The sequence below is a fragment of the Paenochrobactrum gallinarii genome (assembly GCF_014205685.1).
In the GTDB taxonomy this organism is placed as follows: Bacteria; Pseudomonadota; Alphaproteobacteria; order Rhizobiales; family Rhizobiaceae; genus Paenochrobactrum; species Paenochrobactrum gallinarii.
Genome location: NZ_JACIIU010000002.1, coordinates 1 through 57,671, shown reverse-complemented (window position 1 = coordinate 57,671; position 57,671 = coordinate 1). Strand labels below are relative to the sequence as shown.

Here is a 57,671-nt window from a genome sequence, read left to right as displayed (position 1 = left end):
TGCTGCCATGAAGATGAACGCAAAATATCTTTACGGCGCCGCCATACTTACCGCCTTACTGCAAACCGGTGTCTTATTCGCCGGTATTGAAAAACGGGCACAGATTTTACGCAACGGGCAAGATATTGTCGTTCAGACAAGTCGTGTTGATCCGCGTGATCTGATGCGCGGGGACTATGTAATTCTTGGTTATGATTTTTCACAGATAGCGCTGAGCGATGTGCAGGGCGCGGTTGAGAATTACGAAGGTGATATTTATGTGGCTGTTAAAAAAGGTACAGACGGGTTTTGGCATATGAGCCGCGCCTCGGTGAGTGCTTTTACGGATCTCGCCAGTGATGAAGTGCAGATCAGAGGTGAAACCATGTATCCGATCTGGCTGCAATCTGGTGGGAATGTGCGCTTACGATTCGGTATTGAGCGTTATTATGTGCCGGAAGGTGAAGGTTTAGCGCTTGAAGGGGAGATAACCGAAGATAATATCACCGCTACGATTGCTGTTTCCAAAGCCGGTGTTGCGCAAATTAAGGCCCTGCAAAATAAGGGTGTAAAAGTCTATCAGGAACCTCTTTATTAAGAGGTTCCTATAAGTAAATGATATTATTTATATATTTTGAGTTTTCGTTCGTTTTTATAAGTTGAAATTTGTCCAATTTACAAAATATGAGATTGGGTTTTGTTAAACATAATTTCTTGAATGATTGATGTGGCGATTCCGCAACAGTTTTTTTCTATAAACTATATTAAGTTCAGATAAGGGCTATTTGCCCCTATGCCGCCACAAAGCGGGATAAAGGTTTAATTAATGCGCATGATAACCGACTTATTCACGTTCAGCGCAGAGTTTAAGTCTAGGGTTTAAATCTGGACGGTAAAGTTAAGTGACATCAAGATGCCTTATTTTGCCATCCGAAAGTCGTAGTGTCGCCGATAAGTCATATTATAGTTTTGACTGATACGAACCTTACGTCTTTGACCAACGGGATTAAGAGAAATTGACTGCAATGTCTTTGAAAAATTTTGCATTCCCAAGAAAGGGCCATTTCTGCGGCTCTGTATTGGGCTTGGCTTTATTGAGTATTGCAGCGAGCACTCAGGCTGGCTTTGCCTTTGATGTGCAGGACAAGCCTAAATCCAATAATCCTTTTGAAGTTTTCTTTTCTGCTTATAAAAGTGGTCATAAAGACGAAGCTGTTAAAGCGCTCCGTTATGCGGCTGAGCAAGGGCATCCGGGTGCAAACTGGAAGCTGGCGCGTATGTATGCTGACGGAGACGGTGTGCCTGAAGATGATTTTGCGGCCTACCAGATTTTTGAAAAAATTGTGCGTGATGGCGTTGACCCCGGCTCACAGAATGAATCCTATGTGGCAGATGCTCTGACTGCACTGGCCGGTTATGTACGTCGCGGCATTCCTGATACACCTGTGCGTTCCAACTTACCTATGGCGCGTGATCTTTATGTGCAGGCTGCGTCCAGCTTTGGTGATCCTGCTGCTCAATATGAGTTGGGCAAAATGCTGCTGAATGGTGAGGGCGGTGAACGCAATCCGGTTCAGGCAGCGCGCTGGTTCCAGTTGTCGGCGCAAAAAGGCCATGCCAATGCGCAGGCTATGTTTGGCAATATGCTGTTTCAGGCCGGAAAGACCGTGCAGGGCTTAGCGATGCTGACTGTGGCATTTGAGCATTGCGCTGTGCAGGATAAAGCATGGATCCGCGAAATGCAGGAACAGGCTTTCTCTATTGCAGGTGAGGCTGATCGCCGTAATGCGATTGCACTGGCTGGACGCTGGGGACAGGGCACTAATATTCGGCTGATGGCTGAAAGCAACTGAGCGCACTTCTAAGCGCATGTTTTTTTAAAGCGCTCACTATGGAGCGCTTATAATCAACTTACCTTGTTTCTTAAAGCGTTTGTCTAGAACGCGCTTTTCAGCGTGATGACGACCGGCACGTGATCGGATGGTTTTTCCCAGCCACGCGTATGTTTTTCAATGTCCACTGTTTCCAGAAGATCGGCGGCCTCAGGCGAAAGCATCAGATGGTCAATGCGGATGCCATTATTTTTCTGCCATGCACCAGCCTGATAATCCCAGAACGAATAGGACTTATCGGCATCAGTAGTGGCGCGGAAAGCATCGCTAAAGCCTAAATTTTCTAATTCGCGGAACAGGACGCGTGATGTGCGCAGAAAAAGCGCATCATTGACCCATGCAGCAGGTGTTTCTGCGTCTTTTGGTTCCGGTATAATATTATAGTCACCGGCAAGAACAAGCGGTTCTTCAAGGGCGAGTTGTTCTTCAGCCCAGGAGTTCAGGCGCTTCATCCATGAGAGCTTGTATGGGTATTTTTCCGTATCAACCGGATTGCCGTTAGGCAGATATAGCGAAACAACACGTAATACACCTTGATCGGTTGAAAATTGCGCCTGAATAAAGCGTGATTGCTCATCGCTATCATCGCCCGGCAAGCCGCGGGTCACTTCATCAGGTGTTTTCCTGGAGAGAATGGCGACGCCGTTAAAGCCTTTTTGGCCGTGGGTTTCCACGTGGTAGCCGAGCGCTTCAATCTCCATCCGTGGAAACAACTCATCCACCGATTTGATTTCCTGCAAACAGGCAATATCAGGGGATGATTCTTCCAGCCAATGCAGAAGATTGTCGATACGCGCTTTAACGCCGTTAATATTCCATGTCGCTATTTTCATGGCATAAGGAATAGAGAATTGTGAGGAGAACGGCAAGCGCTATAGGGGGAATGGTTGCGCTTGCCACAGATAAATCAGCCTGCAATCAGGCTTTTAAAATCAGCTTAGATCGAGAAGCTGGTGCCGCAACCACAAGAGCTGGTGGCATTTGGATTTTGGATCTGGAATGATTGCCCCATCAGGTCATCAACAAAATCAATGACCGAGCCATCCAGATAAGGCAGCGAGATAGCATCAATCAGCACTTTTGATCCGGCTTTTTCAATCACCAGATCATCGTCTTCTTGATCGCTCACCAGTTCATATTTATATGAAAAACCGGTGCAGCCGCCGCCTTCAACAGAAACGCGCAAAGCTGATTTGTCAGGCTCGCTGCTGAGAATTTTAGCGATCCGCTTGGCGGCTGAATCTGATACGGATATACCCGTCATGGTTTGCTCCGGATAAAAAACTGCGTCTATTATCATAATATCGCAGCACATCTTATGTCATATCTATGATAGCTAAGAACTGACCGGTAAAGTGTCAATGGTGATTAAATGTCGTTTATCAAAGTTTAAGCGACAGAAATATGTTTGTGCTATAGAAAGCAGCATGACAATTTGCGGCAAGCAATCAGCATCAAAGTGAAGTGCGGGCGATAAAATGGAGAATTTGGACGGAATTGGTTTTGGCTATCGGGAGCGGGCGAGCTATGCCTCTGATCCGGCTAAAAGCCGTGGGCGCTTGGTGCCTGAAGCCGATAGTCCGACGCGCACGCCCTATCAGCGTGACCGTGATCGCATTATCCATTCCAATGCGTTTCGCCGTTTGAAACATAAGACACAAGTTTTTATCGCGCATGAGGGCGATCACTATCGCACTCGTTTGACCCATACGATCGAAGTGGCGCAAATTGCGCGGGCATTGGCGCGTGCCTTGCGGCTGGATGAAGATTTGGCCGAAGCCGTGGCCTTGGTGCATGATTTTGGCCACACACCATTTGGCCATACCGGCGAAGATACGCTGAATGAGCGGATGAAGGACTATGGCGGTTTCGACCATAATGCGCAGTCATTGCGCATTGTCACTAAGCTTGAGCATCGCTATGCGGAATTTGATGGGCTGAACCTTAGCTGGGAGACTCTGGAAGGTTTGGTCAAGCATAATGGGCCGCTGACCGGCGCTTATGCAGTGGAAGAGATCGTGGCGCAACCGATCCTTGACTTTAACGACAAATATGATCTGCGGCTTGATAGTTTTGCAAGTCTGGAAGCGCAGTGCGCAGCCATCGCTGACGATATCGCCTATAATGCGCATGATATTGATGATGGCTTGCGGGCAGGGCTTTTGACACTGAAAGGCTTGGAGGATGTCCGGCTTACCCGTGATCTGATTGCGATTGTGCGGGGCAAATATCCAAACCTTGATGATGCGCGTGTCGGCTATGAATTGGTGCGCCGCCAGATCACTGTCATGGTTGAGGATGTGATCAGGGAAGCACGCCGCCGTATTGAGGCATTGCAGCCGCAATCCATTGAAGATGTGCGCAACCATTCTTCAGCTTTGGTTGGTTTCTCGCCAGCCATGTTTGAACAAGAGCGCGAGTTGAAGCGTTATTTGTTTAAAAATCTGTATTTCCATGAAAGCGTTGTCCGACGACGAAGGGTCGCTGACAAGGTTGTGCAGGACTTGTTTGATCTCTATCAGGCAAGCTCTGAAAAGATGCCCGATGAGTGGCAGGCCAAGATGGAAGGCTTGGAAAAACTTCAGAAAGCCAGACATATTGCTGACTTCATCTCCGGTATGACCGACAACTATGCTTTGCGTGAGCATCGACGATTGTTTGACCAAACAGATGAATTGGCTTAATCGGGCGGAAAAGATTTTAAGCGCGATCGATAAGAGTTGGCAAAAGCTTGCTGGTTGCTTTGAGAATTTTATGCATGAGAGGTAGCTTAAAAAGATGAGTGCCTCTGCGAAACAGGACAGATCATGAATATCTTTACAGATTTCGATGAACGTATCAAAAAAACGCTGCAAGACATTGATCTTAAAGCAAAAGACGGTGGTGATTTAGACCTTTCACGCGTTGGTGTTGAGCCGCCGCGCGATGCGAGCCATGGTGATATTGCTACCAATGCGGCGATGGTTTTATCCAAGGCTGTTGGTGAAAATCCGCGTGCCCTGGCCGAGAAAATTGCCGGAGCCTTACGTCAGGACAGCGATGTTGAGTCGGTGGATGTTGCAGGTCCGGGCTTTATCAACTTGCGTTTGAAGCCAGCCTATTGGCAGCGCGGCCTTGCCACAATGTTGGCTTCCGGCACTGATTATGGTCGCTCCGGTTTGGGTGAAGGCCGCAAGGTCAATGTGGAATATGTATCGGCAAACCCAACAGGTCCTATGCATGTCGGTCATTGCCGTGGTGCGGTTGTCGGTGATGTGCTGGCTAATCTTTTGTCCTTCAGCGGCTATGATGTCACTAAAGAATATTACATCAATGATGCGGGCGCGCAGATTGATGTTGTGGCAAAATCTGCTTTCTTGCGTTACCGCGAAGCGCTGGGCGAGGAGATTGGTGAAATTCCGGCCGGTCTTTATCCGGGCGATTATCTCGTTCCTGTCGGTCAGGCACTGGCTGAAGAGTTTGGCAATAAGTTGCTTGAAATGCAGGAAGATGAGCGCCTTGAGATTTTGAAAGAGCGCACCATCAAAGCGATGATGGATATGATCCGCGCTGATCTTGAAGCGCTGAATGTGCGTCATGATCTTTTCTATTCGGAAAAGACATTGCATGCCAATCATGCGCAGGCGATCCGCTCAACCATCAATGACCTGACCATGAAAGGTCATGTTTATAAGGGCAAGCTGCCGCCGCCAAAAGGCCAGCTGCCGGATGATTGGGAAGATCGCGAGCAGACTTTGTTCCGCTCCACCGAAGTGGGCGATGATATCGACCGCGCTTTGATGAAGTCTGACGGCTCATTCACCTATTTTGCTGCTGATGTTGCATATTTCAAAGATAAGTATGATCGCGGCTTTGATGAAATGATCTATGTGCTGGGCGCGGATCATGGCGGTTATGTCAAGCGTCTGGAAGCTGTGGCACGCGCTGTGTCGGATGGTAAGGCCAAGCTCACTGTGCTGCTTTGCCAGATGGTAAAGCTGCTGCGTGACGGCGAACCGGTGCGCATGTCGAAGCGTGCAGGCGAGTTCATTACATTGCGTGATGTGGTGGATGAAGTTGGCCGTGATCCGGTGCGTTTCATGATGCTTTATCGCAAGAGCGATGTGGCACTTGATTTTGACTTTGCCAAGGTCACCGAACAGTCAAAAGACAATCCGGTTTTCTATGTTCAATATGCATCGGCGCGTTGCCATTCAGTATTCCGTCAGGCACGGGAACAATTGGGCATTGAGACGATAGAAAAAGAATCACTTGCGGCGCATTTAAGTCTTTTAACAGATGAAAGTGAATTGGCGCTTATCCGTAAGCTGGCAGAATATCCGCGTCTTATTGAAGCGGCTTCTAGTCATCAAGAGCCGCATAGACTGGCTTTTTACCTGTATGACCTGGCTTCTGCGTTCCATTCTCAATGGAATAAAGGTTCAGAAAACCAAGATTTACGTTTTATCAAGGTTAACGATACAAACTTGTCACTTGCCAGGCTTGGGCTGGTGCAGGTTGTTTCCGACGTTCTGAAATCCGGACTGACTATTATTGGTGCGGATGCTCCGACGGAAATGCGCTGATCAGGTAAAATAACCGGACATGAAAAAGTTCGGGATATGCTTGTGAGGCCATAGTTGAATACTTGCAGAACGGAGCTTTGTCATGAAGCTTTGTTCTGCTGGTTTCGATGGGAAACTACCGTCAACTTTTGCCCACATTGCACTGGTATTTGCAATGGTTACAGATATCGGGTGATATCTTTAGGGTATGAGTTAGGAAGAAGTCATGACGGACAGCAGTTATAAAGCCCGCGGCAACGGCGAGCGTCCGGTGCAGGAAGAAGATGATCCGCTGATGCAGCTTTCGCAGATCGGTGGATTTGATGATTTGTTTTCGGCTCAGTCGAAGCACCAGGATACAACACCCCCGTCGGACGACATGTTCGCTATCGATCTGGAACGTGAATTAGCTGGCGGACTGGATGATGATTTTTTTGCGCAGGATGTGCCGGATGTTTTTGCGGAGACGGTTTCACCGGAACCAGCCGCACCTGCACCTGTGACGCCCGCATCCACCATGGCCGCGGATAATTACCGAGACAGTTATAGAAGCGCGTCAGCGCGCAGCTATGCCAGTTACAATCAGGGTTCGCATGGTTATGGCAGCCTGACCCAGCATTTGCAGTCGCAGCCAGCTACGACAGAGCAGGCGGATGAGCCGGTGGCTGAAAGCTATGAAAGTCCTGCACAGCCTGAAGCTGATGTGCCTTATTCTTATGCCGATCACGGCTTTAATGCTGATTTGGAAAGTGAACTGGCATCAGCTTTGTCAGGTCATGAAGATGTGCTGTCCAGCCGTTCGCTTGGCGGGCAGAGCAATGATATTTATTCTTATGGGGCAGAGCCACAATTCGCATCCGTAGAAGAGCCGGAATATGTGGCTCCGGCGCCTGCTGTTCCTGCTGCATCACTGGAAGATGAATTAGCGAATTTGCTTTTTGGTGATGATGCACCTGCTGCGGCAGCGCCTGCACCGGTTTACGCAGCTGAACCATATCAGGCAGCCGGTGAGCCTGTTTATGAAGAGGCTTATGAGGCACCGGAACCGGTTTATGCCGAGCATGATGAAGCGCCGTTGACATCTTTTGACAATGTCGGGCAGAGCTATGAAGCAGAGCAGAGCATTGATGATTTTGCTGCGCAATCTTCCATTGAAGGTGGCAATTTTCAGCCTGCATTCACTCAAAACGCATATGATGAGCCATCTTTTGCCGAAGCGCCAAGCTTTGCTGCCGAGCCATATTATGCTGAAGAGCCTGGCTATAATGAAGAACCAGTTGCTTCAGCACCTGCGCTTCATTCCAATGATGCGCCGCCGCAGGATATGTTCTTTGATGATACCTCCTTTGCTGTTGAGCCAAGTGACATTGAGCTGAACGCGCTTAATCAGGCTTCGGCCGAGTTTGAAGCAACCCTTGCTGATCTGCCTGAAGAAGATGCATTTGAACTGGATGACGAGAACTTCTCGGAAGCCATTGAGCGCGAATTGTCGGCACAGAGCTATTTTGCTTGGGAAAAAGACAAAGTTCAGCCGGAAGAGGCTGCTGAAGAAGTGCAGGCAGATAATTTCTTCTCCGATCAGGATTTTGATTTCTCGGTTGATGAAACTGCGTCAAGTGCATCAACAAGAGAAGCAGAAGCACCACTGACCTTCGCCCATGCGATTTCAGAAGATGAGCGCAAGCCAGCGCCTTTCCCGCATTATGCGGCGCAGCGTTCAAGCTTTACTGCTCCTGCGCCTGATGTGGCAACGATGAGCGTTTCGGAAGCAAAAGTTGAGCAGACACAGCCGCTCGATCTGCCTGAAGTGCCATATTATGACGAACCGGAAAATGCCGGTCTCAACCAGCTTGAAGCAGAATTTGCCGATGTTTTCAGCGCGATCAGCGTTGAGGAGACACAGCCGGCAGCTAATGATGCAGCAGCATCAGCTGATCGTGTTTTTGAAGATATTTTCCGCGAGAGCTATGCTGATTTTGCCCCGTCTGCCTCAACAGCAGGCGCGGCAGCCGGACTTGCAGCAGGTGCTGCCGTTGCCGGATTAGCAGGTCGTCGTCAAGCCGATGCACAGACATCCTCCTCAGGCAGTCAGGATGATTTTTACAATCATTGGGCAGATGGCAATAATGGTGCAGGACCATCTGCTCCCGAAACTGCCCCTTACGGTATTGGTGAAGATCTGGGGGCTGCCGCAGATGCTTATCGTGAACGTCCGGTGCGTGGTCGCCGCGGTATGTTGCTTGCAACTGCTGCCGGTGTTCTGGTGCTGATCGGCGGCATTGCGTATCACTTTATTGGTGGCGGAATTACTTCGGGTGATCCGGTTATTATTCGCTCTGATAATCAGCCTGTGAAAATGCAGCCGGAAAATCCGGGTGGCGCAACTGTGCCTAATCAGGACAAGGCTGTTTATGAGCGCGTTGCGGGTACAATTCCGCAGAATCCGGAGCAAAAATCTCTGGTCAGCGCGCAGGAGGATCCGGTTGATCTGGCCACTAACGAAGATGAGTTTGGCAGCATTGATGAAGAGCGCAATGACACAGTCACTGCAACCAGCAACAATGCTCCGGCTGAAGAAGCTCCGCTGATTGCGTCGCGCCCTGTGCAGACCATGGTTGTGCGTCCGGATGGTACAATCGTACAAAACCCTGTCGACACGCCGCGTCCTGTAACACCTGTAGCGCCTGAACTGGAAGAGCTGACACCGGAAAACATCATTGAATCCGCACCGCTGACACCAGCTGATGTGATTAATGCACCGGAAAATAATACGCAAACAAGCACACCAGTTGCACCGGTACGCCCTGTGGAAACACAGACCTTCACACCACCGGCACAAGTACCGGTTGCTCCGTCCCGCCCGGCTCAGCAGCCAACAACGGTTGTGGGTACGACAACACCAGTGGCACCGGCAGTGACAGAAACGCCGGCAGCTCCTGCAGCGGGCAGCTATTATATCCAGATCGCATCGCAGCCTTCTGCAGAACTTGCGCAAAAATCTTTTGCAACAATGGGTCAGAAATATGCGAGCGTCATTGGTGGTCGTGCTGTCGATATTCGTAAGGCCGACATTCCGGGCAAGGGTACTTATTACCGTGTTCGTATTGCCGCTGGCTCGAAGGCTGATGCCAACGCATTGTGTGAACGTTATAAAAATGCCGGTGGCAGTTGCTTCGTAACGCAGTAAACAGACAATAATGATTGGCGGTCAGCTGCCGTCAAAAAATATTGTAGAGATATTATGACATTTCTAAAGGGCTCACTCTTGCAAGAGTGAGCCCTTTGTTTATCTTTTGCATCATCCCTTGCGGATATGCTAACCGGAATAGTGATTGAACATTTTAACATAAGGGGCAGATCGCATGGGCAAGTGCAGGGCGATGATTGCAGGTGTTGCTGGTACTGAGCTTAGCGCAGAAGAATTTACGTTCTTTCGCGATGTGAACCCTTGGGGCGCAATTCTCTTCGCCCGCAATGTGGAAAGTCTTGAGCAGTTAAACGAACTGACCACATCCATGCGTGATGCTACAGGACGTTCTGATCTGCCGATTTTCATCGATCAGGAGGGTGGCCGAGTGCAGCGTCTGCGTCCGCCACTGGCGCCTGATTATCCGTCTGCGCAAATGATCGGTGATGTTTACAAGCGTAATCCGGAGCATGGTCTGCGAGCCGCTTGGCTGCTTGGACGATTGCATGCTTTTGATTTGTTGTCGGTTGGAGTGAATGTGAACTGCATGCCGGTGCTGGATGTGCCGGTGGAGGGTGCACATGAAGTGATTGGCAGCCGTGCTTATGCTTACGATCCAGAAGTGGTGGCGCTGCTTGGCCGCCAGAGTGCGGAAGGTTTGCTGGCCGGCGGCGTGTTGCCGGTGGTAAAACATATGCCTGGGCATGGCCGTGCTTTTTGCGATACACACAAAGAACTTGCGCGCGTTACTGTGCCGCTTGCCGAACTGGTTGCACATGATTTTGTGCCGTTTAAAGCGCTCAATGATTTGCCGATGGCGATGACAGCACATGTGGTGTTTGAGGCAATTGATCCTGATTATCCGGCCACTTTGTCGGATACGGTTATCAGAACTATTATCCGTGATGTGCTGGAATTTGACGGTCTGGTCATCAGCGATGATATTTCCATGAAAGCTCTGTCGGGCGATCTTGGTGATCTGGCTGAGGCGATTATTACAGCTGGTTGTGATATCGTGCTGCATTGCAGCGGCGATATGGAAGAAATGCAAAAAGTTGCTGCACGGACCATCAAGCTGGAAGGCAAGGCAAAACGACGTGCCGATCTGGCATTGTCTTATGTCGGTGAGCCTGACCTTTCCAATGAGGAAGAGCTGCGTGCAGAATTTGCAGGTATTTTTAGTGTTGAAGCCTGATTGAAATGTGGATGAGTGCCAGTGGCAGACCCCAAAGCCCCGATATCAGACACCATAGCGCCGCTTGAGGTGTTGTGGCAGGATAGCGACGCATCTGACGATCCGCCGCTACAAATTGATATTGAGGGTTTTGAAGGGCCGCTGGATTTGCTGCTGCATCTGGCGCGTAGCCAGAAGGTGGATCTCACCCGCATTTCTGTGCAGTCGCTTGCCGAACAATATCTTGAATTCATTGATCAGGCGCGGGTTTTGAGACTGGAGCTTGCAGCGGATTATCTGGTGATGGCGGCATGGCTGGCTTTTTTAAAGTCCAAATTGCTGATCCCGAAACAAGCCGATGATAAAGGTGAAACGGGTGAGGAGCTTGCGGCCATGCTGCAATTCCGCCTCAAGCGATTGGAGGCGATGCGTGAGGCGGCTGTACGTCTTGTCAACCGCAACCAGTTGGGGCGGGAAGAGTTTAAACGCGGTGCACCGGAAATGGTGATTGTCGATAAAACCAGCCTGTTTGAAGCGTCACTCTATGAATTGCTTTCAGCCTATACGACGCAGCGCCAGCGCATGTCTGTCACGCAGGTGGAAATCACTTCGCGAGCCGTGTGGTCACTCAAAGAAGCGCGTGATATTCTGACCGGAATGATCGGCGAGATCGGGGATTGGGTGGTGCTTGATCAGTTTTTGATCCGTTATTTGATTGCACCTGATCAGCGTGTTTCAGCGCTTGCCAGTTCTTTTGCTGCAAGCCTTGAGCTGGTGCGTGAAGGCAAACTTGAAATCAAACAAACATCGGCCTTTGAGCCGATTTTCATGCGCAAGGCGTCAAAGCCAGCCAAAGCGACCAAGGAAACGGGAGAAGATAATTGAGCGAATTCTCTGATGTGCCGGGCGTCAATCAACCGGAACAGTTAAGCGCGGCTGAGGCGGCGGAACGGCTGAAGTTTGATGAAGCTGTGCGCAAAGTGGAGGCGATTATTTTTGCATCCGCTCAACCGGTTTCATTGGCTGCTTTAAGTGAACGTGTACCCAATATCGCCTTGGATAAGGTGCTGGAGCGCTTGCAGCATGATTATCGTGTGCGCGGGGTCAATCTGGTTAAACGCGGTGAGGCATGGGGTTTTCGCACAGCGCCTGATCTGGCGCATTTGATGAGCAAGGAAATCGTTCAGCAGCGTAAGCTTTCAAGGGCTGCTTTGGAGGTTTTGGCGATCATTGCCTATCACCAGCCGGTGACGCGCGCGGAATTAGAAGACATTCGCGGCGTTGAAACTTCTAAAGGCACACTGGATGTGCTGATGGAGACGGGCTGGATTAAACTGCGTGGCCGCCGTCGCACACCTGGTCGCCCTGTCACTTATGGCACGACCGAAGCATTTATTGATCACTTTGGTTTGAGTGATATTCGCGATTTGCCGGGTTTGGAAGAATTGCGCGGGGCAGGGTTGTTGTCTGGCCGTATTCCGGCAGGCTTCAAAATTGCACCACCGGATATTGATCTTGATGAATTAACCGCTGATGAAGCGCCGCTTGATGAGGTAAATGTCGGGGAAATGGGGCTGCTGACACCGCTCGACAGCGATGATTAAGCCTTCAAGTTACGAATCAAACAGAGACTTCGCGCATGGTGTCGCTAGTGTTTTAAAGGCTTTAGTTATACGCAAATCACACGGTGTTTGATTAAGTCATTCTGGCTATGGCTGGTATGCTGCTTTTCACAAAAAAAGATTATCAGCATAATTTATGCTAAAATAACAAAACAAATGCTTTTGTTGCCGCTAAACTTATGAAATAGGGTGTTTTGGCTGAAAAAAATCCGGTGAGGAGGCGCGCTCAGGACTGGACACTGTGATAGTTCTGTTTGAAAGATAGCGCCAAAATGATTAAATCGGATTAATCACGTTTTAGTGCCGTAGCAAGTGCGGCAAAGAGAGGAATATCATGGGTAGTTTTTCAATCTGGCATTGGCTGATCGTGCTTGCTGTTGTGTTGTTGTTGTTTGGCCGTGGCAAAATCCCTGAATTGATGGGTGATGTTGCTAAAGGTATTAAAAACTTTAAGCAGGGCATGAACGACGACGAAACCAAAGATGACGGCAAAACCATCGAAAACGATGCGGAAGAAGTGGCTCGTCCTGCAAAAAAGACCACAAAGTCATAATTGCTTTTGAGTGATTGCAGTCAAACAGATTGGCTGTAATCACTCTTCTGTCTGCTGTTTTGTTTATTGCGCCTTGGTTTGCAGCACTTTACTGTTTTATTAAGCGTGGTTTTATTATTTACTTAAATAAAAGATCAGGCTTTTTGTCTGCCGGCTATCGGGATAAAAGCGCAGATAAGCGCGAGGGTATAAAATGCTTGATGTTGGTTGGACCGAAATTCTTGTGATCGCAGTCGTGATGATTGTGATTGTCGGGCCGAAAGATTTGCCCAAAATGCTGCGTGCATTCGGCAAGGCTACGTCGCGCATGCGCACCACCGCCAATGAGTTTAAACGTCAGTTTGATGATGCTTTGAAAGAGGCAGAGCTGGATGATGTGAAAACCATCATTGATGAGACCCGCAAGCTCGACCCGCGCGGAAAAATGACACAGGTTTTTGATCCGATCCGCTCTGCGGGTAATGATCTGAAGGCAAGTCTTAATCAATCGCCAAAACCTGAGCAATCTGTAAAGCCGGTTGATTCCTCCATTTATAAAGATGCTGAAAAAGCAAGTGAGTCAGCGGATATAGCTCCGGCGGCTGAACCAGTGGTGTCGGCACCTGTAAGTGAGGTGAAATCACCGGCAGATGCGATTGCCGAGGCTGTAAGAAAGAATTTACCTGAAGAGGTGAAAGCAGAAGCTGCGAAACCAGCCAAAGCGGCTGAAAAAGCAACAGCTAAAGCTAAGGCCGCACCGAAAGCTAAAGCAGCGCCTAAGGCATCCGTTGCTAAAGCGCCAGCAACGAAAGCTGCTGTTAAGACCGCTGATGCAGCACCGGCAGCGCCTAAAAAGGCACCTGCGAAAAAAGCACCGGCTCCAAAGGCGAGCGCTAAAAAACCTGCTGCAAAAACGACAGGAACGAATGAGTGACCAAAAACGAAGATGAGATTGAGCAGAGCGCAGCTCCGCTCCTTGAGCACCTGATTGAACTGCGTCGCCGTCTGATCTGGGCGATCTTGGCGTTTTTTGTCGCCTTTGTTCTGTGTTTTGCCTTTGCCAAGCAATTGTTCAATCTGCTTGTTGTACCATATCAATGGGCGATTGATTGGGCAGGTTTGGATCGCTCCAAGGCCGAGCTGATCTATACTGCGCCACAAGAATTTTTCTTCACGCAGGTGAAGGTTGCAATGTTTGGCGGCCTTGTTTTGGCTTTCCCGATCATTGCATCGCAGATCTATAAATTTGTGGCGCCTGGTCTCTATAAACACGAAAGAATGGCATTTCTGCCATTTTTGATAGCCTCACCTTTATTGTTTATTTTTGGTGCGGCGCTGGTCTATTTCTTCTTTATTCCGATGGTGATGTGGTTCTTCCTTGCCATGCAGCAGGCAGGCGGCGGCGGTGAGGTGCAGATTTCGCTGTTGCCTAAAGTGTCTGAATATTTGAGCCTCATCATGACGCTTATCGTGGCATTCGGTCTGGTGTTCCAGTTGCCGGTTGTCACCAGTCTGATGGCGCGGGCTGGTTTACTGACCTCGCAAGGCCTTAAAGACAAGCGCAAATATGCGATTGTGATTGCCTTTGTGGTGGCCGCTGTCTTGACACCGCCAGACCCGGCCAGCCAGATCGGCTTGGCAATTCCGACCATTCTGCTCTATGAAGTTTCGATTATTATGGCTCGAATGATTGAGCGTAAAAGAGCAGAAAATAACAATACAGATGAAAGTTCATCTGAAGAGTAAAATCGGCTAAAAAGAATTAAGGATCACCCGTTATAGGCGGGCGATCCTTATAGTGTATAATTTTTGTGAAACGGCTTTTCTCATGCATGATATCAAATGGATCCGCGAAAACCCTGAAGGTTTCGATGCAGCTTTGCAAAAACGTGGTGTTGCTCCTCAATCCGCGCATTTGATTGCGCTGGACGAACAGCGCCGTCTGCACATTGCTAAGGTGCAGGAAGCGCAGGAACGCCGCAATGCTGCATCCAAAGAAATCGGCAAGGCGATGGCTTCCAAAGATATGGAAACAGCCGAAAAGCTGAAAGCAGAAGTAGGCGAGCTGAAAAATTTCTTAAGTGAAGCTGAGGAAGAAGAGCGTCGCCTTAATCAGGAACTGACCACTGCGCTTTCAACATTGCCGAATATTCCGTTGGAATCCGTGCCTCTTGGTCAGGATGAAAACGACAATGTGGAAATTCGCCGCGTTGGCAGTCAGAAGAACTTTGCCTTTGATCCGAAAGAGCATTTCGAAATTGGTGAAAATCTTGGCCTGATGAATTTTGAACGTGCGGCTAAAATTGCCGGTTCACGCTTCACCGTTTTGACTGGCGCTTTGGCACGTCTTGAACGCGCTCTTGGTCAGTTTATGCTGGATCTGCACACGACTGAGCATGGCTACACGGAAGTGATGCCACCGCTGATGGTGCGTGATGAAGCTATGTATGGCACCGGCCAGTTGCCAAAATTTACTGAAGACCTGTTCCGCACCACTGACGGCCGCTGGCTGATCCCGACCTCGGAAGTGCCGCTGACCAATCTGGTGGCGCAGGAAATTCTTGATGGCCGTACATTGCCGCTGCGCTTTACGGCATTGACCCCTTGCTTCCGTTCGGAAGCTGGTTCGGCTGGCCGTGATACCCGCGGTATGCTGCGTCAGCACCAGTTCCTCAAGGTGGAAATGGTATCGATCACTAATGCTGAAAACGCCATTGACGAACATGAGCGCATGACTGCTTGTGCCGAAGAAGTGCTGAAGCGTCTTGATATTCCGTTCCGCACCGTTGTGCTTTGCACGGGCGATATGGGCTTTGGCGCTCAGAAAACCTACGATATTGAAGCATGGATTCCGGGTCAGAAGACCTATCGCGAAATTTCCAGTTGCTCGGTTTGCGGTGATTTCCAAGGCCGCCGCATGAATGCGCGCTACCGCGTTGAAGGCGAGAAAAACACCCGTCACGTTTATACACTCAATGGCTCAGGTGTAGCGGTTGGCCGTGCGTTGATTGCGGTGATTGAAAACTATCAGCAGGAAGATGGCAGCATTATCGTTCCTGACGTGCTGGTGCCTTATATGGGCGGCATGACAAAAATCGAAAAAGTAATTTAAGTTTTTTCGGATAAAGAAGATCTGCCGGACTTATCAATGTCCGGCAGATTTTTAAAAAAATCCGGAGCGGTGCAATCGCTCTGGTTACGGAGCGAAACGATGAATCGGGCTTCTGCACATAAGCGGCCAAAAATGTCGGAACGGGAGGGCTTTGCAGCATTCGTTTTGCGTATGCGTGCAATCGGGCTCCATGATCCGCGTTTGTTTGCTGCTATCGAGTCTGTGCAGCGCCAGAGTTTCATTGATGTGAACTGGATGGATCTGGCTTATTCATCCCGCACGATTCCGCTGCCTTGCGGTGAGTATATTGAAAGCCTTGACGAGCAGACCCGTATTTTATCGGCGCTGAATATTGAGCAAAATCACCGTATTTTAGAAATTGGTACAGGCTCCGGCTTTACTGCGGCTGTGATGGGGCGGTTGGCGACACGGGTCACAAGCCTTGATCGTTATCGCAGCCTTTGCGAGCATGCGCGAAGCCGTATTCAGGCCTTGCAGATTGAGAATATCAACGTCAAACATGCCGATGGTCGCCATGGTGCGGCAGGCGGGCCGTTTGACCGTATTGTCTCATGGGTTGCTTTTGAAGAATTGCCAAAACACTATATTGATCTGCTTGCAACGCATGGCGTGCTGATTGCGCCGGTGGGGCCGGGTGATGGTGTTCAGATGATGACCAAATTGTCAAAAGTCGGCAGCCGTTTTGAGCAGGAAGATTTGCTCTATGTGCGCTATCAGCCGTTTATCGACGGGCTTTCTTCCGTCCTTTAAAATGATTCTTAACTGAATGGTTGATTTGTTTCACTTTTTTAAAGTGATATCCGTCGTTACGAAGCGAGAGTGATGGATATGCCGCTATTTGCGTTTTTATGAAAATTTCAGCTAAAACAGGTGTTTATCGGTTTTTTTCGGCCGATTTCAGCCTTATGGTATCTAATTTATAAATATTTTTCCCCGAATTTACGAATTTTAACCAGAGAGTAACATTAACGGGTTTTAATCAGTCTATAGAGTTTGAGTATGGACGGGTTCAAAATGCGTATCAGAATTTTACAGCAAACGTCCGAGCGCCTGATGCGGAACGTCGCTATCGTTCTGATCGCCGGATTTGCAGCGGGTTGCAGTGCCGATACGATGCGTTTTTCTGACGGGCTTTATGCATCCGCGACGCCATCGGCACCTGTTAATCGTTCGGGTCAGCAAGTTGATGGCGGTTATACAGCATCGGTGCAGCCGGTTTCGTCAGGCAGTGTGCAGCGTAATGAGCTGCCGCCTGTATCGAGTGGTTCTGTCGTTGCCTCCGTTCAGCAATCGGCAAATGACCAATATAATCAGGCAAGAACAAATGTGGTCAATCAGGCGAATAGCCAGATTGGTCAGGCGACTGCCGCAGCAGGTGCTGCTGCAAGCAGCATGGTCGTCCAGTCCGGTGATTCCCTTTATGGTATTGCGCGTCGTGCAGGTGTAAGCCCTGCCGTGTTGATGCAGGCCAATGGTATTACCGACGCCAACAATATCAAAATCGGCCAGACACTGAAAATTCCGGCAGGAGGTGCTGTGCTTGCTGCCGCTGGAACGGTTGCGCAAGGCCAGTTGGCTGGCGCTAAGGAGCAGGTTCTGGGGCAGATTCCGGCTTCTGCGACAACGGTTCAGCAAAATGTTGCTGCTGCTAAAACGGCTATTCAGTCTGGCGGTTATTCCGTTAAAGCCGGTGATTCTTTAAATGCAATTGCACAAAGCCACGGCATTTCGGTTGATGAGCTGAAAAAGGCGAATGGTTTAAGCAATGGGGCTATCCGTGTTGGCCAGTCTTTGATCATTCCGCCTAAAGGTGCAGTGACTGCACCTCAGCAGGTAGCGTCTGTTGCCCCGCAGCAAAATGCGGTTGATGCAACCAAGAAAGCGCCGGCTGCGAGTAATCAAACCAATGATGTGAAGCCTTACACACCGCCAAAAGCCAGCAATCAGGTGATTGAAGATGCGCAGAAAGATGCGTCTATCGCGCCGTCTTCAACCGGTATTTCGCAGATGCGCTGGCCTGTGCGGGGCCGCATCCTGTCCAGCTATGGTCAGCGTGAGGGCACAGCCGTTAATGACGGTATCGACATTATGGTACCGGAAGGCACACCTGTTAAGGCCGCTGAAAACGGCGTTGTGATTTATTCAGGCGATGGGCTGAAGGAATTTGGCAATACGGTGCTGATCCGCCATGATAATGGACTGGTGACTGTTTATGGCCATAATAGTGCTATTACCGTACAACGCGGCCAGAAAGTGCGTCGTGGTGATGAAATTGCTAAATCCGGTATGACTGGTAATGCAAAATCACCAAAACTGCATTTTGAAGTGCGTAAGAATTCAACGCCGGTTAATCCGAATAAATATCTCGAAAGCTGATATTTTAGCGTCAATTCAAGAAAAAGCCCTGAAAGATAAACTCTTTCGGGGCTTTTTTCTTGTTTCTATATTTTATCAGATGTGAACGCGCAAGCGCCCGGCCAGATCCTGAATAAACTGCCATGCAACACGGCCTGAACGATGGCCGCGGGTAGCAGACCAGGTGAGGGCTTCGCGATGCAATTGTTCCTGCTCAACCGGTAGCTTGTAATGGGCGGCGTAGCCGTCGATCATTGCCAGATAATCATCCTGGCTGCATTTATGAAAGCCGAGCCACAGACCAAAGCGATCCGAGAGTGAAACCTTCTCTTCAATCGCTTCTGATGGATTAATGGCGCTTAAGCGCTCATTTTCAATCATATCTCGCGGCATTAAATGGCGGCGATTGGATGTTGCATAGAAGATCACATTGGAAGAGCGGCCTTCAACGCCGCCATCAAGCGCTGCTTTTAGTGATTTGTATGATGTGTCATCATGGTCAAACGACAAATCATCGCAAAACAATATGAAGCGGTAAGGCGCTTTTTTGATGAGGTTCATCAATGCCGGCAATGAATCAATATCTTCACGGTGAATTTCAATCAGCTTTAATGCTGGTTCGTCGCCGCGTGCTGCATTGATTCTGGCATGGGATGCTTTGACAAGCGAAGATTTACCCATACCACGTGCGCCCCATAACAGCACGTTATTAGCCGGATAACCTTTGGCAAAGCGGGTTGTGTTTTCCACCAATTGATCACGCACCAGATCGACCCCCTGAATCAGGTCAATATCAACGCGATTGACGGATTCGACAGGTGCCAAATAGGTTTGCTCCGGTTCCCAGACGAAGCAATCGGCCTGCTCGAAATCAGGTGCGGCAGGCAGAGGGGCGGATAAACGCTCAACAGCTGCAATAAGACGATCAAGCTTTTGTTCAAGCGTGTTAGTTGTAGGACTATAATTACTCATCCATTTTCCAGTCTAGGCCACGGTTTCATGACATTATTGAGCCTGAGCGATTTTAAACACCCATTTTGTTATTCAGTGGCTGAAAAGAGGTGTAACATGGCAATCGATAAGGGAAAAGGTAACTCTATTGCTTTGCAACGGTTGCAATTGCCGCAATAACCATTGTAATGCCGATATTAATTGCCTTTTGATTGAGGTTTTAAAGGAGATATCCCGCATGTTCATCACTCCGGCCTACGCACAAGCAGCAGGTTCACCGGTTGGCCCTGATATGCTCATGAGCATTTTGCCGTTCGTTCTCATCTTTGTTGTTATGTACTTCCTCATTATCCGCCCTCAGCGCGCACAGATGAAGAAGCGACAGGAACAGTTGTCCGCAATTCGTCGTGGCGACAGCGTCGTAACCGGTGGCGGTATTCTTGGTAAAGTGACCAAGGTTTCTGATGATGGTGAACTGGAAGTTGAAATTGCTGAAGGTGTACGTATTAAAGTATTGCGTACAACCATTGCTGATGTTCGTAATAAAGCCGAACCAGTTGCAGACAATAAGAGTAAGTAATTCTTTGTTGTCAGCTTAAGTAATTAAGCGTTTTTTAAAATACCGCATAATACTGATTTCAGGATCAGATATGCGGTATTTTTATTTCAAAATATTGTATTGAAAATTTGCATTTATTCATTGGTTGAGTTTACAGGGTGGACTTAGCCGCAAAAAAAACATAAAGTCGAATCGTAGTGTGCGGCTCACAACATTGAGACGCAGTGGGATCACTACTGAGACAGGCGCATCTTATGCTGCATTATATTGTCTCTATCTGGCTGCATTCAGGCGGTCGGGCTTCATTTGCCGAAGCATATCCCGAACCTGACATAATGGCTCCTTTGAAGGATATGTCAGGAACATAAGCTCGTCTTTGTGGCAGCCTTTTACACGGATGTTCTTTCCGTAGCGTTTTTTCTTTGAGCGTTTAAGGTTTAGCCACCATTGATGGTTGCGAGTTATGTGTTTTTTGCCCGTTTTAATGCTGTTGATCGCGGCATTGCTTCTGCTCGGGCTGAATTTGTTTTCGGCGTCTTTTGAAGCCTGTTTCAGCGTGTTTTTGCTTTGATGAGCAGAAACGCGACCGGATTGGCATGAGTCTTTTTCAGATTGTCTGTTGGCATGGCGGAAAAGGCTAAAAGAAGGAAAATATTTGCATGCAGGAGACTGAGTTCTTCCAGTTATCAGCAACCACAGCAGTTTTATTATTGCTGGGGTTTTATGGAGCGACATTTTTAATGTCGCTGACAATCGGCAGAAAAAACGAAACTGCTGACGGTTATATGGTTTCCAACAGTGCTGTGGGCTTCGGGCTTTCCGCTGCCAGTATGATTGCAACTTGGATATGGGCGGCATCTTTTTATGCAAGCGCCACTTCTGGATATAAATATGGCCTTTCAGGACCTATTCATTATGGTTTCTGGGGCGCATTGATGATTTTGTTCATCTATCCTTTCGGGAGACGTTTTCGTAAACTTGCCCCGCAGGCACACACGCTGGCAGAGGTGATCCACGCCCGCCACGGACGTTCCAGCCAGTTGATTATGGCAATCTCAAACCTGATCGGCAGCACCATCAGCCTGATGGTCAACTTTACCGCTGCCGGGGCGTTAGTTTCAGTTCTAAGCCCGTTGTCATTTATTCAAGGCGTTTTGATCGCTGGTTTAGGTGTTTTATCTTACACCTTGTGGTCAGGCTTTCGCGCCTCCGTGATGACCGATTTTTCACAATTGGTTGCGATGATCCTCTCGGCTGTGATTATTATTCCGCTGATTTATTTTAATGCGGGCGGTTCGGATATGATTGCCGATAATTGGCATCGCTTAACGCCGGAACAGGCCAATTTCTTCTCAACCACAGCCATTTTGGAGCAGGGCGCACCTTATTTTGTCGCGGTTCTTGCTTATGCGATTGGTAATCAGACCATTGCGCAGCGTTTATTTGCAGTGCGTGAAGATTTGATCCAGTCAACCTTTCTGACCGCTACCATCGGTTATGGCGCCGTTGTAATCGGCCTTGGCATGCTAGGGCTTCTGGCTTTGTTTGCCGGTATCGTACCAGTTGACAGTGATATGAATAATATCATTCCGCAAATGGCCTCCGCCTATCTGCCGCCTGTTGGCATCGCCTTGTTTTTCATTCTTGTGATTGGCTCGCTGTCCTCGACAGCAGATGCTGATCTATGTGCTTTATCAGCCATTGTGATGACCGATATTTATGGAAAAAACCTTGCCAAAGGTAAGCCGGATCCAAATAAAATGCTGCGCTGGGGCAGGGTGACGATGATCGTTGCAACCATGCTCGGTGTTGTTTTGGCAACGTTGCGCTTTGATATTTTGGTGATGCTGGTTTTTGTCGGCGCGCTGTGGGGAGCAATCGTGTTTCCGGTGATTGTTAGTTTCTACTGGAACCGTGTCAGCAATTTTGCTTTCACCACTTCAGTCTTTTGCGCGGTTGTTCTCTTTACCATCGTGCGCTTTGAACTGGTGCCGATCACTGGTTTTGTTGCCTCATTTTATGAGTTCTGTGCAGCCATTGGCGGTGCTGTGGTGCTGGGGCTTATGACTTTTGCCTTCTTCCGTAAAGAAGCAGCTTTTTTAGTTGCTGGTGTTGCTTTCTTGTTTTTTGCACCGGCATTCCATGGGTTCTTACGCGATTACATCGTGCTGACCGGCTCGCTGACAGCCTATGGTGTGAGTGCGGTTATCTGCGTGGCATTGAGCCTGCGTAGTCAGGAACGTTTTGACTTTAGCCTTCTGTCTAAACGAGTGACGGCTTTCCATGAGGAAGAAGAAAAGCTCACTGGTGTGTCCGGTAATCTGGCACCTGCCAAAAGCTAAATTTTCAAACGAAAGGATAAAACATGAATATGCTTAGTCTTTATATTTTGATCTGGCCGATGATCTCGACAGGAATTTTGGCGCTCCTCGTTATCTCGCTGTTTAAAGATATTATGCATGCGCGCAAACACGGATTGGCGATGGTCTGATCCAAAATAACAGGGCAGCAGCAATGCTGCCCTTTTTTATTACTCATAAAATCTTGTGCCTTTTCATTTGCTTTTTTATCAAAGCTGTACCATATGAAGCGAAGGCGCTTGGGCCGGTGGTTAAAATCCGGCTTTCCCACGATGGACTTTGTTGCGTCTGACTCTCCAATCACGTGAAATGGTTTTCGTGGCGAGAGGGTTCTGCGCATGGACATGCGCAGGCACGACAGCGCAAGTCGCGTGGGAACAAAACGTTTCACGCCTCGTCGTTTTCATGAAAAAAACTGATTGATGTCAGGTTGCGCCTGATGTCGTGAATGCGGTGGCATATTTTTATGCCTGCCGCTGAAAGAGATTAAATTGTCGAATGAAGATTTAAGCAGCTTTGCTGCATTAGGCATTACCGGCGTTTTGCTTAAAGGCGTTGAAGCAGCCGGAATGACCGAACCAAAGCCGATCCAGCAGCAGTCTATTCCGGCGCAGTTGGCAGGTCATGATATTCTGGGCATTGCGCAGACTGGCTCGGGTAAAACTGCCGCTTTTAGCTTGCCGATTTTGGAAAAGATTATCGGCCTTGGTGACAAGCGCAAGGGTAAAACCGCACGTGCACTTATTCTTGCACCAACCCGTGAATTGGCGGTGCAGATTGAGCAGACAATCCGCACAGTTTCCAAAAATGCCCATATCTCAACAGCTCTGGTGCTGGGTGGCGTATCGCGTCTGACACAGATCAAGCGTATGCAGGGCGGCGTAGATGTGCTGATCGCAACGCCTGGTCGTTTGACTGACTTGGTACGTGAAAACTGCATTGATCTGTCTGAAACCCGCTGGCTGGTGCTTGATGAAGCAGACCGTATGCTGGATATGGGCTTTATCAATGACGTGAAGCGTATTGCCAAAGGCACACATAAAAACCGCCAGACTGCATTGTTCTCTGCAACCATGCCAAAAGAAATCGCAAGCTTGGCACAGACATTGCTGCGCGATCCTGTTCGTGTGGAAGTAGCGCCGCAGGGCACTACCGCGTCTGAGATCACACAAATTGTGCATCCGGTTGTCACTAAAGAAAAACGCAGCATGCTTTCCGGCCTGCTGACCGATCCGGCAATGAAAACAGTCATCGTTTTCACTCGTACCAAACATGGTGCAGATGCCGTTACACGTCATCTGGAACGCGATGGTTATGAAGTGGCTGCCATCCACGGCAATAAGTCACAAAACGCTCGTCAGCGCGCGTTAAACGGTTTCCGTGACGGAACTGTACGTATTCTGGTGGCAACTGATATTGCTGCACGCGGTATCGACGTGCCGGGCATTACCCATGTGGTCAATTATGATCTGCCGGATGAGCCGGAAACCTATGTGCATCGTATCGGCCGTACCGGTCGTAATGGCGCTGATGGTGCATCGATCACCCTTTATGATCCGGGCACAGAAAATCAGAAGCTGCGTGCAGTGGAACGTGTAATCCGCAATAAGCTGCCAATCAAAGATGCGCCGGCACCTAAAGGTCCGATGCCGGAACGTCCGCGCCTTGATAAGCCGGAGATCGCTGATCGTCCTGCCAGCAATCGTGGTAGACCGTCTGGTCAAAAAGCGGGTAATCGTAATTCATCGCGTCCAAAATTCCGTACTGAACGCAACCACGAAGATCGCGGTGAAGCTATCTGGACGAATGACGGTCGCAGTGAAGGCCGTAATGAAGCCCGAGGCGAACAGCGCAACAGCAATCGCGGCCCGTCAGGCCAGCCTGCTAAAAAGCCATATCGCCGTAGCCGTCGTCCGCAAAATGGTGGTGGTCGCGCTGCCTGATCAGTATAGCTGAAAATGAAAAACTAACAAAAGCCGCTATGTAAAAAAACATAGCGGCTTTTTTGTTATATAGAGCCGTAAAACCTTGCTTAAACACCTTTGAATCTGCAACAAATTTGCTTGAACGGTTTTAGGCTTGCCCCTAGCTTGGCCTCTCAATCTTATGTTCAAAGTTATATTTTGAAGGGAAATCCCATGCAGTCGGTGATTGATGCAATCGGCAATACACCTTTGATCCGTTTGAGAAAAGCGTCGGAAATCACGGGCTGTGAAATTTGGGGCAAGGCCGAGTTTCTCAATCCCGGCCAGTCGGTGAAAGATCGCGCCGCTCTTTATATTATCAGAGATGCAGAGAAGCGTGGTGTCCTGCGCCCCGGTGGGGTGATCGTGGAAGGAACTGCCGGTAATACCGGTATTGGCCTTACCATGGTTGCCAAAGCGCTTGGCTATCGAACCGTTATCATCATTCCGGAAACCCAATCTACAGAAAAGAAAGATGCTTTGCGTCTTTTAGGCGCTGAACTAATTGAAGTGCCGGCCGTCCCTTATGCTAATCCAAATAATTATGTGCGGATGTCTGAGCGGGTTGCCAGACAATTGGCACAAACAGAGCCGGCAGGTGCCGTTTGGGCAAATCAGTTTGACAATATTATCAACCGACAGGCGCATATTGAAACAACGGCTGAAGAGATTTGGGCGGATACAAATGGTAAGGTTGACGGTTTTGTCAGCGCTGTTGGTTCCGGTGGTACTTTGGCCGGTATTGCTATGGGGCTGAAAGCAAAGAATAAAAATATCAAAGTGGCTCTGGCCGATCCGCATGGCGCGGCCCTATATTCCTATTACACGCAAGGGGTGTTGAAAGGGGAAGGTGATTCTATCACTGAGGGCATCGGGCAGGGGCGCATTACCGGTAACCTGGAAGGGTTCAAGCCGGATATGGCTTATCGCATCAGCGATAAGCAGGCATTGGAGATACTCTATGATCTGGTGCAGCATGAAGGCTTATGCCTTGGTGGCTCCAGTGGTATCAATATTGCCGGTGCGATTGCGCTTGCTAAAGATTTAGGGCCCGGCCACCATATCGTGACCGTCTTGTGTGATTACGGTAACCGTTATCAATCCAAACTGTTTAATCCGGCCTTTCTGCGGCAGAAAAATCTCCCCGTTCCGCAATGGCTGGAAACAAAAACAGACATATCAGTTCCATATGAAAGTGTGCCATGACCTATAACACGAAGAAGCTTTTTCAGGATGATGCCTATCTCACACAGGCAGAAGCAGAAGTTGTCGCTGTGACTGAAACCGGTGGCATTATTCTGGATCAGACCGTGTTTTATGCCACATCAGGCGGCCAGCCTGGTGATAGTGGTGTTTTAAAGTGTGGTGATGGTACGCTCATTCCTATTGCAACCACCGTCACCGGTGCCGATAAGTCCGAAATTGTGCATCAGCCGCAAGAAGGTGCGCCATTTGTAACGGTTGGCGACAAGGTGACAATGGAAATTGACTGGCAGCGTCGATTGAAATTAATGCGTATGCACACAGCCTGCCATATTCTTTCCATTGTTTGCCCGTTTCCTATCACCGGTGCGGCTGTTGGTGAGGACGAAAGCCGTGTGGATTTTGCTTCTCCTGATGCGCTTTACACAAAAGAGCTTGTCACCGAGAAGATGATGGAGCTTATTAATGGCAATCATCCGATCCGCATCAATTGGATCACCGATGAGGAGCTGCTTGCCAATCCGGGCCTTGTGAAATCTAAAAACGTTCGTCCGCCTGTTGGCACCGGCCATATCCGGCTGGTAGAAATTGGTGAAAATGCTTCACTGGATTCGCAACCTTGTGGCGGTACGCACGTTTCACTGACAAGCGAGATCGGTGCGCTACATATCGGCAAGATCGAGAATAAAGGCAAGGAAAACCGCCGCTTCCGCATTCGCTTTGGTGATGCTGCTACTGTTTGAGGCTTTAAAACCGGTCATAGACCATGGGAGATCAGAATGACGCAGAAGAGCCGTTTTGTCGTTTCACGGGACTGGTTGTTGGAAAATTTGAAGACACCCGGTGTCAGAATTGTTGATGCATCCTGGTATTTGCCGGCATCGGGACGCAATGGTAAAGCCGAGTTTGAAGAGGCGCATATTCCGGGCGCAATCTTTTTCGATCAGGATGAAATCGCCGATCATTCAACCGGCTTGCCGCATTCGCTGCCTTCACCACAGCTCTTTGCGCATCATATGGGCGCTGTCGGCATTACACCGCATGATACAATTGTTGTCTATGACGGGCTTGGCTATTTTTCAGCACCACGTGTCTGGTGGATGTTCCGCATCATGGGTGCTAAAAATGTTCTGATTTTGGATGGCGGTTTTGATGGCTGGAAAAAGGCGGGATTTCCGGTAACCGCTGAGAAAACTAAGGTTGCAGGCTCGCTGTTCAAGCCTCATTTTGATGCAAATTCGGTAGTCACTTTCGATGAGATGCTGGAAGTTGTCGGCAAAAAACTAAGCCAGATTGCTGATGCGCGCGGCAAAGGGCGCTTTACTGCTCAAGAGGCTGAACCGCGCGCTGGTATGCGTTCTGGGCATATGCCGGGTGCGCGTAACGTACCGGTGACAGAAATTGCTGAAAACGGCGAACTGAAACCTCTTGATGAGTTGCGCCGCCTTTTCGAAAAAGCCGGTATTGATCTCAGTAAACCTGTGATAACCAGTTGCGGCTCCGGCGTTACAGCCGCAGCATTGATTTTTGCGCTTGCTTCACTTGGTCACGAACAACTGCGTCTTTATGACGGTTCATGGAGTGAATGGGGCGGGCGAGATGATACACCCGTAGCGACTGGCGAGGCTGATGCCTGATATTGATAAAAAGACTGTTTTAACCCGCATTACATTTTTGGAATTGGCGGAGCGTTTGAATTATGCGCTCCCTGTTCCTTCCGGCGTAAGGCTGGCGATGATGCGGGCAAGCGATATACCATTGCATTTCTACCGCTATCTCTATGCGCAAGTGGGCAAAGATTATAATTGGTGGTCTAGAGCCAGTTTAAGCGATGAAAAACTAGCAGAATATGTGCACAGCGATGATACTGAAATCCATGTGCTTTACGTGAACGGCTCACCGGCCGGTTTTTGTGAACTGAGCACAAAAGGACTGCCGGAGCATGTCGAGCTGGTTTATTTCGGGCTAATTGCCGATTTTCACGGACGCGGCCTGTCCCGCTTCTTTCTCAATGAAGCGTTGAGTGCTGCATGGTTGCATGAACCACAGAAAATCAAATTACAGACATGTTCACTGGATAGTCCGAAAGCGCTGCAGCTTTATCAGCGCATGGGATTTTCAGCGATCGGCTGGCGCGAGGAAGAGGTGCCTCTTTTAAACGGCGAGGCATAATTTAAGCGCTCTTGTGGCGAATATGTGTAACCAGTTGCGTATCTGGTTCACTTTCATTGATCAATACAACACAATTACGGCCACGCTGCTTGGCCGTATAAAGACCGCGATCTGCACGGCTCATAATTTGTGAGTTGGTTTCATTTTTGGGCGCAGTGGTTGCACCAATGCTGATGGTGAGCGGCTGCTGACTGCCATCAATTGAATGAAATGGTGTCGTTTCCACCTCCGAGCGGATGCGCTCGGAAACCCGCTTGGCGGTATCTGCGCTGGCATTGGGTAAAAAGACACAAAATTCCTCGCCGCCGATACGGCCGACAAGATCACCCTTGCGCGTCACACTTTCAATGGCAAAGGCAATAAGCTTGAGCGCTCTGTCGCCCGCCGCATGGCCATGATTATCGTTAATGGCTTTAAAATGATCAGCATCAATCATCAAAAGAGCGCCGGTTTCAATGCGGGAGCGGGCAATTTTTATGGCTTCAAACAGGGATTCCCTATTAAGCAGGCCTGTCATATGGTCGATTTTGGCGCGCGCCTGCAATTCTGCATGTGCAACTTCTAGCAGGTGATGTTGCTCAGCCAAGTTCTGAAACTTGGAAAACAGAATGTAAAGTGAAGGAAACGCGGTCAAAATTGGCAATATGGCACTCAGAGTCAGCGCTGTAACACTGATCGGATTGCCAATAATGACAGCTACAAGCCAAGTGACCAGTACTGATAACAGTGTCACGATGAATGTAGCTATAGCTGTTTTAAACAGCGTGTACTTCATTACCATACAACTTCTATGTGTTGATTTTAAGGATTATCGTATCATTCACATGTTATTCGTAGTCAGCTACATGACAGGCTTATATAAGCGCTGTCATGCAGTATTAAGTGATGACATAAGCGGTGGAGTTCCTCCACAGAAGCGTCCGGCTCAGTCATACTTTTTATCTGTTTAAAATGCTGCATTTACGTTTCAGAACATATTTGTTCTTACGAAAATGCTAAATTTACTTGCATGTAGGTGACGGGTCTTTATCAGGGTACGATGACTGCTACAAGTACCAGAAGCAGTCCGAGCATGGATATCCCCCAGCTTATGCTGCGAAATGGCCCTTGGCCGATGGCGTAAAGCGGTAAATAAGCGAAGCGTGCCAATACAAACAGCCATGCACCTGTCAGTGTCAAAGTGCCGGTTTTGCCCGCAATATGCGCAATCAGTACCGCCGCAATAAAAAGCGGTAATGTTTCGTAGAAGTTTTTCTGCGCACGTTGAAGGCGGGCGGTTATAATGCCCACCGGAGGACCTTGTTCGTCACGCGGCCCCATATTGTATTCACTGCCAGTTTCGCGATTGCGAAATGCTGCAGGTGCCATCACATGGATAATAGCCAGAACAAGAGTGGCCGTCAGTAGATAAAGCTCGGGTGTCATGCCTTATTATCCTTTATTATTGTTAAGTCGCATAGTGCCGGTTTGCTGGCGATTGAGATGCCAGGAAAAAGCCTCTTCAAGAAGATGCGGTGTGTGTCCGCCACGGGCACAGGCACGTTCATAATAATCATTGATCTGGGACTGATAGTCAGGATGCACACAATTATCGATAATGGTGCGCGCGCGCTCACGCGGGGCGAGGCCGCGCAAATCCGCCAGTCCCTGCTCGGTGACCAGGATATCAACATCGTGCTCATTATGGTCAACGTGGGTGACCATCGGTACGATGGATGAAATCTGGCCGTTTTTCGCAATCGATTTGCTGACGAAAATGGAAATATAGGCATTGCGGGCAAAATCGCCCGAACCGCCAATACCATTCATCATATTGGTGCCATCAACATGAGTGGAATTCACATTGCCGTAAATGTCGAATTCCAGCGCTGTATTAATGCCGATAATACCTAGACGACGGATCACTTCCGGATGATTGCTGATTTCTTGAGGGCGCAGGATCAACTGATCGCGGTAGCGGTCGAGATTATTATAAACACGCTCCGCATATGACTGGCTTAAAGTGATGGAGGAGCCGGAGGCAAAATCCAGCTTGCCTGCATCAATCAGGTCAAAGGTCGAATCCTGCAAAACCTCGCTATACATGCGCAGATTATGGAAAGGACTTTCTGCAAAGCCTTTAAGTACCGCATTGGCAATGCTGCCAATGCCGGCTTGCAAAGGGTTGAGGCTCATATCGAGCCTTCCTTTTTCCACTTCATCTTCCAGAAACCTGATCAAATGCTGGGCAATGGCTGAGGTTTCGTCATCCGCTGGCTCAACCGTTGAGGCACTGTCATATTCATGGGTAATGACAATGGCAGCGATCTTCTCAATCGGGATCGGAATATAAGGCGTGCCAACACGGCTGTTGCAATCCATGACGGCGATTGGCTCGCGCGACGGACGTTTGGTCGGGATATAAATATCGTGCAAACCTTCCAGCTCAAGCGGATGGTTGAGGTTGATTTCAACAATAACCTTTTCCGCCAGAATGGCAAAACTTGCTGAATTGCCGATGGATGTGGTCGGAATGATCGCACCGTCTTGCGTAATGGCAAGCGCTTCAACCACTGCATAATCAATCGGGCCGATTTGCTTGGAACGGAGCTGTTCAACCGTTTCGGAGAGGTGCTGATCGATGAACATCACCTCGCCGCGATTGATAGCAGCGCGCAAGGTTATGTCGACCTGAAACGGCATACGACGTTCCAGAATGTTTGCTTCTGTTAAAATTTTATCGACATCATGACCAAGCGATGCGCCGGTTATGAGAGTGATTTGAAAAGGATTAGTTTGCGCAATTTCGGCCATTGCAACCGGCACAGCTTTGGCATCACCGGCACGGGTAAAGCCGCTCATGCCGACAACCATTCCGTCTTTAATCAGGCTTGCTGCTTCATGCGCCGAAACGATTTTGCTCATTAATGATTGATTGCGGATACGTTTTTCAAGCATTAGAAACCTTCCGGTATTCTCCGGGTGCCATCAATAAAAGCATGATGCGCACGATAGTCATGACACAAAAAGTTGAAACTCCGAATGCGCCTTATGTGGCTTTGTTCGGGGCATATTTTATTTATATAGATTAGATCGGCAATTCCGAAACGGATTGCAATCGCTTTTGAAATTTATTGCCTGATTTCTTTTTTGGCAATTAAATTAAAATATGAGAATGTTAAAATATCCATTTGATATGGTTGTAATAAAAGCTGTTTCTTGAAAATAAAAAAGGGATCACATTGCTGTGATCCCTTTGAGTTTTTGATGCATCTTTTTTTAGCGCAAACGGCCACTTGCATGAGCAAGCATGGTGTAGACCTTACCGGTATCTGAAGTCAGATAAGACTGAGTCACCATCTGGTCGCGGTCGCTGCGTGCTACATCTTCAAGCAAGCGCTGGAAGTCATTCATGTAGCGGTCAACTGCACGGCGGAACTCGGCTTCGCTTTCGTATTTGCGCTTGATTTCGTTGAATGTCTGCTCACCCTTAGCGGTGTAGAGGCGACGCGAGAAGATATTGCGCTCACCACGACGATAACGTGTCCACAGGTCAACTGCAGCTTCATGATCGATTGCACGGGCAATATCCATCGACAGGGAATTCAGCGATTCTGAATTCTGCGAAGAACGCTGTTCAGGTGCAGGCTTGGCAGGCTTGTCATCATCTCGCGATGCGCGTGCCAGAAGATCAGACACCCAGCCGCGTGGCTTCTCACCGGCCTGCTGAGCAGGCTTGGCAGCAAAGCTTGGCTGTGAAGCTGCTACAACGCGATCTTCACTAGGGGTAACCGGTGTTGCTTCCTGATAGGCCATATTGCGGCTTGCAGGAATAGCAGGGCGTGGCGCACGTGCTTGACTGCGGTCTGCTTGCTCATCACCAACATCAACCAGACGGCCGGATTTGTTGACGATTTGTGCCAGCTCTTTCAGCGCGTTGATTTGCTCGGAAACAGCCTTACGCATTGCAGTGGTGGATTCTTTTGCCTGTTCAGGCATATCCAGCACGCCGCGCTGCAATTCACCACGGGTTTCGTTCAGCTCGGTACGAATTTCAGTGGCGGTGCGGCGGATTTCGTCGGTTGCAGAAGCAAACTTCTGTGCAGCTTCTTCCACAAGGCTTGTCACGCTGTCGCGAAGGTTTTCAGCCGATGTCCGGGTCTGGCCTTCAGCGCGCTCAAAGCTACCACTGACGAGCTGCTCAAAGGACTGCATCAGGTGCTGGATAGTCTCTGACTTGGCAACAAGGCCGTTTGCCAGTTTGTCCAGTGCTTCCTGACGTTCCGTCAATGTGCTGCTCAGGCCGTTCTGCGCAGAGTTGATCATGTCGGATGCGGAAGCCAGAACTTGGCTGTGCGCTTCAAAGCGACCGGCAATATCACCAATCTGCTGCAATGCATTGCCGGACAATTCACGCAAGTGACCAAGATTATTGTCGATCAGCTTGGTGGATGTGTGGAACATTTCTGCTGCACGATGGGTATTGCGGGCAAAGTTTGACGTCGACTCAACCAGCTTGGTGTCAACATCGCTTAAATTGCGGGTTGCGGTATCAATCAGCTGACCCAACTGGTTGTTGGATGCGGACAGGCGATCAATCAGGTCACTGACACCTTCAGAGAGGCCATTTTTAGCTTCCTGAACGGCTGCAATTGTATCGGCGGTACGGTTGGCCAGTGCATTGACGAGTGCCGCATTTTCAGCGCGCAATCTGTCGGTCGCAGCATGAGTTGCTTCTTCAAGCTGTGTTGCAAGGCCACGGCCGCTATCTGCCAGACGCTGAACCAGAGGCTCGGCGGTGTCGGCCAGAATATTGGTGATTTCGAGGGAGCGCGCTGCCAGAACTGCATTGAGTTCACGGGTGCGTTCTTCAAGAGTTACAGCCGTTGTATCGGTTACCTGCGCAATGCGGGCCTCAACGGAGCCAAGCTCAACTGTAATCTGCGAGCCGATGTCACCAAGGCGGGTAGCGATTGCATCGGCACGTTCATTCAGGCGTGCCTCGGTGCCGGAGAGATTGTCTTCAATACGGGTGGCGAAGGCATCGCTATGGCTTGCCAGTGTATCTGTTGTTTTGAATGCTGTGTCAGCAATGCGTGATTCGATTGCCGACAGGCCACCTGTCAGGCGGTTTTCAATGTCGTGCAAGCTAGCAGCAACTTCCGTTGCGCGGGCATCAAGACGCTGTTCGGTGCCGCCCATTGTCTCAATAAGGCGGGTGCTGAACTGGGTACCAAAACCATCAAGGGTTTCGCCGGCTTTTGCCGCTTCCTGTGACAGGCTGCTGGCAGCTTCAACGATTTTCTCACGCAATGTGTTAGCAACAACGCCGGCGCTCTGTTCAAGCGAGCGACGAACATTATCAACACCCATCGCCAGCGCTTTTTCCATGGTCTGGGTGCGCTCAGCAATGACGCCGGACTGGCCGTCAAATGCGGAATTGATCAGCGCATTGCTGTTTTCAATAGCCTCCTGAAGGCCGGATGTGCGGCTTTGGATGGCTTCATGGTAGCCGTCAAGTGACTGGCTGAGTGAAGCGGATGCTTCATTGATGGAAGAATGCAGACGCTGCGAGCCATCTTCCATGCTGCGTTCATGATTGCCAAGAACCTGAGCCAAAGCTGCTGCGTTGCTGCTGAGGGTTTGTGCCATCATGCCAACGCGCTCGTCCAGCTGACGGGCGTGATCTTCAAAGCCTGCACTCCATGCCGCTTTGCTTTCATTCATGATCAGACCCATGGCATTGTTACGCTCGTCGAGCATATGTGCCAGTTCTGCCTGCCCCTCTTGAATGGAGCTGCGGATGGTCGAAACGCGTTCATCCAGCGCATTGCTGAGGCTTTCGCGCTTTTCGCTCAATGTTTGGTTGAGAAGGCTTGTGCGTTCATCCAAAGTCTGAGCGAGCAGGTTCTGGTTGCCTTCCAGCGCGCTCTGAATTGCTGACATACGTTGATCAAGCGCCTGGATGTGACCTTCAAAATTCTGGCCGAGCAAGGCGTGGTTTTGTTCCATCGCCTGACGCAGATCATTAGTGCGCTGCTCCAGAATAGCGGCATGGTTTTGCGAAGCATCACTCAGCATATGCGCGTTTTGAGCAACAACCTGCTCAATATTGACGCTGTGCTGTGCCAATGAATTGGCATGCTCCTGAATGGCAGCAGCTACACGATCCGCTTCACTGCTCAGTGAATTGGTGAAAGCATCGCGGCTTTCAGCCAGCTGGCCAGCAAATGTGGCAGCTTTTTCGCTCAGCAATGAGCCAACACCATGGGTGATGCTGTTGAGGTCTTCACCAATCTTTGACTTTGTTTCGTCAATGATGGTGCTGATTGATGCGCGACCACCGGAGAATGTGTCAGCAATTTCACGGGTGCGTGCAATGAGGTTTTCATTGATCTGGCGTGAACGGGCATCAAGTGCCGCATTGAGTTTTTCAGTGCTGGCATCCAGCGCATGAGCACGGTTTTCAAACTCGCTGACAAGCGATGCACCGCGTTCAGTCAGTGTCGTGTCGAGGTTGGTCAGGCGTGTATCAAATTCACTGACCATTGTTTGGGTTGCATCGCCAAGCAGGTTAGCAATGCCGCTTGTACGTGTATCCAAAGCTTCTGTCAGCTTGTCGGTGATCGTGCGTGACTGTTCGTCAATGGCGCTTATGCGTGAATCAAGGATTTCCGCAAAAGCCTGGCCTGAGGAGGTGATACCGGCGGCAATCGTGCCGGTTTTTGTTTCAATCGCTTCGGTGATGGCGCTGCCGCCTTCACGAATACCACTGATGAGACGATCACCGGTATCGGTCAAAACAGAATTTAGCTGTTCAGATGCAGCTAATACATTGTCACGAATAATAGTTGTGGCACTGGTCAGCTCTTCTTTAAGCTGCTCATGCGCGCCACTGATGGAAGAGCGGACACGCTCGGCATGGCTGACAACAGCTTCACGCTCACTGTTCAAATCGCCAACGAGAGAGCGGATGCGTACTTCATTATCTGAGTAAGCGCGTTCCAGTTCGTTCACTTCCGATTGAACCAGTGTTTCAAGTTCAACAGCACGTGCAAGAGTGCGCTCAATGCCTTCATTCATCGCAGCCACTTCACGGCGCACGGCTTGTCCGAGATTGGACACGCGGTCACCGGCGAGATTATCAGGCTCTGCCAGGCGAAGGGCAGCTTCTGTCATACGGCGGGCTGCCGATTGCATTTCCTGTGCACGGCGCACGAGCTGTGCAAAACCCCAGAACATAACAACAGGTACAGCAACACCGGTTGCAATGCCTAAACCTGCCGGAGTGCCGAAGAATTCACCGACAGATTGCAGTGTGGGAAAACCGCCATTGAGGGAGCGGGCGAGCATGATGCCACCCGCAGCCCACAAAGTGCTGACAGCGGTGGTTGTCCAGAAAATTTTTGATGAGCGCTCGGTCGCACGACGCGAGGTAAACATGCCATCGCCGCGCAGGTCGTCATTGGCAGGTTTGAGTGCGGAGGCGCGAGGTGAGGAGCTGACAGCAGAGGCTTGCGAGGTAACAAGCTCAGCATCAGAAGTGTTTTTTGGTTCAGAATTGGCGGCTTTGACAGTTGGCGGTGAAGGCGGGGCAGGTGGCGCTGCAACAACAGCCACATCGGCAGCTGCGACATTGCTCGTGTCGGCTACGCTGACCAGCTCTTCTTTACGACTTGCCAAGAGGGATGCATTTTGCTCGCTGGCCAGTTCTTCTGCCGCGCGCGAAATCTGCAACTCCAGATCATCAAGCGTGATTTCGTCATCAATGGCGCCCAGATCCATATCAAGATCAAGACCGTCGTTAAAATCGATGTCGAGCGCTTTTTCCAGCGCTGCTTCGACTTCCATGTCGATCTTCTGTGCTTTGGTAGATGTTGCCATCGATCTTTTACCTCGTACTCAAAAACTCTGTGACGTGCGACGCTAAACGCGCGCCATACTTATTCCGCCATCTTGCATAGTACCGGCTTGCGAAGTTGAAGGAAATAGCGCAATCGCGCATTACCAAAAACTTTAAATAGAAGGTTAACGGAATAGTTCTCAATTTTTCAAAACCCCAGAGCAGGTGGGGTTTCACATTATTTCTGAATTGTGGAAATCTTAAGATTGATAATTGTATCAGCTCTTAAAAAGTAACGTGAGTTGCTTTTTTAATGCATTTATTAACCGTTTTTATAAAATTAATAACAGCTCTTACTAATGTATCACCTGTCGGATTTTACAGGACTTTCAGCCGAAACGATTCTGTGGATAGTGTGTCAAACGGTGTTTTTTTACGTATTTGAGAGCTGAAAAACAGCTGTTTGGAATGAAAAGGCAGTAAAAGCTGCATCTGGTTGCATATTATTAGCATTTAGCAGGCATCATGACAGATTAAAAAGTGATGCCATATGATGATTTGTTACTCGGGTTAAACGGCATTTCATCGCTTTCGTAAACGGATGATAGTTTTGAAACCTCATAAAGTAATCAATCAGACAGCGCCGCTGACCGGAAATAACGCTTATACCAGCGATCCGCTAATGATGAAAATTGCGGGTGGTTTTCCTGAAAATCTGCAACGTGAGCTGGAGCAGATTGGTCGTTATGTTTTGTCACCGGAAGCGCAGGAACTGGCGCGACTGGCCAATAGTGAAGTGCCCATACTGAAAACCCATGATCGTCTGGGGCATCGTCTCGATCAGGTTGAATATCATCCGGCCTATCATGCTTTAATGCGCCGCTCGGTTGCCAATGGCTTGCATTGCTCAGTCTGGGAAGACGGGGCAGCGGAGGCGGGGCGCCGGCACCAGACCCGCGCGGCTCGTTTTTATCTGACTGCGCAACTGGAGGCAGGGCATCTTAATGCACTGACCATGACCAATGCGTCGCTTGCTGCTCTCATGTCGTCATCTGATCTTTATAAGCAATGGCTGCCGCGGATTATGAGCCGCAAATATGATCAGTCACACAGAGCCGCAGCCCATAAAAATGGCATCACCCTTGGGCTCGGTATGACTGAAAAGCAGGGCGGTACGGATTTAAACGGTCTTAACAGTGAGGCCGTACGCTTTGATAATAACAGCTATTTATTGAATGGCCATAAATGGTTTCTGTCGGCGCCGATGTCCGATGCGTTTTTGGTGCTGGCGCAATTGCCGGAAGGTTTAAGCTGCTTTTTAGCCCCGCGCGTGCTGGCGGATGGTTCGCTCAATGGTTTTGCATTTCAGCGCCTGAAAGACAAACTTGGCAATCGTTCCAATGCGACTGCTGAAGTCGAATTTGATAATGTGCATGTCCATCTGGTGGGGAAAGCCGGAGAGGGTATTAAAACCATCACTGATATGGTGACACTCACACGGCTTGATTGTGCTGTGGCTTCCGCAGGTCTGATGCATGCAGGGCTTGCAGAGGCCGTGCATCATGTACGGATGCGTCAGGTCAATGGCGAAGCTTTAATCAATAAGCCGCTGATGCAGCGGGTTATTGCTGATATGGCGCTTGATGTAGCGGCTGCTACCGCCCTTTCCATGCGTTTGGCGCGTGCTTTTGATATGGCAGCCAATGATCGTATGGAGGCATCATTTGCCCGTGCGATGACGCCGGTGGTTAAATATTGGGTCGCTAAAATTGCGCCAGCATTGCTTTATGAAGCGATGGAAGCATTAGGCGGCAATGCTTATGTGGAAGAAAGCAATCTGCCGCGTCTTTATCGTGAAGCGCCGTTTAATGCGATGTGGGAAGGCTCCGGCAATGTGATGGCGCTGGATGTAGCGCGCGTACTTGCCAAAGCGCCGAAGCTTTTTGATGAAGTGCTGGATTGGATCGGCAACCAGTTAGGGCGCAACGGGCAGGGTACGATCAATGTGCTTCGTGCAGCCATGCAGCTGACCAATTCAGATGAAGGCGCTGCCCGATTGCTGACCGAACAGCTGGCCTTTGCTGCGGCTGCGGCGGAGCTTCGCCATCAAGGTGCCGATCATGTGGCCGATGCCTTCATCGAAACCCGCCTTGGCGGCCAATGGCGCACCACTTATGGCATGCTGGATGCACGCCATAATGCCAAGCGCATTATCGATACGCTTTATCCGCCATTACAATAATTGCTGTTATTATTCGCTGTCTTGTTGGCGACGCAACATGTTCAGGCGGTCAAGGGCACCTTGTAAGATGAAAGCGGCAGCGGCAGAATCAATGCGTTCTGCCCGCTTTTGCCGGGAAACATCCATGCCTATCAGTGCACGTTCTGCGGCAACGGTCGAAAGGCGTTCATCCCAGAATACAAACGGAATATCGGTTAATGGCTGCATGGTGCGCACAAAGGCTTTGGTCGCTTGTACGCGTGGGCCTGCAGTTCCGTCCATGTTCATCGGCAGTCCAATAATAATGGCGCAGACCTTTTCATCGGCTAATTGTTTAATGAGTGTTTGCGCATCGATTGTAAACTTAACCCGTTTGATAACGGGGCGGGGATTGGCAAAAGAAAGGCCTAAATCTGAAATCGCCAGCCCGATGGTTTTGGTGCCCAGATCAAGGCCGGCAATGGTTTTGCCAGCTGTTTGACTAGATTGCAGAAAGTCGGGCAGTTCGGTGATTTCTAAGATTGCCAAGTGTCTTAACCTTTATCAAATGCGGGCTTAGTAGTGCCTCTATGCCATAAAAATGATAAAGCGGAACTATATTTAATGAAAATGCCATTGATCATGGTCATTTTTCATAATCCCTTTTCAGGGGTTGATGTTATTTTAGATCGCGTCATAACTGCGCGTAGATAAAATTTGAGGGTAAGTGAATGAAAATCACCTGGCTTGGACATGCGGCGTTTCGGGTTGAGGCTGGCAAAAGTGTTATTTTGATTGATCCGTTTTTGACCGGCAATCCGGGTTTCAAAGATGTTGATCTGAAGCAAGCTGTCCAGGGGGTAACCCATATCGCGCTGACCCATGGTCACGGGGATCATATCGGCGACACAGTGCAAATTGCCAAGGAACATGGCGCAGTGGTACTGGCCAATGCTGATTTGGCGGCTTGGCTTGCGCATCAGGGTGTTGAAAAGACCGATCCGGGCAACACCGGCGGTACTATTTTTAATGATGATTTCAGCATGACTTTCGTCAATGCGCTGCATTCATCAGCCACAATCACGCAAGATGGTGTGTCGCATTCATTGGGTAATGCCAATGGTCTGGTTTTTCATTTTGAGGACGAGCCGACACTCTATCATATGGGCGATACTGATATTTTTTCCGATATGGCGCTGATTAATGAATTGCATCAGCCGGAAATCGGCATTGTGCCGATTGGTGACCGTTTTACGATGGGCAGTGCTGTTGCGGCTTTGGCTTGTCAGCGCTTTATGTCATTTGAAACTGTTTTGCCCGCGCATTACGGTTCATTCTCGTTACTTGAAAAAACGGCTGATAATTTCATTCAGGCGATGGAAGATGCAAAAAACACAAAAGTGGTGGCAGCAGCGGCCGGAGCCTTGCAAAATTATTGATTGCGCTTGAAAATGCGTCAACAATATTGCGCTACAGCCAACCCAGCGTTATAGCCGTTATTAAATGATGCCAAAGCAGTTCTGTTGTTTTGGTTTAAAACAGAATTTCCGGAGTTCAGGATGTCCGTTGATATTACTACAGTCAAACGCGTTGCTCACCTCGCGCGCATCGCGATCAGCGATGACGATGCAGAGCGTATGACGGGCGAAATTAATAATATGCTGGGCTTTGTTGCTCAGCTTGATGAAGTGGATGTAGAAGGTGTTGAGCCAATGACATCTGCCATGCCGATGAAAATGCGCCTGCGTGATGATGTTGTCAGCGATGGCAATATTGCCGATGCGGTTGTCGCAAATGCACCTGTAACAGAAGACAATTTTTTCGTTGTACCAAAAATGGTCGAATAATCATTCAAAGCGCGTGGATAACGCTGCTTTTGATGAATTGTCACTTGGCGGGACTAAAGAAATTTGCGCGTTTTGCGCATCGACAGGATTAAACAATGACCGATTTAACCGCACTTACTATTGCTGAAGCGCGTGATAAGTTAACAAGCAAAGCAATTACAGCGACCGAACTGACTGAAGCTTATTTGAGCGCGATTGATACCGCCAACAGCCAGTTTAATGCTTATATTGCTGTGACCCATGATCATGCGCGCCAGATGGCTAAAACATCTGACGAACGTCTGGCCAAGGGCGAAGCCGGTGCGCTGGAAGGTATTCCGCTCGGCATCAAGGATCTCTTTGCCACCAAAGGCATCCACACGCAGGCTTGCTCGCATATTCTCGATGGCTTCAAGCCGGAGTATGAATCAACAGTCACAGCCAATCTTTGGGCTGATGGTGCTGTTATGCTCGGCAAGCTCAATATGGATGAGTTTGCGATGGGCTCTTCCAATGAAACATCTTTCTATGGTCCGGTCACCAACCCATGGCGCGCCAAAGGATCGGATGCACAGTTGACCGCTGGAGGTTCTTCAGGTGGTTCTGCGGCAGCCGTTGCCGCCAATCTCTGCGTGGCCGCCACTGCAACTGATACAGGCGGCTCAATCCGTCAGCCGGCCGCATTCACCGGTACTGTTGGTTTCAAGCCGACTTATGGTCGTGTATCCCGTTGGGGCACTGTTGCTTTTGCATCATCCCTTGATCAGGCAGGTTCCATTACCCGCGATGTGCGTGATGCGGCTATCATGCTGAAGTCTATGGCTTCTTTTGATGTTAAAGACAGCACTTGCTTTGATTTGCCTGTGCCGGATTATGAAGCTGTACTTGGCAAATCCGTTAAAGGCATGCGCATTGGTATTCCAAAAGAATACCGTGTTGATGGTATGCCGGAAGAAATCGAAAAGTTGTGGCAGGAGGGCATTGCGTTCCTCAAAGACGCTGGTGCAGAAATCGTTGATATCTCGCTGCCGCACACCAAATATGCCTTGCCTGCATATTACATTGTGGCACCTGCGGAAGCCTCTTCCAATCTGGCACGTTATGACGGTGTTCGTTATGGTTTGCGTGTGCCGGGCAAAGATATTGCCGACATGTACGAACAGACCCGTGCCAAAGGCTTTGGATGGGAAGTTAAGCGCCGCGTGATGATCGGCACTTATGTGCTGTCTGCTGGTTTCTATGATGCATATTACCTTAAAGCGCAGAAAGTGCGCACCTTGATTAAGAAAGACTTCGAAGATGTCTTCAATCTCGGTGTTGATGCTATCTTGACCCCATCCACACCTTCATCCGCTTTTAAAGTTGCTGATGCGGAGATGGCTGCGGATCCGGTTAAAATGTATCTGAACGATATTTTCACTGTCACTGTAAACATGGCTGGTTTGCCAGGTGTGTCGGTTCCTGCCGGTCTCAACGCTGATGGTCTGCCTTTGGGCTTGCAGCTGATCGGCCGTCCATTTGGTGAAGAAACATTGTTCCAGGCTGCTCATGTAATTGAGCAGGCTGCTGGACGCTTTGCACCAACCAAATGGTGGTAATGAATCATTGATATTGCGCGGACTCGCGTGATTATTTTTAAACCGGCGTAGTTTTAAAATTACGCCGGTTTTCTTTTGCCTGCATATTCGCGAGAAACAGAATCTAAAACACGAATCCGCATCAAATGATTGGTGGAATCATATTTTCATCACTGAATCGCAAAAATATTTTCGCGTAAAGTGACAGATGATATCTGCCTAACAGATTGTTTTGCTATGGGTTTTGGGTCGGGTAGGGCAGTTTTTGCTAATTTTTGAATTATTTTTGTGTTTTTAGCGTTTTTATGTGATTTTTTTGAATTTGGAGCTTGCGCGAGTCAAATTAATTGCTTAAACGACGCTCACACAGTTGATACAAAGCAACTGCGGGCGATTAGCTCAGTTGGTAGAGCGCTTCGTTTACACCGAAGATGTCGGGAGTTCGAGTCTCTCATCGCCCACCATTCTAAAACATTCCCTTTAAAATTTGTCAGTTTTAGAATGCATCTGCATAATGGCATGCAGTACTTTCCCCTTATTACATCTAAAATTTGCTTGAAAGCTGTCTTTTATAATCAGATGAGTTTTATGTGATAAATCTTTGGGTTAGCTGCATTTTGTGCTTGCATATGTCGTTATTATTGCGTAGTAAGCAGCCACACAGTTGATGCAAAGCAACTGCGGGCGATTAGCTCAGTTGGTAGAGCGCTTCGTTTACACCGAAGATGTCGGGAGTTCGAGTCTCTCATCGCCCACCATTCTAAAATATAATGCTTGATTTCATTGGATAATTTTAGGATTTTACCCGCACCTAGATGGCGGGTGCGGGGCAAGGCGCTCAATTCAATCAACAGATATTCAAGATAAATAACACAAATCCGCTATAAATCCTTTCTATGCCTATGCTGGAACTACTGCTAAAGATTAATCTTTGGTGAGATTTTTTGCGCGCGTAACTTTTACGAATATGTCATAGTTAAGTCTTTGGACGTATTATAGTTTTAGATCTTGGGGGAGCTGGATTGCGGTTACCATCAGCATATGTTTGGAAGCGAACTGTAGTTGTGGTGCTGATCGCTGCTATAGCCTCCATATCACTATCTACTGTAATCCGTATGATTTCTGGCACAAGTTCAGATGCGACTACCATTGTTGTACGGTTAATTTTACCATTCTTAATTGCTACACCTATCGGTGTCTTTTGGTTCTCGCGATTAGAGCAGTTAGAAGAATCGTATCGTAATGCCGTAAGGCAGGCCAATGAATTGGCTCGCATTGCAAATGTCGATCCATTGACAGGTTTGTTAAATCGTCGAAGTTTCATTGAACAATTTAAAGTTGTCACTAAAGCCGGTGTAAGAGGCTGGTTTTTAATTGCTGATATTGATTATTTGAAGGATATCAATGATCAATATGGTCATCCTGTGGGTGATGATGCTGTCGTTTCCGTTGCTGAAGCAATGATAGATATTTTACCTGATGACTGTCTAATTGCCCGTATCGGTGGTGATGAGTTTTGTGCATTTGTGCCAAAAGCATCATGTTTGAGCATTGATAGCGCTGTCTCACTTATCAGCGATTTGGCGGGAAACTTACTGGAAAATAAGCGTCCCGTAGTTAAACAAAAACTATCTGTCTCGGTTGGATATATTACCGTTAAAAATGGACAGAGCTTTGAAGACGTGATGTCTCTATCAGATGAAAAGCTTTATCGTAAAAAAAATCAAAGAGAAATTAAGTCCTTACCAGCTGAGTAACCCAGATTGATTTTCATTTTTGATTGGCTTTTCTTTTTGGGGCTGACATAGATAGTGTGTCTATCGTTACTTGAGCCACCACTGTCGCAGAACTTTGATGAGCTTGGCAACAGGGCGGTACTTGAAGCGCCCTCACACTCCTTGATGAACAGGTTAAACTGCTGCTTAGGAATGCCGTTATAACCGCGCAGATGACGCTTGGCCTGGTTCCGGAAGTTCGCGATTCCGTTGATGTGATTGATGTCCACGGCGAACAGTCCCGAGTGGTTAATCCGGACATGATGGAACTCGAAAACGTCCGGAACATCATAGGCAACGAAACTGTTGGTTTAGATGATGGAGTCCGGCCTCACCTTGTCCCTGATGGCTGGAAAAGCGTGTCTGTGCGGATATTTGAGCTGATAACGACATGAACCTTGCTACCTCGCTTCAAGAGCCCGAAGACAGGAAACTTGCCCTCTGCACAACGCCCGCGTTTACCTTTCCTGCGCCCGCCGAAATAGCTTTCATCGACTTCGATATCGCCGCCCATCAAGCCCGTCACTGATGAAGCCAACTTCTCGAAAATCACTTCGCGCAACTTATGGAAGAACAGGATCGCCGTATTGCGATTAACACCCGTCAATTGGGCCGCGGAGCGAGCTGTGATACCTGCGCAAAAATACTTCAAAAGCTCAGGTTGAATAGTTTTCCGGAGCCTGCTTCGCCGCCTTGCTCTCATCATCTGACAATAATGGCCTTTCTCAGCTATCTATGTCAGCACGTAAAGTGAATGTGTGCGGAAAATTAAGTGGGACAAGTCCAATATTCCGAACTTTAAATATGTATTTCCACTGTTTTATGCAGAAAAATAAGCGTGTTGCTGTGATCTAAGCAGTATAGGTGCGACTTCGCAGACCATGACAAACATGTGTCAGATTTACGAAAATAATGCGTATTTTTTGTGTGACCTGCTATAACGCCGACTGAGAATCGCTTCATTCAAGGTCGGCAACTTAAGTTCTTACTTGTCAGTTGACCCAGGGTGAGGCGGTAAACATTAAGATGATGAACCGGATATATCTGTTTTGTCGGTGATGAAGTAAGGCGGTTAAAAACACATTTCATATCGTTTTTAATCTGGTCTCTCGTTTTGTCACTCATCGTAATTCTGTGGTGTTTTTTCCAAATCATGTGCGTCAATGAAGTAAGCCGGATTGGATCGGATAAATCAGTCACTATGTTCATTCTCATCCCCCATCAATTGATTGTTGTCTGCAGCAAAACTGTTTTTAAATGTGCATCACAACTTTCGAAACTGCGGAGACGCTATGTCTGGCAATGACTACGAAGCGGATCATCTTGATACGCTAGATCGCGACCTTGGACGTTTTTCCACATTGGAACGCGCCGCCAGCTACACTGCGCGCCCTATGGTTGCGCCGGGTTTAGGATTTATCTTTATCGTTCTGGTCGGTTTGATCGCTATCGTTTCTTTAGGCGAAACCAGTAATAGCTTGTTCATTGTCGTTGTGGCGATTTTTGGTGCTTACATGGCGCTGAATATCGGTGCCAATGATGTGGCTAATAATATGGGGCCAGCTGTTGGTGCTAATGCACTGACCATGGGTGGCGCTATTGCGATTGCAGCTGTGTTTGAGAGTGCGGGTGCATTTATTGGCGGGGCGGATGTTGTCTCGACCATCGCAACAGGCATTATTGCGCCAGAATCCATGGGGACGCCGGAATATTTTGTCTGGGCTATGGTTGCCGCACTTTTATCTTCCGCCATCTGGGTTAATTTAGCCACTTGGATTGGTGCACCTGTTTCTACTACGCATTCCGTTGTAGGGGGCGTGATGGGGGCAGGGATTGCTGCTGCCGGTTTAAGCGCCATCAGTTGGGGTAAAATTGGTGCGATTGCTGCAAGCTGGGTGGTTTCGCCTATGCTTGGCGGCATTATTGCTGCGGGATTTTTATGGTTTATCAAGGCGCGCATTGTTTATCAGCCAGATAAAATTGCTGCTGCTCGCAAGTGGGTTCCGGTATTGATTGGCTTTATGGCCGGTACATTTGCGACCTATCTCGTGCTCAAGGGCATGAAAAATATCTACCCGCTGTCAATACAGTCCGCTTTGCTTGCAGGTTGTGCTATCGGCATTATTATCGGGCTTCTGATGGTACCAGTTATCCGGCGCCAGTCTGAAGGCCTTGAAAACCGTAACAAATCCATCAAGGTTTTGTTTGGTATTCCGCTTGTGGTTTCTGCAGCGCTTTTGAGCTTTGCACATGGAGCCAATGATGTGGCTAACGCTGTGGGTCCATTGGCAGCTATTGTGCAGGTTTCGCATACTGGCATGTTTGCAGATCAGGTAACCATTCCTTTCTGGGTCATGCTGATTGGTGCGCTTGGTATTTCAGTTGGTCTCTTCCTGTTTGGGCCAAAACTCATTCGCATGGTTGGTAGCCAGATTACCAAGCTTAATCCTATGCGGGCTTATTGCGTTGCCTTGTCCGCAGCCGTTACCGTGATTGTCGCTAGCTGGCTTGGCTTGCCGGTAAGCTCAACCCATATTGCCGTTGGTGCAATTTTTGGTGTTGGCTTCTTCCGTGAATGGGATGCTGAGCGTCGCTTACGTAAGGCACAACTTGCGATCCCGACTGAAGGCAGAATGGCGCCGGAAGAGCGTCGTCGCCGCAAACTGGTACGGCGTTCTCATGTGATGACAATCGGTGCTGCCTGGGTCATTACGCTGCCAGCTACCGGAGTATTATCAGCACTGCTCTATCTCGGCTTGAGCATGTTGATTAAGTAAAAAACAGCTTATTAAATAAAAAAAGCCCGCTCACATTTATGTGTAGCGGGCTTTTTTATTTTGGCTGTAAAAATAAATGTTGTGGAATTACAGAGACTTGAATTTGAAATTGACATAGTTAATGAATTGTGAATGAATCTGGAATCAAGTTGATGGTCTCTGTGTCTATTTTGCTACAGACATATTTTTGAAACGGCTTATATTTATATCAGAAGCGAACGGATAGATCTGCATTGCAGAGATCGGGGATCGATATGAATATCAAGTCAATTTTACTTGCATCGACAGTTGTAGTTTTTGCGGCGCACAGTGCAAATGCAGCTGACGCGATTGTGTATCAGGAACCAGCTCCTGTAGTTGTTGCCCCAGTGTTTAGCTGGGCAGGTGGCTATATTGGTGGTCAGATCGGTTATGGCTGGGGCTCATCGAAATTTTATAACTCAGATGGATCTGATAAAGTGAAGCCGGATGGCTTCCTTGGTGGTGTTTACGCTGGTTATAACTTTGATACAGGCAGCAACTTCATTCTGGGTATTGACGGTGATGTAACCTTTAATGGCCTGAAGAAGAGTGAGCGTTTTACCGATGATCTCGGTGATTATAGCTTTGAAAGTAAGTTGCGTACGTCAGGCGCAGTACGTGCTCGCGTTGGTATCGCTTATGATCGCTTTATGCCTTATCTGGCCGGTGGTGTTGCATTTGGTGATATTAAAAATAGCCTGACTGTGAATGGCGATACATATTCCCACAGCAAGACCCGTACCGGTTGGACTGTTGGCGGTGGCTTTGATTATGCCGCAACTGACAATGTGATCATGCGTCTGGAATATCGCTACACAGATTATGGTCGTAAAGACTTTGCCGGAACCGTTGATGGTGAGAGTTTTAATGCGCGCAACAAGTTCAAGGTCAATGAAGTGCGCCTTGGTGTAGCTTACAAATTCTGATTTTTATAAATCAAAAAATAAAAAAGCCGTCTGAATTTCAGGCGGCTTTTTTGTGCTAAATTTTGGATAATTGACCGAGAAGAATGGTCATCATGCCGCCAAGGCAGAGCAGGCCGCCGATAATATCCCAGCGGCTCGGCATTTGCTGTTCAATCACCCAAAGCCAAAAAATAGAGGCGATAATATAAATGCCGCCATAGGCAGCATAAGCGCGACCTGCAAAATCCAGATCGATGCGGGTTAAAATCCAGGCGAAAAATATCAATGAGACAATACCGGGGATGATCCATAACGGGCTTTTATGAAGGCGCAGCCACGCCCAGAATGCGTAGCAACCGGCAATCTCGGCAAGGGCGGCCAGTATGTAGAGCAAAAGTGCATTGAAAACAGGCATGGGGCTCACATCTATCGTAGTGGTGTATTCAGAGTTGAAGTTTGTACGGCACCGGAACAAGAGGAATTACCGCAAGCGGGCAGGGTAATGCATTGTCTCATGCATTTATGCTGCCGGTTTTAAAAATTTTCGGATCATCATGGTGATAAGGCCGCGGCTTGTTTCAAAGTTACTGTGCGGCGCAATCAGCGGGATCATCGGAGCTGCATAGATAAGCGAGATCAGCACTGTGCTGGTGTGTTCCGGATCAAAGCTTGCGTCTACATCGCCGCGTGCTTGTCCGGCGCGCAGTGTTGCGATCAGCAGCTGTCTGACCTTATCGGTATTGGCAATCATAATTTCGCGGACTTTTTCATTTCTGGCGGCTTCCGCGAATAACTCAAAGGTGATGCGGCAGTGCTCAACCTCCGTCCAGCTTTTCATGCTCCATAGCTCAGAGACAAGAACGGTGGCTGTGTCATCGCTTTCCGAATGCGCGTTAATATTGGCGTGCAGGCTTTTCAGATACTCATCGGTCATGGCTACGATGATGGCGTCTTTGCTGGCAAAGTAGTGGTAGAGGTGGCCGGGGCTCATGCTGGCCTCTTTGCATATCATGGAAATAGATGCGCCCTGCAAACCATGCACCAGAAAGCAATTATGGGCAGCTGCCAAAATTTTCTGTTTTTTCGCCTCGTGCTGCTCAGGGTTTAGTTTGCGCGCCATATCACTCTCCAATTCATAGAGCTATCACTCTAATTATATTAATATTGCGCCAATGATAAATAGAGTGATCACTCAAACTATGATTCTTTTACGCCGCAGTCCAGCGCTTAAGCGTTAAATCATCATGATTTTTGAGTGAGATTTATATGCGCAAACTCCTCCAATCCAATCTTTGCGGATCACGGCCACGCAAGAGCTGCGACATCTTGATGGCCGCAGGCAACAATGCCCCATTGATGTAGTGCGTTTTGTTACATTCGGCATTGCCTGATTGACGATAATTGAGATTTTCTCAACCGGAATCGCCAGCAAATAATAACAATATGAAAGAGCATCAGCCGCATTTCATTGCTTCCGCTTGTATATTGGTTTCCTTTGGTGAACAGGCTGTTTGCTATTTAGTCTCTTGTTTGAACAATCAATAAGGCCGATCTTTGTATCAGAAAAAGCAATTATGCTGAGAATGATGCGAGATCTAAACGTGCTAAACAGACGCTCCTTTGTCGCTGGCGGTACTGCCACCGCAGCCACTATTCTGACTACAACGCGTGCTGGGTTTGCCGGTGATCTGTCGCAGGAGAAAACGATCATGGAACTGAAACAGTCGCCAGCTGTCTCACCTTTACCTTTTGCAATGACAACGCCTGTGCGTGTTGCACGTGTTGGCTTGAAATCGCGCAATGCAGAGGAGCTGGCACATTATTATCGAACCATTGTAGGCTTGCAGGAAATGGCACGGCGCAGCCACACGATCGTGCTGGGGGCAGGTGATCGTGAATTGCTGGAGATTGAGCAGTTTTCTTCTGCCAAGCCGGATGATCCGCGCAGTGCCGGTCTTTATCACACGGCCTTTTTGTTGCCATCGCGTGGCGATCTGGCACGTTGGGCGCGCCACGCTATTGATAAACAAATACCTGTTGCCGGTGCCTCAGACCATAATGTCAGCGAGGCCATTTATCTGACTGACCCTGAAGGGAACGGCATTGAAATTTATGCTGATCGTCCACATGACGGCTGGCAGTGGAATGGCTCGCGTGTGGTGATGGGGACGGAAGCGCTCGATGTCGGCAATTTGCTGGAGGCAGGCAAGCCAGCAGGCGGCGAATGGCTCGGAGCTCCGCAAAACACTGTGGTCGGGCATGTGCATTTGCGTGTTGGCAACGCGCAGCAGGCAGAAACATTCTGGCATCAGGAGCTTGGTTTCGATACCGTACAATCTTACGGTGATAAGGCGGTTTTCTTGTCGACAGGTGGTTATCACCATCATATTGCAGCCAATTCCTGGCAAAGTAACCGCGCGGAAAAGCGCGATTTGGATCGAACCGGATTGTCTTTTGTCGCGCTGGAAGATGAGCGCGGCTTGCCATCGCGTACATTTGAAGACCCGTGGGGCAATGTGATTACCACCAGCAAGATTTAAGATTTTTTCTGGCCAATAAAAAAGTCCCGCTAATAAAGCGGGACTTTTAAAACTATCAGTTGCCGTTGTTGCAATAATTAGAAATCGAATAACTCACCGAGCAGTGATTTCTTTTTACGATATTTTTTATGTTCGTAATCATCATCGCGTCTGTAACGGTCATCATGGCCGCGCCCGTCATATTGACGATCACCAGAGCGCTGATCATGCTGGCTGACGGTTCTTGGCTCTTCTGCGGGAACTGAGCGTTCAATGATTTTATCCAGCTCACCGCGATCCAGCCAGACGCCACGGCATTTAGGGCAATAGTCAATTTCAATTCCCTGACGCTCGGACATGACCAGTTCAGTATTATCAATAGGACAGAGCATTATTTTCAAAACTCCTAATTTGCTACCCTACGCAACTGGTAAGCAAATGATGGTTTTTCAAGATTGCAAAGCAAATTTCATGTTATTTTTTAATGAGTGAAAAATGTTTGATACGGCACGGGCCGCTATTTTTGCATGTACCGTCCAGATAACGATAGCGAACCGATACGGTTTTCCCTGCTGTCGGCCAGTTTTTGCGCGGTATCATGGATTGATAGTCTTCAGTTTCTGGATCGAAGTTGAGGGTGTCGCCAGCTTGCGGGCACTCTGCCTGCGCCTTTGCTTTCACGCTGACTATCTTGGTAAAGAGCAGGTGTACATCGCTTGATGGTTCTTGTACTTTTACTGTGAGGTCACAAATCTCCCAATTGGCACTCCATGCCGCCCGTGGCAGTAAAAGCAGAAAGAGGCTGATAATAAGCAATCTTGTGGCGGTTAAAACCATTGGCTGAATGCATCCTTCTAGTTGTAAAATTACTTGCGGCTTATGCCATTTCACGTTCAACCATGGCTTTGATTTTGACAGCCTTTTCAAAGTGGTCGAGTTTATGGGTTCTGATCCACCATTCTGCTGCTTCCATCAGCAGTTCTGGATCGTCATTTTTATTGGCAAAGAATGCGTAGAAAGAAAGGCCGACATTGTCGCCTTTGGTTGCAATTTTTTGATTGCAGACTTCAATGATCTTTTTGTTCAAACTCATACGCATTGCAAATTCCTGTTGTTAAATCATTGGTCGTTCAGAATGGGAGAGTTGGCCTCAATAAACCGGATGAAATCATGCATCAACGGGGTTTCGCGTTGTCTGTCCCAGGTAATGCCAATGTTGAAATTACAATGGTTATCTTCCAGCGGAATGGCGACTACATCCTGTGGCAAAGTTTTGGCAATCGCAGCACCGTAAAGTGTGATGCCTCTTTGCATGGCAATGAGCTGTAATAATACTGGTACATCATCTGCTTCATCACCAATGATAGGTAAAAAACCTGATTGCAGACAGACATTGTTGATCAGTGAGCGAAGCGTCTCCCAGCGTTTTTGAGTGCCCATAACAAAGGGCAGGTCTTTCAGTTCGCGTAAGGAAACATTTGCGCGCGTTGCCAGCGGATGAAACCGTGACACCAGCAGAATAAACCGCTCTTGATAAGCACTCATATAGCTTAAAGGTGCGCGGGAAGCAGCCGAAAGCATAAAGCCAATATCAATCTTACCGCTTTCAATTGCTTCAATCTGTTCATGCGATGACATTTGATAAAGGCTCATCACCGCGTCTTGATAGTGATTACGAAAGCTGATGATCATATCTGCCATAGGCCCGTAAGCAGTCTGAGCGGAATAGCCAACAATAATTTCTCCGGCCTTGCCCGATGAAAGCTGCTGGGCGTGACGGATGGATTTTTCTAGTAGTGTTATGGCTTGCTGGGTGTCTGCTGCCAAAATTTTACCGGCTTTTGTCAGTGCGACACTGCGTGTTGTGCGGTCGAAAAGAGTGAGACCCAGCTCTTCTTCCAACTGTTTAACCGAGCGGCTAATGGCAGGCTGGGCAATGTTAAGTGTTTCTGCCGCTTTACGAAAACTCAAATGCTCTGCCACTGAAAGAAAGTAACGCAGTCGTGTCAGATCCGAAAGCTTCATCCATTGATACCTTTTTGTTATCAATTATGCCGTAATTGATCTTGGACAACATAATAGTCGCTATGTCAAATCATCTGGAATAATTGGGGGTATATGCCTTATGACAAAGACGACAATGATTGTTGCCACCGCGCAGGCGGCAGGATCAGCGAATATTGATGATAATATTGCAAAGGTTGAGCGACTGGCAGGTGAGGCCGCATCTCTAGGTGCGGAGCTGGTAGTTTTTCCTGAAGCAATGATGTTTGATTATACGGCTACGGCTGAGCAAATGGCTGAAGCCGCGCAAAGCCACGGTGATATGTTTGAAAAGGCGATGCTGCGCATTGCTAAAGAGAACAACATCGCGCTGGTGGTTGGTGCGTATGCAGCGGGTAAAACCAAACTTGCCAAAAACATGATGCTGGCCATAGATGCCAATGGCGAATGGCTTGGGCAATATCAAAAACTGCATCTTTATGATGCGTTTCTTTATCAGGAATCGAGCAAAAACGAGCCGGCACCATTACAGCCTGATTTCGGCGAACTGGTTTCTTTCACCCTGGGCGGTTTTAAATTCGGACTGCTGAATTGCTATGACATCCGCTTTCCGGAAATTTCCCGTTTGTTGGTAGAGCAGGGCGCTGATGCCTTATTGGTTTCGTCTGGCTGGGTTGCTGGTCCTTTAAAAGAGTTTCATTGGGAAACATTGCTCAAAGCGCGCGCCATTGAAAACACTTGCTATGTGGTTGGCTCCTGCCAGCCGGCACCGCTTTCTGTGGGCCTGAGCATGGCAGTTGATCCGAATGGAGTTGCTGTTTCTGTGGTGCCTGCGGGCGAAGGATTGGCTATAGCGACGTTGGATCAGGCGCGTATTAAAGCCGTGCGTGATGTTTTGCCTTGCCTTGAGCATCGCCGTTACAGAATTTGCCAGCCCGTCGGCGTATAAAGTTTAAGGAAGGGGAGTAAACTATGTCTGCACATTCAGCAGAAATTTCAGACGCCACCAAAAGTCAGGCTATGCGCCGCGTTTTGGGATCGGCTGCCATCGGACAGTTTGTCGAATGGTATGATTTCGTCATTTACGCTTATTCAGCGGGTATTATCGCCAAGTTGTTTTTCCCGAATACCGATCCGGTAGCGGCATTGCTGGCTACATTTGCGGTTTATGCGGTCGGCTTTTTGATGCGTCCGCTTGGTGGATTTGTATTCGGCAGTCTTGGTGACCGTATCGGTCGCCGTCAGGTGCTTTCACTGGTCATCCTGATGATGGGGGGCGCAACGCTGGCCATCGGCTTGCTGCCAACCTATGACCAGATCGGCATCATGGCGCCAATCCTGCTGGTGGTTTGCCGCTTGATCCAAGGGCTTTCTGCCGCTGGTGAAACTGTCGGCTCCAACTCATTTGTGGCGGAACATGCGCCGGCTGAAAAGCGCGGCCTTTATGTAGCTTTCACTTATTCTTTTGCAAATATTCCGCCAATTGTGGCTGCTCTTCTGGTGCTGTTGCTCACCAATATTATGACTGCGGATAACTATGCCGGTTGGGGTTGGCGTATTCCGTTTTTGATTGGTGCGCCACTGGCTTTGGTCGGCCTTTATATCCGTAACAAAGTAGATGAATCGCCCGCATTTAAGGCGACACAAGCGGCAAAACGCGTGGCCTCAACGCCAATCCGTGATGCGGTGCAAAATCAGAAGCAGCAGATGATGTTCTCCTTTGCTCTGGCTGCTTTCTCGAGCCTTGGTTTCTATACTTTGTCAGGTTATTTTGTTTCTTATCTGACAACAACTATCATGCTAGACCAGAACTCGGCATTGATTTCTAACTCAGTTGCGCTGTTTGTCGCTTTCGTCTTTATGATTTTGGGCGGCAAACTGTCTGATATATACGGACGTAAGCCACTATTGATCATTGGCGTGTTGATGAACGCTGCGATTTGTATTCCGGCCTATATGGTTGCATCGCAAGGAACACTCGTTTCGGCAATTATCGGTCAGAGCATGCTGGCTGTTGGTTGTGGTTTGTTCTGGGGGCCTGTGGGTATTGCGCTTCTAGAACTCTTCCCGACACGCACACGCTTCAGCGCTTCCGCTATCAGCTACAATATGGCCTATACGATTTTTGGCGGCACAGCCCCATTCATCGGTGTTTGGCTGATTATGCAGAGCGGTAACAAATTTGCCCCGGCATATTATATGGCGGCAATTTCAGTGGCTGTACTGGTGGCAATTTTGTTTATGCCGGAAACATCAAAGAAAAGCCTCATCCATGATGAGGACGTGAACTAAGTTCTCGCGTTTAAAATAAAAGGCCACATAGGTTTCTATGTGGCCTTTTTTATCTCAAATTATTAAAACGATAAATCGTAGCGCCATCTTTGCTGATGCTTTGCAAGTCTTAAATGGCATTGTTTTCCAAAGCATTTTGCCAAAAACGACAGGCTTTTTCGTTGGCATCCATGACGCTCAATTTTTATTGACGATGATGGTTTTTAAGTAATTGTCTGAAAACATGCTGACCAGTCATTCACCAGTGCAAAGCCTGCAATTTCATCGCCTGCCAGAATTACATAAGGCCAGCGTGCGCCACTACGCCAATAGTCATCAAAATACAGGTAATAGTCATTCATCTCATCATAGGCGCTGAGTTAGTCCAGATAGGTGAGTGAAAAATCATGGAGTTGTGCTCTTAAAGATTTTCGTGCGATCGTAATTGAAATATCCACGACTATTACCTCTGTTCTAATTTTAGCGTCTGTACTTAACAGATTTGTAGTCTTGTTAAATTCAATAGGGTTTATAATATTTTGAGAAAACTTGAATAAAATCTATGGCTCAGAAATACAATGAATATGATCGATTTTCGCCGCCTTGAACGGCATGAAGTGACTAACGTCTGGCAAATTGAGCGGCGTGAGACCGTCCATGAAGTTTATCATTTTGCTGAGGGTCAACTGCAATTGAGGCCTGAATTTTACGATACACGTGATTGGCCGGAGGGCGAGCCGGAGCTTTACACGCCAATTTTGCTGGAGTGTTTTGACCATGGCGGTGTATTTTTAGGCGCGTTCAGCCAAGACAAACTGATCGCTGCAGGAGTGGTGGATGCGCGTCCTGTGCAGGATTACCCTGACTTGCGCCAACTGCCATTTTTACATGTCAGCCATGACTGGCGCGGGCAGAAACTGGCCTCGAAGCTCTATGCGCTCTGTAAGGATGCGGCTCAAGCATTAGGGGCTGCAGGTTTTTATATTTCTGCAACATCAACTCGCCGTACGGTTGATTTTTATATGCTACAAGGCGGTGTACCAACGTCACAACCCGATCAGGCGCTTCATGAATTGGAGCCGGATGATATTCATCTGATCCACCGGTTTTAAATATAAAATTAGATTGCATGGAGTATAATACCTCAGCATAAACATTGATCTATACAGGTTTAAGGATGTTTTGATGCTTCGTGGTCTTTCTGCTTTTCCGATTACGCCAGTCAATGCAAAAGGTGTTCTAGAGTGCGAAATGCTTGCATATTTGACTGAGCGTCTGATCACGGCCAATGTTCAATCTGTCGGCCTTTTAGGCAGTACCGGCACATATATGTATTTAAATAAGGAAGTGCGTAACCAAGCAATCGAAGTGGCGCAGGCGCAAAATAACGGACGCGTGCCATTCGTTGTCGGTATTAGCGCTATGCGTACTGATGATGCGGTCAATTATGCAAAAACAGCCAGGGCTCTTGGCGTATCAGCCGGTTTGTTATCGGCAGTTTCTTATACGCCTTTGACGGATGATGAAGTGTTTGAGCATTTTACCGCTGTGGCGACGCAAAGTGGTTTACCGATCTGCATATATGATAATCCATCAACAACACATTTTAAATTTTCGCCGGAATTGGTGGCGCGATTAGCACAAGTGCCTGGAATTATTGGTATTAAGAACCCACCTCAAACCAATGCAGATTTGCAAAACCATTTGCAGGAACAAAGAGTAGCCGTAACTGCGGAGTTTGCTATTGGCTATAGCGGTGATTGGGTCTGTGCCGATGCGCTGATTGCCGGAGCTAACACTTGGTATAGTGTGCTGGGGGGGAGTTTTCCGCAAATATGTGTGGCGATAACGAAGGCGGCGCAATCTGGTGATATTGCTGATGCAAAGGCTTTGAATGAACAATTGGAGCCGATCTGGACAATTTTCAAGAAATATTCCAGCTTGCGTGTTACCTATGAAATGCTCAACCATTTTGAAGTTGTGGACGTTGAGCTGCCAAAGCCCTTGCTAGCTCTGAAAGCGGAGGATCGTGAGGCGGTTATTCGCGTATTGCAAACATATCCGGATGGATTTTTTCAATAAAATTCAAGTTTCAGAATGGGCGTATGACAATCAATGCGATGATGGTTGTCATAATAAGTGCCATACAGGCATAGGTTCTGTCGCTCATATTGGCTCCTGAAATCCGGTTGTGGCAAGCTAATCAGGCAACTAATATTCGCCAAGCTTGTGCGTCTTATATGGAGTGAGAATGTATGAGTTTTGTGTAATATTTTGTGTGGCTTAAAAGCAGAAATATAAAATAGCAGGTTTGTTTCAAATAAACTTCAGGCTGACTAGTGGCGAAATGCATAGCGACAGCCCTAAAGTCTCTAGCGAACTGCGGTGATAAAATAAGCCCCATAGGCCGAAAACAACTGCGATCGGGGCTGTAAAAATGCTATATAATCAAACAGGCATCACTTCCGACACCAAACAACGTGATATAATAAAAAATCAGGGCTGTTACGGCGTCAAATATCAATGAAATGATGGCGGAAAAGCAGATGTTTTCTTTGTGGTGATGCGCGTCGAATGGCATCTTATTGCCATCGTTCACGATTAAGGCGAGTTTTAATTGGGGCAGATTTACCGGCAGAAACCGTTTTTGAAGTTAAAATATGTGCGCGCAGTGAACCTGTGCCGGCCAGTACTTCATAATGATTGCGCGGATATACATTACCGGATGGATCGGATGTTTCGGTAGTTTTTTGCATCCGTATCGACGATGACTTTTACCTCTGCTGCCTGTCGTTTGGATGCGCTTACCACAGCTTAAGCTTGGTGTGGAACACTTATTACGCTGTGTAAAGGCGCGGCATTGCAGAGAAAATAGCTTTCTTTATTGGCGTGTCCTCCGATTGAGCTGTTGAGTTTATTTCGTGCAGCCATTGCACGCGACCAGCTTTGAGACGTCAATGTAATATCACCTCATCGGGGCATAATTTTTAATTCTCGCGGGCCGCATGTGGCTGGTTTTATCACGCCAGTTTAGCCAGAGGGCTTTGGTAAGTCGTGATTTGAAACGGTTCTTGCGGTTGTGGGCTATTGCGCTTTGTCTGCAAAAGATAGTTATCTGCATCAGATAGGCTCTCGCTTAATGATGTGCCTTGCGACGGAGACCAATGGGTGAGACCGATACTGGCGGACAATGTTAAGCGGTTGTGTTTCCAGCTAAAAGGAGTGTTGGCAATTGTTCGTGCCAATTTTTCCGCAATTTTAGTGGCTGTTTTAAGATCTGCATCAGGAATGAGAATGCAAAATTCGTCACCACCGATACGTGCGAGAAAGCCGGTTTCATGGGCACCTTGAAGGGTAATGCTTTGCTGCAAAGTTTCTGCCAGATGTTTAAGTGCGTGATCACCGGCAAAATGTCCGTAATTGTCATTGATGATTTTGAACTTATCAAGATCCATCATCAAAACAGTGACAGGACGCTGCATACGCTTGGCGCGTTTTTCAATTAATGGTAGCCTCGCATTGAGGGCTCGTCGATTGGGCAGGCCGGTTAGCTCATCGCGCATAGCCAGTGCCTGTAAATCGCTTTTCAGCTGATCAACCGCCATCAGCAGAAAACCTAAATTGGCAATGCTGGTGCCGATAATGGCTGAGACCAGAAACCATGCGGCATATTGATAATAAGTATCTGCATCAATAAGGTTCAGCAGTTGCAGAATATTGGTAATAGCTTCAGCGCCTTGCCCTAAAACCAATATGCCGAAGGCACCACTGGCAACCCATGTGCCCGCTTGACGCTGCCCTTTGGTCAGCAATGTCCAAACGGTGAGGCTGACAGTAAATAATTGTCCCGTGGCGATGATAAGGTTATTGGCCGCTTGCCTTGACCCGAACAAGATAAATGCCGTCGCAACAAGGCTCACCAAAAGACCTTGTACAGCCCAAAGTGCCTTTTGATTGTAAAAAACCCGCACGCCTTGCCAGAATAAGCCGAAACCACTGATAATTAATATATTTCCGGCATAGGTCCAGCCGAGTGAGTTTTCACCTATAACGAGAAGCGGACCACCAGCACAGGTCATCATCAGTGCCATAAACCAATAGCGCGAAGCATGCTGCAAAGACTTGTATGATCCGGAAATGATAAGCCAAACCAGAGCAAATCCGACAGAATTCAATAATATAATTATGTAAAGAGTTATAAAGTCGAGTTCCATATTTCGCCTTATTATTGACGGTATGCAGATCGCATTTCTGTAAGAGCCCCCGAATTCTCCGGACATTTTCTCACCCTTAATTAAGGGTTAGGAGTAATGTTAGGCATATGACTAGTCATAATTCGCATATTGA

Annotated in this window: 52 protein-coding genes, 2 tRNA genes and 1 pseudogene (1 of these 55 running past the window's edge); 37 read left to right on the top strand and 18 right to left on the bottom strand. The window is 48.4% G+C overall.

Going from position 1 to position 57,671, the window contains the following annotated elements:
- The 3 genes from FHS77_RS02985 to FHS77_RS02975 all read left to right on the top strand — a co-directional run.
- Positions 1-11: the 3' portion of a DUF2157 domain-containing protein gene (locus FHS77_RS02985; protein WP_184220561.1), read on the top strand. 1,120 nt of this gene lie to the left of the window's left edge; the window shows 11 of its 1,131 coding nt (coding positions 1,121-1,131); its start codon lies off the left edge, out of view; the stop codon is at positions 9-11.
- A complete protein-coding gene (locus tag FHS77_RS02980; protein ID WP_184219816.1) occupies positions 8-577 on the top strand; it encodes a GDYXXLXY domain-containing protein in 570 nt (189 codons plus the stop codon). Before FHS77_RS02985 ends, FHS77_RS02980 begins: the two co-directional genes overlap by 4 nt.
- 427 nt (positions 578-1,004) lie before the next feature.
- Positions 1,005-1,832: a tetratricopeptide repeat protein gene (locus FHS77_RS02975; RefSeq protein ID WP_184219813.1), complete on the top strand. Its 828-nt coding sequence runs from the start codon at positions 1,005-1,007 to the stop codon at positions 1,830-1,832.
- Between the two features lie 83 nt (positions 1,833-1,915).
- Here FHS77_RS02975 and xth read toward each other — a convergent pair whose 3' ends face one another.
- Positions 1,916-2,704: an exodeoxyribonuclease III gene (gene xth / locus FHS77_RS02970; protein ID WP_184219810.1), complete on the bottom strand. Its 789-nt coding sequence runs from the start codon at positions 2,702-2,704 to the stop codon at positions 1,916-1,918.
- Positions 2,705-2,808: 104 nt separating this feature from the next.
- Complete coding sequence (erpA, locus tag FHS77_RS02965; RefSeq protein WP_184219807.1) at positions 2,809-3,135, bottom strand: iron-sulfur cluster insertion protein ErpA; 327 nt, start codon at positions 3,133-3,135, stop codon at positions 2,809-2,811.
- Between the two features lie 214 nt (positions 3,136-3,349).
- Here erpA and FHS77_RS02960 point away from each other — a divergent pair, with 214 nt between their 5' ends.
- The 12 genes from FHS77_RS02960 (at position 3,350) to FHS77_RS02905 (ending at position 18,439) form a co-directional block, all read left to right on the top strand.
- Positions 3,350-4,555, top strand: a complete 1,206-nt coding sequence (locus tag FHS77_RS02960) for a deoxyguanosinetriphosphate triphosphohydrolase (protein WP_184219804.1) — start codon at positions 3,350-3,352, stop codon at positions 4,553-4,555.
- 123 nt (positions 4,556-4,678) lie between these two features.
- Positions 4,679-6,436 (top strand): arginine--tRNA ligase, encoded by a 1,758-nt coding sequence (argS, locus tag FHS77_RS02955; RefSeq protein ID WP_184219801.1) that lies wholly within the window; start codon positions 4,679-4,681, stop codon positions 6,434-6,436.
- A 205-nt stretch (positions 6,437-6,641) separates the two neighbouring features.
- Positions 6,642-9,602 (top strand): SPOR domain-containing protein, encoded by a 2,961-nt coding sequence (locus FHS77_RS02950; protein ID WP_184219798.1) that lies wholly within the window; start codon positions 6,642-6,644, stop codon positions 9,600-9,602.
- Positions 9,603-9,777: 175 nt separating this feature from the next.
- Positions 9,778-10,797, top strand: a complete 1,020-nt coding sequence (gene nagZ / locus FHS77_RS02945) for a beta-N-acetylhexosaminidase (protein WP_184219796.1) — start codon at positions 9,778-9,780, stop codon at positions 10,795-10,797.
- Positions 10,798-10,812: 15 nt separating this feature from the next.
- Positions 10,813-11,661: a segregation and condensation protein A gene (locus FHS77_RS02940; RefSeq protein ID WP_184219793.1), complete on the top strand. Its 849-nt coding sequence runs from the start codon at positions 10,813-10,815 to the stop codon at positions 11,659-11,661.
- The gene (scpB, locus tag FHS77_RS02935) at positions 11,658-12,380 is read left to right on the top strand and encodes an SMC-Scp complex subunit ScpB (RefSeq protein WP_184219790.1); all 723 of its coding nucleotides are present in this window, start codon (positions 11,658-11,660) and stop codon (positions 12,378-12,380) included. The genes FHS77_RS02940 and scpB overlap by 4 nt, the downstream gene beginning before the upstream one ends.
- Positions 12,381-12,732: 352 nt before the next feature.
- Positions 12,733-12,951: a twin-arginine translocase TatA/TatE family subunit gene (locus tag FHS77_RS02930; protein WP_184219787.1), complete on the top strand. Its 219-nt coding sequence runs from the start codon at positions 12,733-12,735 to the stop codon at positions 12,949-12,951.
- Positions 12,952-13,144: 193 nt separating this feature from the next.
- The gene (gene tatB, locus FHS77_RS02925) at positions 13,145-13,864 is read left to right on the top strand and encodes a Sec-independent protein translocase protein TatB (RefSeq protein WP_184219784.1); all 720 of its coding nucleotides are present in this window, start codon (positions 13,145-13,147) and stop codon (positions 13,862-13,864) included.
- Positions 13,861-14,676 (top strand): twin-arginine translocase subunit TatC, encoded by an 816-nt coding sequence (gene tatC, locus FHS77_RS02920; protein ID WP_184219781.1) that lies wholly within the window; start codon positions 13,861-13,863, stop codon positions 14,674-14,676. The genes tatB and tatC overlap by 4 nt, the downstream gene beginning before the upstream one ends.
- An 82-nt stretch (positions 14,677-14,758) precedes the next feature.
- Positions 14,759-16,042 (top strand): serine--tRNA ligase, encoded by a 1,284-nt coding sequence (serS, locus tag FHS77_RS02915; RefSeq protein WP_184219778.1) that lies wholly within the window; start codon positions 14,759-14,761, stop codon positions 16,040-16,042.
- A 99-nt stretch (positions 16,043-16,141) separates the two neighbouring features.
- Positions 16,142-16,813: a protein-L-isoaspartate(D-aspartate) O-methyltransferase gene (locus FHS77_RS02910; RefSeq protein ID WP_184219775.1), complete on the top strand. Its 672-nt coding sequence runs from the start codon at positions 16,142-16,144 to the stop codon at positions 16,811-16,813.
- A gap of 249 nt (positions 16,814-17,062) precedes the next feature.
- Entirely contained in the window at positions 17,063-18,439 is a 1,377-nt protein-coding gene (locus tag FHS77_RS02905) for a LysM peptidoglycan-binding domain-containing M23 family metallopeptidase (protein ID WP_184219772.1), read from the top strand.
- 75 nt (positions 18,440-18,514) lie between these two features.
- Here FHS77_RS02905 and FHS77_RS02900 read toward each other — a convergent pair whose 3' ends face one another.
- Positions 18,515-19,390, bottom strand: a complete 876-nt coding sequence (locus FHS77_RS02900) for an ATP-binding protein (protein ID WP_184219769.1) — start codon at positions 19,388-19,390, stop codon at positions 18,515-18,517.
- Positions 19,391-19,607: 217 nt separating this feature from the next.
- On the opposite strand from FHS77_RS02900, the gene yajC reads away from it, so the two are divergent.
- Positions 19,608-19,949, top strand: coding sequence for a preprotein translocase subunit YajC (gene yajC, locus FHS77_RS02895; RefSeq protein WP_184219766.1), 342 nt, complete (start codon positions 19,608-19,610; stop codon positions 19,947-19,949).
- Between the two features lie 252 nt (positions 19,950-20,201).
- Here yajC and FHS77_RS02890 read toward each other — a convergent pair whose 3' ends face one another.
- On the bottom strand, positions 20,202-20,663 hold the full coding sequence (locus FHS77_RS02890) for a hypothetical protein (RefSeq protein WP_184220651.1): 462 nt from the start codon (positions 20,661-20,663) through the stop codon (positions 20,202-20,204).
- A 5-nt stretch (positions 20,664-20,668) separates the two neighbouring features.
- Between FHS77_RS02890 and FHS77_RS02885 the strand changes: the two genes are divergently transcribed.
- The 7 genes from FHS77_RS02885 to FHS77_RS02860 all read left to right on the top strand — a co-directional run bounded on the left by FHS77_RS02885 (position 20,669) and on the right by FHS77_RS02860 (position 27,627).
- Positions 20,669-22,270, top strand: a complete 1,602-nt coding sequence (locus FHS77_RS02885; RefSeq protein WP_246431206.1) for a sodium:solute symporter family protein — start codon at positions 20,669-20,671, stop codon at positions 22,268-22,270.
- Between the two features lie 23 nt (positions 22,271-22,293).
- Entirely contained in the window at positions 22,294-22,419 is a 126-nt protein-coding gene (locus FHS77_RS16095) for a putative transporter small subunit (protein WP_210307014.1), read from the top strand.
- A gap of 339 nt (positions 22,420-22,758) precedes the next feature.
- Complete coding sequence (locus FHS77_RS02880; protein ID WP_184220558.1) at positions 22,759-24,231, top strand: DEAD/DEAH box helicase; 1,473 nt, start codon at positions 22,759-22,761, stop codon at positions 24,229-24,231.
- Between the two features lie 195 nt (positions 24,232-24,426).
- Positions 24,427-25,458, top strand: a complete 1,032-nt coding sequence (locus FHS77_RS02875) for a cysteine synthase A (RefSeq protein ID WP_184219760.1) — start codon at positions 24,427-24,429, stop codon at positions 25,456-25,458.
- Positions 25,455-26,198: an alanyl-tRNA editing protein gene (locus FHS77_RS02870; protein WP_184219757.1), complete on the top strand. Its 744-nt coding sequence runs from the start codon at positions 25,455-25,457 to the stop codon at positions 26,196-26,198. Before FHS77_RS02875 ends, FHS77_RS02870 begins: the two co-directional genes overlap by 4 nt.
- A 36-nt stretch (positions 26,199-26,234) precedes the next feature.
- Positions 26,235-27,092, top strand: coding sequence for a 3-mercaptopyruvate sulfurtransferase (gene sseA, locus FHS77_RS02865; RefSeq protein ID WP_184219755.1), 858 nt, complete (start codon positions 26,235-26,237; stop codon positions 27,090-27,092).
- Positions 27,085-27,627, top strand: coding sequence for a GNAT family N-acetyltransferase (locus FHS77_RS02860; RefSeq protein ID WP_184219752.1), 543 nt, complete (start codon positions 27,085-27,087; stop codon positions 27,625-27,627). The genes sseA and FHS77_RS02860 overlap by 8 nt, the downstream gene beginning before the upstream one ends.
- A 1-nt stretch (position 27,628) precedes the next feature.
- Here FHS77_RS02860 and FHS77_RS02855 read toward each other — a convergent pair whose 3' ends face one another.
- From FHS77_RS02855 to FHS77_RS02840, 4 genes are all read right to left on the bottom strand, one after another.
- Positions 27,629-28,402, bottom strand: coding sequence for a diguanylate cyclase (locus FHS77_RS02855; RefSeq protein WP_184219749.1), 774 nt, complete (start codon positions 28,400-28,402; stop codon positions 27,629-27,631).
- Between the two features lie 254 nt (positions 28,403-28,656).
- A complete protein-coding gene (locus FHS77_RS02850; protein ID WP_184219746.1) occupies positions 28,657-29,052 on the bottom strand; it encodes an MAPEG family protein in 396 nt (131 codons plus the stop codon).
- Between the two features lie 6 nt (positions 29,053-29,058).
- The gene (gene scpC / locus FHS77_RS02845; RefSeq protein ID WP_184219743.1) at positions 29,059-30,564 is read right to left on the bottom strand and encodes a succinyl-CoA:acetate CoA-transferase ScpC; all 1,506 of its coding nucleotides are present in this window, start codon (positions 30,562-30,564) and stop codon (positions 29,059-29,061) included.
- Between the two features lie 321 nt (positions 30,565-30,885).
- The gene (locus FHS77_RS02840; RefSeq protein ID WP_184219740.1) at positions 30,886-35,490 is read right to left on the bottom strand and encodes an apolipoprotein A-IV repeat region-like domain-containing protein; all 4,605 of its coding nucleotides are present in this window, start codon (positions 35,488-35,490) and stop codon (positions 30,886-30,888) included.
- A gap of 569 nt (positions 35,491-36,059) precedes the next feature.
- Here FHS77_RS02840 and FHS77_RS02835 point away from each other — a divergent pair.
- Entirely contained in the window at positions 36,060-37,691 is a 1,632-nt protein-coding gene (locus FHS77_RS02835; RefSeq protein WP_184219737.1) for an acyl-CoA dehydrogenase family protein, read from the top strand.
- Between the two features lie 9 nt (positions 37,692-37,700).
- Here FHS77_RS02835 and ruvX read toward each other — a convergent pair whose 3' ends face one another.
- On the bottom strand, positions 37,701-38,198 hold the full coding sequence (gene ruvX / locus FHS77_RS02830; RefSeq protein WP_184219733.1) for a Holliday junction resolvase RuvX: 498 nt from the start codon (positions 38,196-38,198) through the stop codon (positions 37,701-37,703).
- A 182-nt stretch (positions 38,199-38,380) separates the two neighbouring features.
- Here ruvX and FHS77_RS02825 point away from each other — a divergent pair, with 182 nt between their 5' ends.
- The 6 genes from FHS77_RS02825 (at position 38,381) to FHS77_RS02800 (ending at position 42,809) form a co-directional block, all read left to right on the top strand.
- Positions 38,381-39,088: a metal-dependent hydrolase gene (locus FHS77_RS02825; protein ID WP_184219730.1), complete on the top strand. Its 708-nt coding sequence runs from the start codon at positions 38,381-38,383 to the stop codon at positions 39,086-39,088.
- Positions 39,089-39,208: 120 nt separating this feature from the next.
- Positions 39,209-39,496 (top strand): Asp-tRNA(Asn)/Glu-tRNA(Gln) amidotransferase subunit GatC, encoded by a 288-nt coding sequence (gene gatC / locus FHS77_RS02820; protein WP_184219728.1) that lies wholly within the window; start codon positions 39,209-39,211, stop codon positions 39,494-39,496.
- Between the two features lie 95 nt (positions 39,497-39,591).
- The gene (gene gatA / locus FHS77_RS02815; protein ID WP_184219725.1) at positions 39,592-41,073 is read left to right on the top strand and encodes an Asp-tRNA(Asn)/Glu-tRNA(Gln) amidotransferase subunit GatA; all 1,482 of its coding nucleotides are present in this window, start codon (positions 39,592-39,594) and stop codon (positions 41,071-41,073) included.
- Positions 41,074-41,440: 367 nt separating this feature from the next.
- Positions 41,441-41,516 (top strand) — tRNA-Val (locus tag FHS77_RS02810).
- A gap of 218 nt (positions 41,517-41,734) precedes the next feature.
- Positions 41,735-41,810, top strand: a tRNA-Val gene (locus FHS77_RS02805).
- 264 nt (positions 41,811-42,074) lie between these two features.
- Positions 42,075-42,809 (top strand): GGDEF domain-containing protein, encoded by a 735-nt coding sequence (locus FHS77_RS02800; RefSeq protein WP_184219722.1) that lies wholly within the window; start codon positions 42,075-42,077, stop codon positions 42,807-42,809.
- Between the two features lie 66 nt (positions 42,810-42,875).
- On the opposite strand, the pseudogene FHS77_RS02795 reads toward FHS77_RS02800, so the two are convergent.
- Positions 42,876-43,530: pseudogene (locus FHS77_RS02795) on the bottom strand (IS1595 family transposase).
- 589 nt (positions 43,531-44,119) lie between these two features.
- Between FHS77_RS02795 and FHS77_RS02790 the strand changes: the two are divergent.
- Together FHS77_RS02790 and FHS77_RS02785 are read left to right on the top strand one after the other, a co-directional pair.
- Positions 44,120-45,604, top strand: coding sequence for an inorganic phosphate transporter (locus FHS77_RS02790; protein ID WP_184219720.1), 1,485 nt, complete (start codon positions 44,120-44,122; stop codon positions 45,602-45,604).
- Between the two features lie 254 nt (positions 45,605-45,858).
- Entirely contained in the window at positions 45,859-46,551 is a 693-nt protein-coding gene (locus tag FHS77_RS02785; protein WP_184219718.1) for an outer membrane protein, read from the top strand.
- Positions 46,552-46,606: 55 nt separating this feature from the next.
- Here FHS77_RS02785 and FHS77_RS02780 read toward each other — a convergent pair whose 3' ends face one another.
- Positions 46,607-46,945, bottom strand: coding sequence for a YnfA family protein (locus tag FHS77_RS02780; RefSeq protein WP_184219715.1), 339 nt, complete (start codon positions 46,943-46,945; stop codon positions 46,607-46,609).
- Between the two features lie 105 nt (positions 46,946-47,050).
- The gene (locus FHS77_RS02775) at positions 47,051-47,650 is read right to left on the bottom strand and encodes a TetR/AcrR family transcriptional regulator (RefSeq protein WP_184219714.1); all 600 of its coding nucleotides are present in this window, start codon (positions 47,648-47,650) and stop codon (positions 47,051-47,053) included.
- A gap of 589 nt (positions 47,651-48,239) precedes the next feature.
- Between FHS77_RS02775 and FHS77_RS02770 the strand changes: the two genes are divergently transcribed.
- On the top strand, positions 48,240-49,070 hold the full coding sequence (locus tag FHS77_RS02770) for a VOC family protein (protein ID WP_246431216.1): 831 nt from the start codon (positions 48,240-48,242) through the stop codon (positions 49,068-49,070).
- 77 nt (positions 49,071-49,147) lie between these two features.
- Here FHS77_RS02770 and FHS77_RS02765 read toward each other — a convergent pair whose 3' ends face one another.
- The 4 genes from FHS77_RS02765 to FHS77_RS02750 all read right to left on the bottom strand — a co-directional run bounded on the left by FHS77_RS02765 (position 49,148) and on the right by FHS77_RS02750 (position 51,074).
- On the bottom strand, positions 49,148-49,441 hold the full coding sequence (locus FHS77_RS02765; RefSeq protein WP_184219711.1) for a TFIIB-type zinc ribbon-containing protein: 294 nt from the start codon (positions 49,439-49,441) through the stop codon (positions 49,148-49,150).
- An 82-nt stretch (positions 49,442-49,523) separates the two neighbouring features.
- Positions 49,524-49,940, bottom strand: coding sequence for a hypothetical protein (locus FHS77_RS02760; protein ID WP_210307013.1), 417 nt, complete (start codon positions 49,938-49,940; stop codon positions 49,524-49,526).
- On the bottom strand, positions 49,927-50,148 hold the full coding sequence (locus FHS77_RS02755) for a DUF6500 family protein (RefSeq protein ID WP_184219708.1): 222 nt from the start codon (positions 50,146-50,148) through the stop codon (positions 49,927-49,929). Before FHS77_RS02755 ends, FHS77_RS02760 begins: the two co-directional genes overlap by 14 nt.
- A 20-nt stretch (positions 50,149-50,168) precedes the next feature.
- Positions 50,169-51,074 (bottom strand): LysR family transcriptional regulator, encoded by a 906-nt coding sequence (locus tag FHS77_RS02750; protein ID WP_184219705.1) that lies wholly within the window; start codon positions 51,072-51,074, stop codon positions 50,169-50,171.
- 100 nt (positions 51,075-51,174) lie between these two features.
- Between FHS77_RS02750 and FHS77_RS02745 the strand changes: the two genes are divergently transcribed.
- The gene (locus tag FHS77_RS02745) at positions 51,175-52,002 is read left to right on the top strand and encodes a carbon-nitrogen hydrolase family protein (RefSeq protein ID WP_184219702.1); all 828 of its coding nucleotides are present in this window, start codon (positions 51,175-51,177) and stop codon (positions 52,000-52,002) included.
- 23 nt (positions 52,003-52,025) lie between these two features.
- Entirely contained in the window at positions 52,026-53,345 is a 1,320-nt protein-coding gene (locus FHS77_RS02740; RefSeq protein WP_184219699.1) for an MFS transporter, read from the top strand.
- A gap of 203 nt (positions 53,346-53,548) precedes the next feature.
- On the opposite strand, the gene FHS77_RS02735 is transcribed toward FHS77_RS02740, so the two are convergent.
- Positions 53,549-53,686 (bottom strand): hypothetical protein, encoded by a 138-nt coding sequence (locus FHS77_RS02735; protein ID WP_184219696.1) that lies wholly within the window; start codon positions 53,684-53,686, stop codon positions 53,549-53,551.
- 216 nt (positions 53,687-53,902) lie between these two features.
- On the opposite strand from FHS77_RS02735, the gene FHS77_RS02730 reads away from it, so the two are divergent.
- A complete protein-coding gene (locus FHS77_RS02730) occupies positions 53,903-54,436 on the top strand; it encodes a GNAT family N-acetyltransferase (protein WP_184219693.1) in 534 nt (177 codons plus the stop codon).
- 73 nt (positions 54,437-54,509) lie between these two features.
- Positions 54,510-55,406, top strand: a complete 897-nt coding sequence (locus FHS77_RS02725; RefSeq protein ID WP_184219690.1) for a dihydrodipicolinate synthase family protein — start codon at positions 54,510-54,512, stop codon at positions 55,404-55,406.
- 938 nt (positions 55,407-56,344) lie between these two features.
- Here the strand turns inward: FHS77_RS02725 and FHS77_RS02720 are convergent.
- Entirely contained in the window at positions 56,345-57,442 is a 1,098-nt protein-coding gene (locus FHS77_RS02720) for a GGDEF domain-containing protein (protein WP_184219687.1), read from the bottom strand.
- Positions 57,443-57,671: the final 229 nt, after the last annotated feature.

Bases quoted from the DNA above. Each gene is read 5' to 3' on its own strand.
- FHS77_RS02950 (WP_184219798.1), top strand. From the start codon at position 6,642: ATGACGGACAGCAGTTATAAAGCCCGCGGCAACGGCGAGCGTCCGGTG.
- FHS77_RS16095 (WP_210307014.1), top strand. From the start codon at position 22,294: ATGAATATGCTTAGTCTTTATATTTTGATCTGGCCGATGATCTCGACA.
- FHS77_RS02860 (WP_184219752.1), top strand. From the start codon at position 27,085: ATGCCTGATATTGATAAAAAGACTGTTTTAACCCGCATTACATTTTTG.
- FHS77_RS02740 (WP_184219699.1), top strand. From the start codon at position 52,026: ATGTCTGCACATTCAGCAGAAATTTCAGACGCCACCAAAAGTCAGGCT.
- FHS77_RS02875 (WP_184219760.1), top strand. From the start codon at position 24,427: ATGCAGTCGGTGATTGATGCAATCGGCAATACACCTTTGATCCGTTTG.
- FHS77_RS02755 (WP_184219708.1), bottom strand. From the start codon at position 50,148: ATGCGTATGAGTTTGAACAAAAAGATCATTGAAGTCTGCAATCAAAAA.
- FHS77_RS02905 (WP_184219772.1), top strand. From the start codon at position 17,063: ATGGACGGGTTCAAAATGCGTATCAGAATTTTACAGCAAACGTCCGAG.
- FHS77_RS02730 (WP_184219693.1), top strand. From the start codon at position 53,903: ATGAATATGATCGATTTTCGCCGCCTTGAACGGCATGAAGTGACTAAC.
- FHS77_RS02750 (WP_184219705.1), bottom strand. From the start codon at position 51,074: ATGAAGCTTTCGGATCTGACACGACTGCGTTACTTTCTTTCAGTGGCA.
- FHS77_RS02930 (WP_184219787.1), top strand. From the start codon at position 12,733: ATGGGTAGTTTTTCAATCTGGCATTGGCTGATCGTGCTTGCTGTTGTG.
- FHS77_RS02765 (WP_184219711.1), bottom strand. From the start codon at position 49,441: ATGCTCTGTCCTATTGATAATACTGAACTGGTCATGTCCGAGCGTCAG.
- FHS77_RS02790 (WP_184219720.1), top strand. From the start codon at position 44,120: ATGTCTGGCAATGACTACGAAGCGGATCATCTTGATACGCTAGATCGC.
- argS (WP_184219801.1), top strand. From the start codon at position 4,679: ATGAATATCTTTACAGATTTCGATGAACGTATCAAAAAAACGCTGCAA.
- FHS77_RS02825 (WP_184219730.1), top strand. From the start codon at position 38,381: ATGAAAATCACCTGGCTTGGACATGCGGCGTTTCGGGTTGAGGCTGGC.
- tatB (WP_184219784.1), top strand. From the start codon at position 13,145: ATGCTTGATGTTGGTTGGACCGAAATTCTTGTGATCGCAGTCGTGATG.
- FHS77_RS02775 (WP_184219714.1), bottom strand. From the start codon at position 47,650: ATGGCGCGCAAACTAAACCCTGAGCAGCACGAGGCGAAAAAACAGAAA.
- FHS77_RS02975 (WP_184219813.1), top strand. From the start codon at position 1,005: ATGTCTTTGAAAAATTTTGCATTCCCAAGAAAGGGCCATTTCTGCGGC.
- FHS77_RS02900 (WP_184219769.1), bottom strand. From the start codon at position 19,390: ATGAGTAATTATAGTCCTACAACTAACACGCTTGAACAAAAGCTTGAT.
- yajC (WP_184219766.1), top strand. From the start codon at position 19,608: ATGTTCATCACTCCGGCCTACGCACAAGCAGCAGGTTCACCGGTTGGC.
- FHS77_RS02980 (WP_184219816.1), top strand. From the start codon at position 8: ATGAAGATGAACGCAAAATATCTTTACGGCGCCGCCATACTTACCGCC.
- FHS77_RS02870 (WP_184219757.1), top strand. From the start codon at position 25,455: ATGACCTATAACACGAAGAAGCTTTTTCAGGATGATGCCTATCTCACA.
- FHS77_RS02725 (WP_184219690.1), top strand. From the start codon at position 54,510: ATGCTTCGTGGTCTTTCTGCTTTTCCGATTACGCCAGTCAATGCAAAA.
- scpC (WP_184219743.1), bottom strand. From the start codon at position 30,564: ATGCTTGAAAAACGTATCCGCAATCAATCATTAATGAGCAAAATCGTT.
- FHS77_RS02840 (WP_184219740.1), bottom strand. From the start codon at position 35,490: ATGGCAACATCTACCAAAGCACAGAAGATCGACATGGAAGTCGAAGCA.
- gatA (WP_184219725.1), top strand. From the start codon at position 39,592: ATGACCGATTTAACCGCACTTACTATTGCTGAAGCGCGTGATAAGTTA.
- serS (WP_184219778.1), top strand. From the start codon at position 14,759: ATGCATGATATCAAATGGATCCGCGAAAACCCTGAAGGTTTCGATGCA.
- FHS77_RS02910 (WP_184219775.1), top strand. From the start codon at position 16,142: ATGAATCGGGCTTCTGCACATAAGCGGCCAAAAATGTCGGAACGGGAG.
- FHS77_RS02855 (WP_184219749.1), bottom strand. From the start codon at position 28,402: ATGAAGTACACGCTGTTTAAAACAGCTATAGCTACATTCATCGTGACA.
- FHS77_RS02780 (WP_184219715.1), bottom strand. From the start codon at position 46,945: ATGCCTGTTTTCAATGCACTTTTGCTCTACATACTGGCCGCCCTTGCC.
- xth (WP_184219810.1), bottom strand. From the start codon at position 2,704: ATGAAAATAGCGACATGGAATATTAACGGCGTTAAAGCGCGTATCGAC.
- FHS77_RS02735 (WP_184219696.1), bottom strand. From the start codon at position 53,686: ATGAATGACTATTACCTGTATTTTGATGACTATTGGCGTAGTGGCGCA.
- FHS77_RS02850 (WP_184219746.1), bottom strand. From the start codon at position 29,052: ATGACACCCGAGCTTTATCTACTGACGGCCACTCTTGTTCTGGCTATT.
- FHS77_RS02785 (WP_184219718.1), top strand. From the start codon at position 45,859: ATGAATATCAAGTCAATTTTACTTGCATCGACAGTTGTAGTTTTTGCG.
- FHS77_RS02890 (WP_184220651.1), bottom strand. From the start codon at position 20,663: ATGTCGCTCCATAAAACCCCAGCAATAATAAAACTGCTGTGGTTGCTG.
- FHS77_RS02885 (WP_246431206.1), top strand. From the start codon at position 20,669: ATGTCGCTGACAATCGGCAGAAAAAACGAAACTGCTGACGGTTATATG.
- FHS77_RS02960 (WP_184219804.1), top strand. From the start codon at position 3,350: ATGGAGAATTTGGACGGAATTGGTTTTGGCTATCGGGAGCGGGCGAGC.
- nagZ (WP_184219796.1), top strand. From the start codon at position 9,778: ATGGGCAAGTGCAGGGCGATGATTGCAGGTGTTGCTGGTACTGAGCTT.
- FHS77_RS02745 (WP_184219702.1), top strand. From the start codon at position 51,175: ATGACAAAGACGACAATGATTGTTGCCACCGCGCAGGCGGCAGGATCA.
- erpA (WP_184219807.1), bottom strand. From the start codon at position 3,135: ATGACGGGTATATCCGTATCAGATTCAGCCGCCAAGCGGATCGCTAAA.
- FHS77_RS02770 (WP_246431216.1), top strand. From the start codon at position 48,240: ATGGAACTGAAACAGTCGCCAGCTGTCTCACCTTTACCTTTTGCAATG.
- sseA (WP_184219755.1), top strand. From the start codon at position 26,235: ATGACGCAGAAGAGCCGTTTTGTCGTTTCACGGGACTGGTTGTTGGAA.
- gatC (WP_184219728.1), top strand. From the start codon at position 39,209: ATGTCCGTTGATATTACTACAGTCAAACGCGTTGCTCACCTCGCGCGC.